We start from the raw sequence: 50,452 nt of genomic DNA, 5'->3' as shown, positions 1-50,452 counted from the left end.
GAAAAAAGTGAAAGCTTCCTCGATTTCATCGAGGAAGCTTTCACTTTTTTAACTATAAGGACTTTTTCAGTGGCCTCGGATCGTCCTGGCAACCTTTTTTATTAATGACTAGAGATCATGTCGCATATTGTCGGAATGCCGATATATTTTAAAAAGCGTCGATATATGAAAAATGAATAGGAAGATCACATGTGCAGTTCGATTTTTTACTCATAAAATGATTCCCAGACACATAAACCTGTAATGACATACAGTTTGGGAGGGGGAAAAGAAGTGGCAACAGATCATTCATTACGTTTTTCATTAAAAGAATCGGTTTGGTTCCAAAAAGGACAGGAAGTCGAAGAACTTTTGTCAATTTCGTTAGATCCAGACGTTGAGATAGAAGAGCTTGAATACGAAGTAATTGTGAGAGGTCAATTGGATTTAACGGGAGAATATGTTGCAAGGCAAGATGATTCTGCGTTTTCATTACGAGATTTATCTCCAGCAAAATCCATTGATTATGTAGAAACGCGAGAAGATGGTGTAAACGAACTTGTGCACTCTTTTCCGTTAGAAATTTCGATTCCACGAAACCGAGTGAAACAAGTTGAAGAATTGTATGTTTCCATTGAGGAATTCGATTATGAATTAAAGGAAAATGGTTGTTTACAGCTATTAGCGGACATATCGATATCTGGATTATGTGAGGATGAGAGAATACAGAATGAAGTGCAAGAGGAAGAGATAGAGAATGTGGAAGTTGATAGAACCGAGGAAATAAAACTGGTGGATGAGGATACATTGCCGGTAGAAGTGGAAGAAGTAACAGTTCATACAGAATCAAACGGATGGGAAGATTATGCATTTGAGCCTTTCCAATTAGAGGAGCGCAAAGAACAAGAATTAGAAGAAGAGGTAGAAGATCTAGAAGAACATGAAGAGGAAGAACGAGAAGAGGAAGCAAAAGAAACTACACCACAGTTTGAATTCTTTGGCCGGAAGGATTTTCAGAAAAAGAAGGAAAAGGAATTACAGGAAGAAGCAGAAACGGCATACTCACAACGGGATGAAAATGCATTATATTTAACAAAATTGTTTACGAAAGAGCCGGAAGAAGAATTTACGAAATTACGTATGTATTTTGTGCAAGAAGGGGATACAATTGAATCGGTTGCGGATCGATATGAAACGTCGGTCCAGCATTTACATCGTGTGAATCAAACAGATGATGTATATTTAACTGCAGGGCAAATTATATATATACCTGTGTCAAAAGCAAAGACAAAGTGAGTGGAGAATTTTCTCCACTCATCTCTTTTCTTTTACTATAGTTCATCTTACGTTTTTGAATGAGAGAGGATCATTCGTATGGATATAGAATTGCGAGATCGTTATGCGCCGATCGTACAGCGGTATCAATTGGATGCCCACCATATGGAAGAGCATGGGAGTGTAATAAAAATTTATACGAATCAAGGTCCATATGCATTAAAAAAATTACCATCTCATCGATTGAAGCGAAATAATTTAATGTATCATGTTCAATTTTTACGTGAAAAGGGATTTACACATTATGTACCGATTTACCATGCGACAGATGGAAATCATATTTTGAGTGACGAAATATATAGTTATTATTTAATGCCTTGGCTTGAGCGAGCAGAAGGGAACGGAGAGGACAATGATCAATATCATAAAATGTTTCAGACGCTAGCGCTGCTTCATCAAAGGACGGTAAAAGAAGAAACGTATACTGAAGAAGCGTTAGAGGAGCATTATACAAATGTCTCTGATCGTTGGGAGAAAGATGGAGAATTCTTAGAGCAATTCCTCGTAGAGTCTGAGGCGAAATGGTATATGTCGCCGTTTGAATTGCAGTATTGTACGTATTTTCATCATGTGATGAGGGCGCGTGAATTTGCAACGAAACAGCTTTCGGAGTGGAATGAAGCGATGAAAGAAAAAGAAAAAACAAGAGTTTCTTTTATTCATGGCAATGTATCGATGAATCATTTTTTATTCGATTATGAACGAAATGGTTATTTTATTAGTTTAGAAAGGTCTCAATTTGCAACACCAGTTCAAGATCTTGTTCGCTTTTATTCCCGCTCATTGAACACATATCCAATTACGAGAAGCGATCGCTTTGAATGGTATCAGGTGTATCAAAAGAATTTTCCGTTTACGAAAGAAGAACAACTCCTTATGTTTGCGTATCTAACATATCCGTCCCCATTTATTCGACAAATCCAATCTTATACAAGCAAACAGCAGAGCCGTAGTGAAAAGCAAGAACTTCAAGGTGTGAAAATGTTACAACAGGCGCATTGGCTTGTAAGTAATATAGAATATTTTATTTCACAATTACAAGCAGCGCAGCAAGGGAATGAGTAACAGCCGTAGTCTCAAGTGTCCTTGAGGCTACGGCTGAAAATGCAAGCGAATCGTTGCTACAACAAAGATGATAAGGATGATGAAATCTAAGAAAGTTGGAAGTAGTAATGTACGAATCCCTTGGAAAATCGTAAGGGGAATTGCAAAATCAGCAAACATCGTTTGTAAATTTCTAACCCATGAAGGGGCCGAAAAATTGTAGGTGCGTCGGTATCGTCGCATAATCATTCCTCCGTATAGAAAGGCTATTGCTGCACATGAACCTTAAAAGATGAAAGGGTAATATTACAGTATGCGAGGTAAGTACCTAAGGTGCTTGTGCTGCGTACCTTCATTTTCCGTGTATATATTACAGGGAAATTAGTTAAGCTGATTGGTAATTGTATGTTGTTTTTATCAAAATAGAATTTATTAATTGTAGAAACTTGCTGAAAAATATTTTTATCTTGACGAATATGGTTTCGTTTTTTACACTATTGTATATAATAAATAACAATTATATAAATGCGTTGAAGGGGAAGAGTATAACATTAAACGTCTGCAGAGAGGAGAATTATTAGCTGTGAGATTCTCTAGATAGTCATGTTAGAAGGTAGCTCTGGAGCATCTTTTCTGAACGGAGTCATTCTCATTAGGAAAAGACGGATCTGTCCGTTATCAAATTAAGAGTATAAGCAAATTTTGAATTTGTTTGTAAATAAAGGTGGTACCACGATGTCCCTCGTCCTTTTTGGATGAGGGGCATTTTTTATTTTAAGGAGGGAAAATAATGTCAAATACGGAAAAGAATTTACCGACTAAATATGATCATATGTCCGTTGAAGAAGGCCTTTATAAATGGTGGCTAGACGGCAAATATTTCGAAGCAAAAGGAGATGCGGAAAAGCAGCCGTATACAATTGTAATCCCGCCTCCAAACGTAACAGGTAAACTGCACTTAGGGCACGCTTGGGATACGACGCTTCAAGATATTTTGACGCGTACAAAGCGTATGCAAGGTTACGATGTATTATGGCTTCCAGGAATGGACCATGCTGGTATCGCAACACAGGCAAAAGTAGAAGGAAAACTTCGTGAAGAAGGTATTTCACGTTACGATCTTGGCCGTGAGAAATTCCTTGAGAAAGCATGGGAATGGAAAGAAGAATATGCTTCTCACATTCGTCAGCAATGGGGAAAAGTTGGTTTAGGATTAGATTACTCTCGTGAGCGCTTTACATTAGACGAAGGTTTATCTGATGCGGTTAATAAAGTATTCGTTCAATTATACGAAAAAGGTTTAATTTACCGCGGTGAATATATTATTAACTGGGATCCAGCAACACGCACAGCTCTTTCTGATATTGAAGTAATTCATAAAGAGATTCAAGGTGCATTCTACCATATGAACTACCCATTGACAGATGGATCTGGTCACATTCGACTTGCGACAACTCGTCCAGAAACAATGCTTGGCGATACAGCAGTAGCAGTTCATCCAGAAGATGATCGTTACAAGCATTTAATCGGAAAAACAGTTACACTTCCAATCGTAGGCCGTGAAATTCCGATTATTGCTGATGAGTACGTAGAAAAAGATTTCGGAACAGGCGTTGTGAAAATTACACCAGCTCACGATCCGAATGACTTTGAAGTAGGTAACCGTCATGACTTACCTCGTATTTTAGTAATGAACGAAGATGGAACGATGAACGAAAAAGCTGGTAAGTATAACGGTATGGATCGTTTCGAATGCCGTAAAGAGTTAGTAAAAGACTTACAAGATGCTGGCGTATTAGTAGAAATCGAGCCTCATATGCATTCAGTAGGACATAGTGAGCGTAGCGGTGCAGTTGTTGAGCCTTACTTATCAACACAATGGTTCGTAAAAATGGGACCACTTGCAGAAAAGGCAGTAGAACTTCAACAAAAAGAAGAAGAAAAAGTAACGTTCGTACCAGAGCGTTTCGAGAACACATACTTACGCTGGATGGAAAACATTCACGACTGGTGTATTTCTCGTCAATTATGGTGGGGACACCGCATTCCAGCTTGGTATCATAAAGAAACTGGTGAAGTATACGTAGGTACGGAAGCACCAGCAGATATTGAAAACTGGAATCAAGATAACGACGTACTTGATACATGGTTTAGCTCAGCGTTATGGCCATTCTCAACACTTGGTTGGCCGAATGAAGATGCAGAAGACTTCAAACGTTACTATTCAACAGATGCTCTAGTAACTGGTTATGATATCATCTTCTTCTGGGTATCTCGTATGATTTTCCAAGGTTTAGAGTTTACAGGAGAGCGCCCATTTAAAGACGTATTAATTCACGGTTTAGTTCGTGATGAGCAAGGACGTAAAATGAGTAAATCTCTTGGTAACGGTATTGATCCAATGGATGTTATTGATAAGTACGGTGCAGATGCAATGCGCTTCTTCTTATCAACAGGAAGTGCACCAGGACAAGATTTACGCTTCAGCATGGAGAAAGTAGAATCTACTTGGAACTTCATTAATAAAATTTGGAATGCATCCCGTTTCGTATTAATGAACATGGATGACATGAAATATGAAGATATCGATTTAATTGGTGAAAAATCAGTTGCAGATAAGTGGATTTTAACCCGCTTAAATGAAACGATTGAAAGTGTAACACGTAACATGGATAAATATGAGTTCGGTGAAGCTGGCCGTTCATTATACAACTTCATTTGGGATGATTTCTGTGATTGGTATATTGAAATGGCGAAACTTCCATTATACGGTGAAGATGAAGTGGCTAAGAAAACAACTCGTTCAATTCTAGCATACGTACTAGACCAAACGATGCGTCTACTACACCCATTCATGCCATTCGTAACAGAGAAGATTTGGCAACACTTACCGCATGAAGGTGAATCTATTACAGTAGCAGCATGGCCGACAGTTCGCGAAGATTTACAAGATAAAGAAGCGGCAGCAGAAATGCACCTTCTAGTTGATATCATTCGCTCTGTTCGAAACATTCGTGCTGAAGTAAATACGCCAATGAGCAAAAAAGTTCAAATGCAAATTAAAGCAAAAGACGAAGCAGTACTAGCACAGCTTATGAAAAACAGCTCTTACATTGAGCGTTTCTGTAATCCAAGTGAATTAACAATTAAGACTGATTTACAAGCGCCAGAAAAAGCGATGACTGCAATCGTATCAGGTGCAGAGTTATTCTTACCGTTAGCTGATCTTATCAATCTTGATGAAGAGAAAGCGCGTCTTGAAAAAGAACTTGAGAAGTTCGATAAAGAAGTAGAACGTGTACAGAAGAAACTTGCAAACCAAGGTTTCGTAGCAAAAGCACCAGCGGCAGTTATTGAAGGAGAGCGTGCAAAAGAGCAAGATTATCTAGAAAAACGCGAAGCAGTTCGTCAACGTCTAGCTGATCTTCAAAAATAAAGTCATTCGAAAGAGACTCGCCATATTGGTGAGTCTCTTTTATTTGCGTATAATAGAGCTAGGATAATTCTTTGTTTTAGTTCTTTTTTATTGATTTGAAAGGGGAATGGCAAGCGTGGTACATACATACGAAGAATCGATAGATTGGATTCATAGCCGATTAAAGTTTGGAATTAAACCAGGATTAGAGAGAATGCAGTGGATGCTAGGGGAGCTTGGAAATCCTGAGCGTCACATAAAATGCGTTCATCTTGCAGGAACAAATGGAAAAGGTTCAACTTTAACATATATGCGTTATATGCTAGAGGCGGGAAAATATAAAGTTGGTACATTTACGTCTCCATACATTGAAACATTTAATGAGCGAATTAGTGTTAACGGTACACCGATTGCAGATAAAGAAATTACTGAGCTTGTAAATATGGTAAAACCGGTTGTTGAAAAATTAGATGAAACAGATTTAGGAGAAGCAACGGAGTTTGAAATTATTACAGTAATGGCAATCTGCTATTTTGGTAAAATAAACTTCTGTGACATCGTCTTGTTTGAAACAGGGCTTGGTGGTCGTTTTGATTCTACAAATGTAGTTCATCCAGTTCTTACAATGATTACAAATATCGGCCATGATCATATGCATATTTTAGGGAATACATTAGCTGAAATTGCGTACGAAAAAGCAGGAATTATTAAATCAGGAGTTCCTGTTATTACTGGTGTGCAGGATGAAGAAGCACTTGAGGTTATCCAAAAGGTTGCTCAGGAAAAGACTGCAAATCTATATGAGTTTGGAAAGCAATTTACAGCTGTTCATCAGCGTTCCGATGAAGATGGAGAGCATTTTGATTTTTCTTGCCCGTTTGCTTCATTTGAGGAAGTTCAGATTTCGATGAAAGGAAGTCATCAAGTCGGAAATGCAGCATTGGCGTTGATGGGGATTATGTATCTTAAAACATACCTATCATTCTTAATGGAGGAAGAGCATATTGGCGTAGGATTAAGTGAAGCATATTGGATTGGCCGATTTGAACGACTGCAAAGCAATCCGGACGTAATTATAGATGGCGCTCATAATCCAGAAGGAATTGCAAGCCTTGTGAAAACAGTAAAGGCTCATTATAACGATAAAAACATCCTTGTTTTATTTACCGCTTTAGGTGATAAACAGCTAGACAATATGGTAGGGCAATTAGAAACAATTGCAGATGAAATGACTTTTACAACATTCACATTTGATCGTGCGATTTCTGCTGAGGAGCTTGCAGATTACTCACGTAAGGAAACAAAACAAGTTTTTGAGAATTGGAAAGAAGCTATTGATGCGAAAATGAACAACCTCCAAGAAAATGATGTTTTCATCATAACAGGCTCTCTTTACTTTATTTCAGAAGTTAGAAAATACATTCGTGAAAAAAACTAGGACAGCAACTTGCTGCCCTAGTTTTTTGTTCTACAAATGAAGTCAAATACATACATATAAAGTGAAACTTCCATCAGTGGAGGTTTTTTTATTTCCCACTGATGGTTAGCCTTCACCAATCGGGCTTTTAGGGGCAGTTTATCCCCTAGCAACCTTCATAATTTTTATCCGCAATTTTGAGGTAGGGGATATTACTGCCTATTAATGCGGGATAAGATAACTATATGGGAAAATTTGACGAATCCCTCCGACAGATATCTCGTTTTTTTGTGAAGTGAATATGATATGATGCGGACAATGATAAGAGGTGAGGTGTGAGGGTATGGACAAGCAATCACGAACAATCTCGGTTAAAGTAAACGGAACGGAAGCAAAGTATGAAGAAAAGCAGAAAGAAAAGGAAGAATTTGATTGGATGGTAGTTGATAGTGAAACGTCGCAAAATGTAGTGCCCTTTCAAAAAAATAAGTTACCATCTATCCGGCAGCACCGAAAGAAATGGAATAATGTGCTTATTTTTACAGTTGCTACTGCGGTTATCATTGGCACAGTGTTAGGGATGGGAATGCTTCACTTGTTAACGGGACAAGGTACAGTTCGGGAAGCTACGATAACAAGTGGAGAAAAGAATAATGGAGCAGAGCAAAAAGAAGTAACAGCTGGGGAGAAAAAAGAAGAAAAACAAAAGGTGGGGAATGCAGCTGCTTTAGAACCAATCACTTTATATTTCGTTCAGGGAGGTCTCTATTCTTCTGAAGAAAAAGGACAGGCAGCTACTCAGGAATGGAAAGACAATGGGGGCATAGCAGCGATTAAACCGACTGATGATAAGTATTCACTTGTAGTTGGAATTGCTAGTGATGAGCAATCGTTAGATAAATTAATCGGACAATATAAGAAAGATGGCGTATCAGTTTTGAAAAAGAAATGGGAAATTACAGATCGGGCATTGCTGAAAAGCGATAAAGAATCTGGTCCATTGTTAAGTAAGTTACAACTCTTATACGTCCATTTTGTAAAATACGCGACTAGTATACAACCTGGAAGTAAAAGTAATTCAAAAGAAATAGAAGCGATTGAAAAGGAATGGAAGGCAATTGAAAAAGAGGGGAAATCAATTAAGCGTGAGGATGTAAAAAAAATATATACGTATGCATCAGTAGCTGTGCAAACAATAAAAGAAGGAAAGACTGATAAAGAAGCAGTAGCTAAATTGAATCAAGTTATCATTGATGGTTTGCTTTCTTATGAAAAAGTGGTTTCGCAAAAAGCCAAAGAGTAGGATAATGGAATAAGAGGAAAGAAGTATGCATACTTCTTTCTTTTCTTTTGAATTATATAGCTATAGAAATGTTTTCACCTTATAGTGAGAAAACATCATTTCTTAAAAAGAAAATGATGTTTTTGCAATTTGTAGGAAAGGTATTTGTTTGATACGATCAAGCTATATTTTTCTGCTTTATGTAAGAAAGGAGCATATATGAAAAAACTTATTTTAGCATCTGGGTCACCGCGCCGGAAGGAATTACTTGAACTAGCGGGTGTACCATTTGAAATTGTTGTGAGTGAAATAGAAGAAACAATCGGTGCGTATTCATCGCCCGCTGATATTGTGATGTCACTTGCTTTGCAAAAAGCGTCTGCTGTAGTAGAAAATCACGAAGATAGTGTGGTATTAGGTGCAGATACAATTGTTACATATGAATCGCGTATTCTTGGAAAGCCTAAAGATGAAGCGGAAGCGAAAGAAATACTGCAGCTATTATCAGGAAAAATACATGAAGTATATACAGGCGTTGCGCTCATTTCAAAAGAAAAAACAGTAACTTTCTACGAACGTACAGAAGTTACGTTTTGGGAGTTAACAGAAGAAGAGGTTGATGCGTATATTGCGACGAAAGAACCACTTGATAAGGCTGGAAGTTACGGTATTCAAGGAAAAGGTTCTATCTTTGTTCAACATATTCAGGGAGATTACTACAGTGTAGTGGGATTACCAATTGCACGACTTGTTCGTGAATTAAAACAGTTCGATAATGATGCATCCCATGCGTAAAATTGCATGGGGTTTTCTTTGGGAAAAATTGAAAAAGGAGTGAAAATATGAACGGTATTCGTGATGTTTTGAAAGAAGAACAACCACGGGAGCGTTTATTAGTAGAAGGAGCAAGCAGTTTATCGAATCGGGAACTTCTCGCAGTGCTACTTAGAACTGGTTCTAAAGAAGAATCAGTTCTAACATTAGCGGATCAAATTTTATATCATTTTGACGGATTACGAATGTTAAAAGATGCTACAATAGAAGAGATGACGAGTATTCATGGTGTAGGAATAGCAAAGGCCTCTCAGTTAATCGCTGCTTTTGAACTAGGGAGAAGGATGGTGCGTTTAGAGTACCAAAATCGATATAGTATTCGGAGTCCAGAAGATTGCGCTAGTTATATGATGGAAGAGATGCGTTTTTTACAACAAGAGCACTTTGTCTGTTTATACTTGAATACGAAAAATCAAGTTATGCATCGGCAGACTGTGTTTATTGGGAGTTTAAATGCCTCAATTGTGCATCCTCGCGAGGTTTTCAAAGAAGCTTTTCGTCGCGCAGCAGCCTCTATTATATGTCTGCATAACCACCCTTCAGGAGATCCTACACCGAGTCGGGAAGATATTGAAGTGACAAAACGATTGGTAGAATGTGGAAGGATCATTGGGATTGAAGTCCTTGATCACATTATTATAGGCGACCATAAATTCGTGAGTTTAAAAGAAAAAGGTCATATTTAAGACTATTCTTTTTACCTATTTTGTTTTATAATGTGATTTATGAGTTTTTTGTAGGCATTCGCTTACAATAAAGGATAGAAAATATAAAAACGTACTGTTTTATTATAAATATAAAGTAAGAAAATGAGTCCGTGAAAATGAGAAAGGAAGATAGATGATATGTTTGGATTTGGTGGTTTTACTCGTGATCTTGGAATTGATTTAGGAACAGCAAACACGCTTGTATACGTGAAAGGAAAAGGTGTAGTTTTACGTGAACCTTCAGTTGTAGCATTGCAAACTGATTCGAAACAAATCGTTGCAGTTGGTAGCGATGCAAAACAAATGATTGGTCGTACACCAGGAAACGTAGTGGCTCTTCGCCCTATGAAAGATGGTGTAATCGCTGATTATGAAACAACAGCGACAATGATGAAATACTATATTCAACAAGCGCAAAAATCAAATGGATTTTTCTCTCGTAAGCCATATGTAATGGTATGTGTGCCATCTGGTATTACTGCTGTAGAAAGACGTGCAGTAATCGATGCAACTCGCCAAGCAGGTGCGCGTGATGCATATCCAATTGAAGAACCATTTGCAGCAGCAATCGGTGCAAACTTACCTGTTTGGGAACCAACTGGTAGTATGGTTGTTGATATTGGCGGCGGAACAACAGAAGTTGCGATCATTTCTTTAGGCGGGATTGTAACAAGTCAATCTGTTCGTGTTGCTGGTGATGATATGGACGATTCAATCATTCAATACATTAAGAAAAGCTACAACTTAATGATCGGTGAAAGAACAGCAGAAGCATTAAAATTAGAAATCGGTTCTGCAGGCGAGCCAGAAGGTATTGAGCCAATGGAAATTCGTGGCCGTGATTTAGTAAGTGGTTTACCAAAAACAGTATTAATCAAGCCAGAAGAGATTGCAGATGCGTTAAAAGATACAGTAGATGCAATTGTAGAATCAGTGAAAAACACATTAGAAAAAACGCCACCTGAATTAGCAGCGGATATTATGGACCGTGGAATTGTATTAACAGGAGGCGGTGCATTACTTCGCAACTTGGACAAAGTAATTAGTGAAGAAACGAAAATGCCAGTTCTTGTTGCAGAAAATCCACTTGACTGTGTAGCAATTGGAACAGGTAAAGCTTTAGATAATATCGACCTTTTCAAAACTGCTCGATAATATTCCAAAATAAAAATCAATGAAATTAAGAGGGTGTGAACGTGCCACAGTTTTTCTTAAACAAAAGATTAATTGTTTTGCTAGTTAGTATTATTCTTCTCGTGGCATTGATTGGAATCTCACTGAAAGAACGGAAAAATCTAACATGGCCAGAGCAGTTTGTAAAAGATACTGTCGGTGTTGTAGAACGTGTATTCCAAAAGCCAGCGAATTATGTTGCCGGGTTCTTTGAGAACGTAGAAGATGTAAAGCGCACGTATGAAGAAAATAAAACATTAAAAGAAAAATTAGATAAGTATGCGGAATTATCCGTGAAAGTAAAAGATTTGGAAAAAGATAATGCGAAGCTTCGTGAAACGATTGATAAAAAAGATTCTCTTCGTGACTATAAGCCAATCCAAGCTACAGTGATTGCACGCAATCCGGACAAGTGGTATGACTTAATCGGAATTGATAGAGGTGCACAGCAAGGAATCCAGAAGGATATGGCTGTTATGACTTCAAAAGGGCTAGTCGGACGAGTGAAAAGTGTGTCTCAATTTACATCAACTGTAGAATTATTGAGTTCACTGAATCGAACAAATCGTATTTCTGCTGTAGTAGAAGGGCAAGAGCGTATTTTTGGATTGATTGAAGGATACGACAAGGAAAAACAATCTCTTGTTTTCACAAAGATTCCATCTGATGTAAAAGTAGAAAAAGATCAAACGGTTGTAACATCAGGATTAAGTGATATTTTCCCGAAAGGGTTAGTAATTGGGAAAATTGTAGATGTTGCACCAGATGAATATGGATTAACACAAACAGCTTACGTAAAACCTGCTGCGGATTTAAATGATGTAGACCATATTATGGTTACAAAAAGAGTTATGCCCTCAGCAGCGTTAGAACAGTAAGGGGGAGAAGATATGGCTATTTTGAAAAGAGCAATTCTTCCTCTGCTGCTTCTTTTTGTGTTTTTATTCGAAAATATGTTTTCTACTGTAGTTCCAACAGCATTGTTTTGGAAAGACAGTATTGCAGCTCCGCATTTCTTTATGATTGTGCTATGTTTTATTACCGTTTATTTTAGTCCTTTACAAGGTATTTACTATGGGCTATTATTTGGTTTTTTATTTGATACTGTATATACAGAACTTGTTGGTGTATATATATTTGCTTATCCAATTTTGGCGTATCTTGTGTATAGTACGATGAGAGTATTGCAATTGAATTTATTTATTGTTTCTTTTATCGTATTAACGGGAATTGCAGCATTAGAGTATTATGTATATGGATTTTTAACGCTACTAGGACGTATTCATGTACCAGCGCATATCTTTTTCTCAGATCGTCTCCTTGCTACTTTATTGTTAAATGGAATTTTCTTATTACTAGTTTGTTTCCCACTGAGACGATATCTTGTGCGTCTTTCAAAAGCGATGGAAGAAAAAGAAAAAAGGATTTTCTAATTTTATGTCGAATTGAATCGTTGGGGTGAACTTTAGTGGAAGAAAAAAAGCAACAAAATATAACGATAAAAGGGACAAAAGATGGACTGACATTACATTTAGATGATTGCTGTTCATTCTCTGAATTACTGCAAGAACTGGACGAAAAGCTTTCCACTCACTATTACGATGGTGATGGACGTTCATTAATCGAAGTACATGTTAAAGTTGGTAATCGCTATTTGACAGATGTACAGCAAGAAGAAATTCGCACTTTGATTCGTAATAAAAAAAATCTTGTTGTGGATTCCATTGAGAGTGATGTCATAACAAAAGCTGAAGCAATAGCGTGGAAAGAAGAAACAGAAATTGTCCCTGTTTCCAAAATTGTTCGCTCAGGTCAAGTATTGCATGTAAAAGGAAATCTATTGTTAATTGGAGATGTCAATCCAGGCGGAACGGTTATCGCTGGGGGAAATATTTTTGTCGTTGGATCATTACGAGGAATTGCGCATGCTGGATATTATGGGGATACAGATGCTGTCATTGCAGCATCTGTTATGAATCCAATGCAACTTCGAATTAGTGATGTGACAATGCGGGCTCCGGAAGAGAAAGAAGACGGAGCAGAGGCGGCGGAATGTGCGTATATTGATGAGAACAATCACATTGTTGTCGATCGCCTGCAACTTCTCACTCATCTTAGACCTAATTTAACAAAGTTAGAAAGGGGAATTGTATAGCTGTGGGAGAGGCAATAGTAATTACATCTGGAAAAGGCGGGGTAGGAAAGACTACAACGTCTGCAAACATTGGTACAGCCTTAGCATTATCCGGGAAAAAAGTATGTTTAATTGATACGGATATTGGTCTAAGAAACTTAGACGTAGTAATGGGGCTAGAAAATCGTATTGTATTTGATCTTGTTGATGTCGTCGAAGGTCGTTGTCGTTTACCTCAGGCTCTTATAAAAGATAAGCGCTTTGATGAACTTTATTTATTACCTGCAGCACAAACGAGCGATAAGTCAGCGGTAACACCTGAACAAATGGATGAGTTAATACAACTATTACGTCAAGATTATGACTATGATTACATATTAATTGATTGTCCTGCTGGTATTGAGCAGGGATTCAAAAACGCGGTGGCAGGTGCGGACAAAGCGATTGTTGTAACGACGCCTGAAGTATCTTCTATGCGTGATGCAGACCGTATTATTGGGCTTTTAGAAAAAGAAGATATCGAACCACCAAAACTTGTTATTAACCGTGTGCGTAGCCATATGCTACATGAGCAAGATATGCTAGATGTAGATGAAATTGTACGTACACTTTCAATTGAGTTGCTCGGAGTTGTCGAGGATGATGATGAAGTTATTCGTGCTACAAATACAGGTGAACCTGTAGCATTGCAGCCGAATGGAAAAGCATCATTAGCTTATCGGAATATTGCAAGACGTTTGCTAGGTGAATCTGTCCCTTTACAAGCGTTTGGGCAAGAAAAAGTATCTGTTTTTACAAAGATGAAAAATTTCTTTGGAATTCGTTAAAAGCACTTCGCATGTATGCGAGGTGCTTTCTTTTTTATTCTCATGAATATCTTCCTCTTAGGGTTCATACATATGTACAAACTGTATAAAGTTTGGAAAATAGAGAACTTTTATTTTCCTTGCTATTTGCGGAGGAAATAATCAGTAGGGAAGATAGTTTCACTTTACTTGCCTCTTGCAAGAAGAGGTGGCAAAAGGAAGGGGACAGGATGAAGAATAGACGTGTAGAAGAGATTAAAAAACGGATTGCAAAGAGAAAAGAAGAACAAGAGAGACTCGAGGAAGAACAGTATTTTTCTGAAGGAAACTTTGATGGAGAAACGATGTTCATTGAAGAAGGTGAAAAAGAGGTGCATCCTCTTTTTCGAAAGGAAGTATTTTTATTTAAATTTTTATTAGCGGCGATTCTCGTTCTCTCGGTAGCCATTTTATTTAAAAATGCACCAGCTTCTTTTGATGGAGCAAGAACGGTTGTAAAACAAGTTATGCAAGAGGAATTTCAGTTTGCTACTGTATCCAAGTGGTACGAAAATCAATTTGGAAAACCGCTCGCTTTTCTACCTGCAAATGAAAAGAAGCAAGGCATACAGCAAAAAGATTATGCAGTTCCGGCTTCAGGGAAAGTTATGCAAAGTTTTCAAAAAGATGGCCAAGGTGTATTTGTACAAACAGCCGCGAATACAACTGTTGAATCGGTAAATGAAGGGGTTGTTATTTTCGCTGGTAAGAAAGAGGGGTTTGGGAATATAGTTGAGATCCAGCATGCAGATGGTACGGAATCATGGTATGGAAATTTAGGTGAGGCATATGTAAAATTATATGATTATGTTGAAAAGAAACAAAAGGTTGGAACAGTTGGGACCAATGCGGATAACAAGAATGGCAAGTTCTATTTTGCAATTAAAAAGAATGAAAAATTTATCGATCCGATTCAGGTGATTTCATTTGAATAAATATAGTGAAGTATTGTCAAAAATTACAGTGCATCCACTGTTTTGGGGAATTATAGCTATTGGGATTTTTACGGCGCGTTTTAAAGAATTACTACTTTTATTTTGTATCGTTTTGATTCATGAGCTTGGGCACGCCTTCGCAGCTGCTCATTATAAATGGAGAATCAAGCAAATACAACTTTTGCCGTTTGGCGGGGTGGCAGAGCTTGAGGAACATGGGAATAAGCCGTTAAAGGAAGAATTAATCGTTGTAATAGCAGGACCTATTCAACATGTATGGATGATTGGGCTAGCTTATGTTTTGGCTAGGGCAGGATGGTTTAGTGAGGAACTTTATCATTTCTTTGTATGGAACAATTTAATGATTCTAGGGTTTAATTTACTACCAATTTGGCCACTAGATGGTGGAAAAGTATTGTTTAATGTTTTATCACATCAATTTCCTTATTTACAAGCGCATGAGAAAATGATGAAAATATCATGTGTTTTTTTTAGTGTAATATTAGGTTGGCAACTGTTTTGGAATAGTAATAGTATTATGATGTGGGTGCTGCTTCTGTTTTTAGCTATTTCTTTATATCAAGAATGGAAGCAACGGCGCTATGCGTTTATGCGTTTTTTACTAGAACGTTATTATGGAAACAAGCGAGATATTGAAAAGATTGCTCCAATTGAAGTGCGAACTGAGGATCGATTATACACGATTTTCACAAAGTTTCGGAGAGGGTATAAGCACTCGATTATCGTTCATGGTAAATATAAAGAGCATTATACATTAGACGAAAACGAATTGCTTTATGCTTATTTTACCGAAAAACGAACTACTTCATCTGTGGAAGAGTTAATCGGTTAGTGTTGACGAGGACACTAACCTTTTATATTGTAAGAGGAAAAGAAAATGAAAAAGTGAGGAAAGTATTTTGAAGACGTTATACATCAACTATACTGGTTCGGAAAAACGGGTTGCTGTAGAAGAAAAACAAAAGATTGTTGAGCTTTTATGGCAACGAAATCAAGAGCAAGAGATTGTTGGGCATATTTATGTGGGACGTGTCGTACGAACGATTGCTGGGATGAATGCAGCGTTTGTAAATATCGGTTTAGAAAAACATGCCTATCTTTCATATGATGATGTTCCATCATCATATCGAGTGCACGAAGGACAAGCATTGCTCGTGCAAGTGGTAAAAGAAGCGATTGATACAAAAGGGCCAAAATTAACAGCGAATGTAGAATTTACCGGGAAATATGTCGTTTATATGCCTTATGATGAAATGCGCGCTGTTTCCCGGAAAATAAAAAATAATAAAAAACGGCAACAATTGCTTGAAATTCAAGTAGAGGGAACCGGAGGATATATTTTCCGTTCAGCTTGTGACAAAGGTGCAATTGATGAAGTGCAGATTGAAATGCAACATTTTCAAGATCTGTATAAAGAATTAAAAAGAAAAGAAGAGCATGGAAAGGCACCGTTATTACTCCATCGTCCAGCAACCTTTTTAGATCGTGTATTTAAAGAAAATCCGATTGAAACAATTGAAAAAGTAATTGTAGATACACGCAGTATAGTACCGGAATTGCAAGATAAAGTAGGAAAAGAAAAGGTTTCGTTTTACAATGAAACAACTTCTATGTTCATTCACTATGGTGTGGAGCGTGAGATTGAAAAAGCACTGCAAAAAATAGTGTGGTTATCAAACGGTTCTTATTTAATTATTGAGCAAATGGAGACAATGACGGTAATTGATGTGAACACCGGTAAATTTACTGGAAAGCAGAATTTGCAAGATACGGTATTACGGACGAATGAAATAGCTGCGGAAGAAATTGCTCGTCAATTAAGACTGCGTGATATTGGTGGTATGATTTTAATTGACTTCATTAATATGAAAAAAGAAGAAAATAAAGAAAAAGTAAGAGAGAGGCTCATTTCCTCATTACAAAGGGATCGTACATATACACGTGTTCTTAGATTTACAGAGCTCGGTATTTTAGAAATGACACGTAAGCGAAAAAAACACTCGCTCCGTGATGTATTATTAGACGATTGCTCAGCGTGCCAGGCGACAGGATATGTAAAGTCCCATGAATCAATTGCATACGAGCTAGAAAGAGAACTTGTTACATATAGTAGTTCGGAGGACGAGGCGGTATTAATTGCAGCTTCAAAAGAAGTACAAAAAATATTTTTACAAAAAGAATTGCAAAAAAATATACCGTTCCAAGTTTATTTCACAGATGAAGAAGCTGAGAAATATGCAATTATTCGATTTGGAACGAGGCAAGAAATGATGCTGCGTAAAAATAGTTAGCAGAACATTTATTGACAATAGTCAACGTTTCGTGATAACATCTTTATGTTATAGTTTATAGCACCTAAACTGCTATATGCTACAACCGCACAAGACAGGTTCCAAAAAGGCATTTTATGTCTACCTCGTTTTGGCGAGTCTTAGTAATTATGAGGAGGTGCAAGTATGTACGCAATTATCGAAACAGGTGGAAAACAAATTAAAGTTGAAGCTGGTCAAGAAATCTACATTGAAAAATTAGATGCTGAAGCTGGTGAAACTGTTACTTTTGACAAAGTTCTTTTCGTTGGTGGCGAAAACGTGAAAGTTGGTAGCCCAGTTGTAGAAGGTGCAACAGTTACTGCGAAAGTTGAAAAACAAGGTCGCGCTAAGAAAATCATCGTTTTCAAATACAAAGCGAAAAAGAACAATCGTAAGAAACAAGGTCATCGTCAACCTTACACTAAGCTAGTGATTGAAGCAATCAACGCTTAATTCTGGTTAAGATGATTAAAATTACGATAAGTCGCACGAAATTAGGAAGTATCCAATCATTTAAAATGACTGGGCATGCCGATTATGCACCACATGGACAAGACCTTGTCTGTGCTGGAACAACTGCGGTCGTGTTTGGATCTATAAATGCAGTGGAAGTACTTTGTAATGTGCAAGCAACTATTGAGCTCGGAAGTGATGGTGGATTCTTAACGTATGAGTTGCCTAATGATTTAGATGCTCATACAGCAGAGAAAGCTCAAACGCTTTTAGAAGGATTGGTTGTTTCGCTTAAGACGATTGAACTTGATTACGGAAAGTATATCCGTTTAATAGAAAAAATGCAGGAGGTGTAACGTATGTTAAGATTAGATCTTCAGTTTTTCGCATCTAAGAAAGGTGTAGGTAGTACAAAGAACGGTCGGGACTCTCAGTCAAAACGTCTTGGTGCTAAACGCGCAGATGGTCAAACGGTTTCAGGTGGTTCAATTCTTTACCGTCAACGCGGTACAAAAATTTATCCAGGTGTTAACGTTGGTCGTGGTGGCGATGACACTTTATACGCGAAAGTTGACGGCGTAGTACGCTTCGAGCGTCTTGGCCGTGACCGCAAACAAGTGAGCGTATATCCTGTTGCTCAAGAAGCATAAGAAACTCACGGAAAACTCTAACCTGAGTGCAGGTTAGAGTTTTTCTATATTAAGGGGTATCTGGATGAATAAAAAATGGACAATTATAGATGCGTTGAGCCATTCTAGGCATGATTGGCTCAATCGTATGCAGATGATTAAAGGAAACCTCTCCCTTGGAAGAGTGGAAGAGATTCATGGGCTCATCGATCGTTTTGTCCAAGAAGCGAGACAAGAATCCAATCTGATGGGGCTATCGATGCCTTTATTTTCAGAATGGATTTTAACATATAATTGGAAACAGCAGCCGTGCTTATTGGAGTACGAAGTATTAGGGAAATTACATAACTTATCTCATTACGATGAAGAAGTGTGTACGTGGACGAATGAATTTTTCTCAATGCTTCAGCATAGTTTAGACGTTTATGTTGAAAATTATGTTTGTATCACAATTGAATGTGACGCGGAGAATGCTCGTTTCTTTTTTGATTTTCGTGGCAAGCTAACGAATGTAGAAGAACTACAAACGTGGCTTACAAACCAAAACAATGAATCGTATTTCATTTCTTATACAGTGCGAGATGATGAAATCTCGGTTATATTACAACCAATCGAAAAAAGTGTGGTGAAATAATGTTTGTAGATCAGGTCAAGATATATGTAAAAGGCGGCGACGGTGGAAACGGAATGGTTGCGTATCGTCGTGAGAAGTATGTTCCAAAGGGTGGCCCAGCAGGTGGCGATGGCGGTAAAGGTGCAGATGTTGTTTTCGTTGTTGACGAAGGCTTACGTACATTAATGGACTTCCGCTACCAACGTCATTTCAAAGCTGATCGCGGTCAACACGGGATGAGCAAAGGGCAACATGGCCGTAAAGCTGACGATTTAATCGTAAAGGTTCCACCAGGAACAGTTGTAAAAGATGAGGAAACTGGTCAAATTCTTGCGGATTTAGTAACGCATGAGCAATCAGCTGTTATTGCAAGAGGTGGTCGTGGTGGCCGTGGTAACTCACGTTTTGCAACACCGACGAACCCAGCACCAGAAATCGCTGAGAACGGGGAACCAGGTCAAGAACGTGATGTAATCTTAGAATTAAAAGTATTAGCGGATGTTGGACTTGTTGGATTCCCAAGCGTAGGTAAATCAACATTATTATCCGTTGTATCATCAGCACGTCCGAAAATTGCAGAATATCACTTTACAACAATCGTTCCAAACCTTGGTGTTGTTGAAACTGGTGATAACCGCAGCTTCGTTATGGCTGACCTTCCTGGATTAATCGAAGGAGCACATGCGGGCGTTGGACTTGGACACCAATTCTTACGTCATATCGAACGTACACGTGTTATCGTGCATGTTATTGATATGTCTGGTTTAGAAGGCCGTGATCCATATGAGGATTATGTTACAATCAATGCTGAATTAAAAGAGTACAATCTGCGTTTAACAGAGCGTCCACAAGTTGTTGTTGCAAACAAAATGGATATGCCAGATGCAGAGGAAAACTTACAAGCATTTAAAGAGAAAGTAGGAGACGAAGTTCAAATCTTCCCAATCTCTGCCGTAACAAAACAAGGTGTTCGTGATCTATTATTTGAAGTAGCAAACTTAGTGGAAACAACACCAGAATTCCCAGTACATGATGTTGTAGACGAATCTGAAGCAAGTGTAATGTACAAATTTGAATCTGAAGGATCTAAGTTTGAAATTACACGCGAAAGTGACGGTACATTTGTCATTTCTGGTTATGATATTGAGAAAACATTCAAGATGACAGACTTCTCACGTGATGAATCTGTACGTCGTTTCGCTCGTCAAATGCGCGGAATGGGTATTGATGAAGCTCTTCGTGCACGCGGTGCAAAAGATGGTGACATTGTAAAAATTCTTGAATATCAATTCGAATTTATCGATTAAGACTGCCAAAATACGGCAGTCTTTTTTATAATCGAGAAAGGAGTGTAAATAAAGCGATAGAAATACAGATTGGAAAACCGATAGAAAGCTTAATTTTTAGGTGGGAGAGAGGATCTGGTCGAGCGTAGAAGCGGTCAGTGCCTTTTTGAGCCCCATGCCATGTGAGAACAGAGGGAGAAAAAGAGTGGGGATTTCCTCTTGTTTTCAAGGCCGCAATTTGTATGTTAGAAGTCAAAGCGATAGAAATACAGATTGAAAAACCGTTAGAAAGCCTAATCTTTAGGTGGGAGAGAGGATCTGGTCGAGCGTAGAAACGGTCAGATCCTTTTTCTGCCCCATGCCAAGTTAAAACAAAAGGAGAAAGCAAGTAGAGGTCATCTTTTGTTTTTCATAGCCATGACTTATACGTTGGAAAATCAAAATAGATATTCATTTTTAAATTCAGAAGAATGAAAGAAATAGTCACTCCGTAGTAAGAAACAAGGGAGAGGGAGTATATGTATAAAATATTAATTGTAGAAGATGACGAAAAGATTGCTGGGATATTAGAAGAACATTTAGAGAAGTATGGCTATCAATCATTTCGAGTGGCAGATTTACGCCATATAAAAGATGAATTTGTGAAAGTGAATCCACATTTAGTTTTACTCGATATTAATCTCCCGTACTTTGATGGTTTTTACTGGTGTCGTCAAATTCGAACTGTATCTAATGCACCAATCATTTTTGTCTCTGCACGAACCGGAGAAATGGATCAGGTCATGGCAATTGAAAACGGTGGTGACGATTATATTGCAAAGCCATTCCATTTAGATATTGTTATGGCGAAAGTAAAAAGCGCCTTGCGTCGTGGATACGGTGAGTATGCTTCATCGGCAGAAAGCGATTGCTTTGGTGTGAGGGGATTGCTGCTATTTCCATCACAACATACAGTTGAGTGGCAAGGGAAACAAATAGAGCTCACAAAAAATGAATTTTATTTATTAGAGTGTTTAATGAAGCAGGCAAATCAATATGTAACGCGTGAGGAGCTCTTAGAGGCATTATGGGATGAACTAGCATTCGTTGATGATAATACATTAACAGTGAACGTAAAGCGTGTCCGAAAGAAGCTAGAGGAGCTTGGGATTGTAAATGCAATCGTAACAAAGCGGGGATACGGTTACGCACTTCTTACAGAGTGGGGAGATGGGCATGAAGCTTAAGGGTTACCTCATTGATCGTTTTCCTTTAATTGTTTCATATATTGTGAGCCTTTGCTTATTTGGACTTGTATTACAACTACAAGGACTTTTAGAGAAACGATCGATACAGTGGAGTACATGGTTGTATGGCCTTTTACTAGCGACTATCGTATTTATTATATACCTGATTTACGATTATCGAAAACGCAGCGTGTTTTTAAACAGAATCGAACGATACATTGCTGGAGGACATACGTTACATGACTCTTTATTAATTGATGCTTCCTATACGGCTGAACAAGAAATGATTGTAGAAGCATTCATTTTGCTTAGACAGCAATATATGAATGAGGTTCACCAGCAGCATGCGAAAGATCAACAGCAAATGATCTTTATGAACCAATGGATTCACCAAATGAAAACACCAGTTTCAGTGATTGAATTACTGTTGCAGAAATTTGGTAAAGCGCATCGCGAAGCAAGAGAAACGGTTGAAAGTATTCGTGAAGAAAATAATCGTATTTTACATGGTTTAGATTTAGCGTTACATATGGCAAGGTTAGAACAGTTTGCAAAAGATTACAAAGTGGAGGTAGTAAATGTACTAGAGGTTGTTCGAGAGGTTATTAACCAAAATCGAAAATTTTTCATTCAATCTTCTGTATATCCGAAAGTAATGTTTGAAGAAGAAACGTGTACAATCGCTTCCGATCGAAAATGGATTAGTATTGCAATCAATCAAATTGTTATGAATGCAATTAAATACACAAAAATCTCGCAAGTGGATAAGAAAGAAATTCAGTTTCAAATAGAGGAGAAGGAACAGACAGTTTTATTACATATTTGTGATACTGGAATTGGTATTCCAAAGCAAGACATCAAACGAGTTTTTGAACCATTCTTTACAGGAACAAATGGAAGAAAAACAAGAGAAGCAACAGGAATGGGATTATATATTACAAAGGAAATTTGTGATAATCTTCATCACGGAATTTACGTGCAATCAACCGAAGGAGAAAGTACAACATTTACATTCCAATTTGCAAAAGATGAAGAATATCATGCATTGATGAGAAAAATGACAAAATTGTAAGATAACAAACGGTTTTGTAAGGAAAATCACTCGTTTCTTTTTCTTATTTTTCTTATAGTAAATGTAAGAAGAAAGCACATAGGGGGATTTAGAAATGAGTGTTCTTGAAGTAAAAGGTTTAACGAAGGTGTATCAATCAAAAGGATCAGTGGCAACGACTGCTTTACACGATATAAATTTTAAAATTGAAGAAGGCGAATTTGTAGGTATTATGGGTCCTTCAGGAAGTGGGAAAACAACACTTCTAAATTTATTAGCAACAATTGATAAGCAAACTTCAGGCCATGTTTATGTGAATGGTGAAGAGATTAGTCAAATGCGTGCTACAAAACTAGCGGAATTTCGCCGTACACATTTAGGGTTCATCTTCCAAGACTTTAACTTACTTGATACGTTATCGATTAAAGAAAATATTATTTTGCCATTAGTTATGGCGAAGCGCCCTGTAAAAGAAATTGATACGAAAGTACTTGAAATTGCGAAGTTTTTAAATATCGAAGGAATTTTAAATAAAAAAGTATATGAAGTATCGGGTGGACAACAACAACGTGCGGCAGCTGCACGAGCAATTATTCATGAACCGACATTAATTTTAGCAGATGAGCCAACTGGGAATTTAGATTCTAAGTCTGCGAAATCTTTAATGGGCGCACTGCAAGATTTACATGAACAGAAAAAAGTAACAATTGCCATGGTAACACATGATCCAGTAGCAGCTAGTTATTGCGAACGTATTCTCTTTATACGCGATGGAGAAATTTTCTCAGAAATTCATAAAGGAAAAACAAAGCAAGCCTTTTTCCAAGAAATTTTAGATGTACTTGCGATGCTAGGGGGGGGAATATCATGAACTTTCGCCAGCTCGCGCTTAATAATGTAAAAGGAAATTGGCGTAATTATAAAGCTTTTCTTATTAGTAGTTGTTTATCAATCTTAGTATTTTTCATGTACGCTTCCTTCATTTATCATCCAGATGTAGTGAGCGGAAACATTAGCATGAAGACGATGGTTACAAAAGGGCTAGAATCAATGAACTATATCATTGTCATCTTTTCAGCACTATTTATTTTATATGCTAACTCAACGTTTTTACGAGCGAGAAAAAAGGAGTTTGGTTTATTAACATTAATAGGTGGAACAAAAGCGCAGCTTGGTCGTATGATTATACTAGAGCAAATGATTTTAGGTGTAATCGCAATTGTAGTAGGGATCGCTCTTGGTATGCTTTGTTCAAAGCTCTTCTTTCAAGCTTTAAGTGTATTACTTGGTGTAGATAAAACACTTCCACTTGTATGGAATGGAAAAGCAGTTCTGATTACAGCTAGTGTATACTTCGTTCTCTTTTTCATCCTATCATTATTCGGTCTTTGGACGGTCGGTCGTTTGCAAATTATTGATTTATTAAGAGAAGCAAGAAAACAAAAAGTAGAGCCTTTCGCATTTACATGGCTATGTGTAGTCGGGATATTATGTATTATTGTCGCGTATGTACTTTGTTTCCAAGTTACGCTTATGAATTTCGTTATGCTATTTTTACCGATTGTAGGACTGACAATTGGAGGAACGTACTTACTATTTACGCAAGGTAGCACTGTTGTATTAAAGGTGTTACAAAAACGAAAAAAATCTTTTTATACATATCCCAATATGTTTGTACTTAGTAATCTTATTTATAAAATGAAAGATAATGCTCGTTTTCTCTTTGTTATATCCATTATTACAGCTGTTGTTTCTTCCGCGGTTGGTACACTGTATGTATTCTTTGAAGATATGAGTTATAAAACAGTAGCTAGTACGCCGCATGCTATTTCATATGAGGAAAAGGGAGTAAATACACATAACATCATTAGTGAAGAGAAAATGCAAGAGTTATTGAAAAATCATGGGTTTGAAGATGCACGAAAAGTAACATATGTAAAACTTCCAGCAACACAGAAAATAGAGGGGTTGAATGGCAATCATGAGATGCCTTTAGGTATTATCTCAGAAAAAGAATATAATGCAGAAGCACGTAAGCAAAAGAAAGAGGAAGTTCATAATGCACCAGAAAGCGCAACGATGGTTTTAATTGATATGATGAATGACTTTGTGAAGTTAGATCGTACAAAACCATTTGAGTTCACGCTGAACGGACAAAAACAATCTATTAAGCTAAATGATCCAATTTCACAATCTGTTTTTAACGATGAAGGGTACCTTATTGTTAATGATCAAGACTTTGTGAAATATGCAAAGGTTGTATCAGATGAAGAAAAGACAAAATATTACGGATATTATATTGGAGACTGGAAAGGAACAGAGAATCTTGTAGTAGACTTGAAAAAAGAAATTGCACAAGAACAACAACAGAATTTCCATAATTCAGTTCTTACTTATAAAGCAATAAAGGAACAAGGGGCAATTACAATGTTCATCGGTTTCTTTGTAGCAGTACTATTTTTCTTCTTTGCTTGCAGCATGACATACTTTAAATGGTTTAATGATAAAGAACAAGATCGTATTCAATTTAAGTCATTAAAGAGAATCGGTATGACAGATAAAGAAATTCATAAAATTGCTATTCGCCAAATGGGAGTCATTTTCTTTATTCCAATTCTCATTGGTACATTGCATAGCGGATTTGCTCTTCATACATTAGGGAAAATGCTTTATTTAGATTTATGGAAATCAGGTGCGATTGTTATTGGAGCATATATTGTAGCTTCGGCAATTTACTTTATGATTGCACAAAGAGGATATTTAAAACACGTAAAAAGCTAGGGAAACCTCTAGCTTTTTACGTGTGTAACAGGTTACAGGGGGAATGCAGATGAATGTCAGGCAGCTAGCGATACAAAATATAAGGGGGAATTGGCGGAGTTATAAAGCATTTCTATTAAGTAGCTCTTTTTCTGTAGCAGTTTTTTATATGTATACATCTTTTGTTCATCATCCGGAAGTTGCACACAGTAATGTCCACATTGGAATTCGATCAGGTTTACAAGGGTGTAGTTATCTTATTCTTATGTTCTCGGCACTGTTTATGTTAAGTTCTAATGCTACTTTTCTTGATGCGAGAAAGAAAGAATTAGGATTGCTTAAATTAATGGGATCTACAAATGCTAGAATCTCAATTCTACTATTCTTAGAACAGGCTGTAGTGGGCTTGGTATCAACTTGTATTGGGATTGGGATTGGGATGTTATTTTCAAATTTATTTTTAATGACATTAAGTGTACTCTTAGATTTAGAGAATAGGATTTATTTCATCTTTCAAATAAAACCATTCTTGATTACCGTTGTTGTATATGCAATTCTGTTTTTTTCTTTAGCACTATTTAGTTTGTGGAATGTGCGGAGGTTAGAAATTGTTGATTTATTATTGGATAAGAGGAAAGGACGTAGAGTTTTTAAAGTAGGGAAATGGCGATTTGGTTTAGGGATTATTTTACTTTTATGTGGATATACCTTTGCGGTAAAGGTAACGCTAGGAGAGTTATTTCTCTACTTTTATCCAATCCTTAGTACTGTAATTATAGGAACTTATTTTTTATTTACTCAAGGCAGTTTATTTGTTTTGAAAGGACTTCAAAAACAGAAGAATATCTATTATACATATCCAAATCTATTTGTGCTTCGCAGCCTTGAGCATAAATTGAAAGATCATGCGAAGTTTTTATTTTCCATTTCTATTTTGACAGCAACAGTTATTACAGCAACAGGGACTGCATATGCATATTTTTCTGACCTTCCCAAAAGCGCTATGTTTTCATTTCCTCATGAAATTTCCTATACAGAAAAAGGAATAGAATCTCATGAGGTGATTTCTCCCGATGAGCTCTTAGCACTATTTGAAAAATATGGTTATGAAAATGTAGAGAAAGTACAGTTTATCGGATTACCAGGAAAGTTTATTACAACACATGACGGACGTCTGTTTCCGATTACTGTTATTTCACAAACGGATTATAACAAAGAAGCAAAGAAGCAAGGAAAAAGCATGGTAAACAATAAAAAAGGTTATGGCACATTTATAAACCCAATGGCTTTTGATGGTCAGGATGTGTATAACAAGGAAATATTCTATTTTCAAATGTTAGGAGTACCATATCAAATTAAATTGCATGAATCTAAATCAGATATGGTTTTTAATGGAGATGGCGCTGGGCACCATAATCAATTATTAGTTGTACGGGATGAACAGTTTAAACAATGGGAGATTGTTATTCCTAATCATGAAAAATATGTATATTATGGTTATAATATTCCAAATTGGCAGGAGCAAAAAAAATTCGCGTTAGAAGTGAGGGGAAAAGTGTCTCCAGATTATTCTTCTTCGATGAGAAATAAGATCAGTATATATATCCAATTTAAGGAAGGGGGAGCAGTGTTATTATTTATCGGATCATTTATTAGTATTCTCTTTTTCTTAGCAACTTGCAGTATGACATATTTTAAATGGTTTTCAGATATTGAGCAGGATCGTAAAGAGTATCAGTCTTTAATGAAAATAGGGATGGAGAAAGGAGAAATAAAACGGATTGTTAGACGGCAAATGGGGAGTTTATTTTTTATTCCTATTGTGGTCGGTATAGTGCATAGTATATTTGCTTTCTATGCATTGAGTAATTTAATGGAAATGAATGTGTTATTTACAAGTATAAAGATCATCGGTATATATTGTGCAGCAACAGCTATCTATTTCTTCTTCGCTCAAAAAGAATATATGAAACATATAGACTAGCAAACGCTAGTCTTTTTAAAATATTCAAAATTCACATAGAAAAATAAAAATATTCATGGTATAACAGTAAGAAAACGAAAAAGAGGGGAAAAGACGATGATTCGAGTTGGCTATTTAGGACCAGAAGCAACATTTACAAATATGGCGGTGAGTCGTTTTTTTCCGGAGGCAGAGCATGTGCCGTATCGCACGATTCCTGATTGCATGGATGCTGCAGCAAATGGAAATGTAGACTTTGCAGTTGTACCGTTAGAGAATGCGATTGAAGGTTCTGTTAATATTACTGTTGATTATCTTGTGCATGAGCAGCCGCTCTTCATTGTAGGAGAAATTACAGTGCCTATTCAGCAACATTTACTTGTGCATCCAGATTATGAAGAGGTGTGGAAAGAAGTATATGCAGTTCATTCTCATCCGCATGCGATTGCGCAATGTCATAGGTTTTTAAATGAAGAATTAAAAGGTGTAACGGTTCGGGATATGACTTCCACAAGTGCAGCGGCGCAATATGTGAAAGAACATCCGGAAGAAAGGATCGCTGCAATTGCAAATGAAGCGGCAGCAGAGAAGTATGATTTAGCAATTGTGCAGCGTAATATTCATACGCATAAAAATAACCATACACGTTTCCTCGTGTTACATAAAAAACAGCGGGCACTACTACCGAAAAACGGTGAGAACCGCGGGGAGAAAACGACACTTATGATAACGTTACCTGCTGATTATGCAGGAGCACTTTATCAAGTATTATCAGCTTTCGCATGGAGAAAATTAAATTTATCGAAAATCGAATCTCGTCCAATGAAAACGGGACTTGGTAATTACTTTTTCTTAATTGATGTGGATAAGACATATGATGATGTGTTGTTGCCAGGAGTAACAATGGAGCTTGAGGCACTTGGTTTTTCTGTGACGGTGCTGGGGAGTTATTCGTCTTATTGGTTGTAAACAAAAATAAACCTCATTGCATATGCAGTGAGGTTTATTTCAATTTTGCTAAGCGATCTACTAATTGCTCGCGCCAAGCTTCTGCTAGTTCTGGAACAGCAATAATTTTCTCCATTGCCTCTGTATCTTTCCGTCTATGAAAATATACTTCGTTAGAAAACAGAATAGAAACTTGATTTGGATGGCGCTCTAGTAGTTTCATTTGTGAGTCTTTGCGAACAACGCCTTCTTGAAGAACACGGCATAAATAGCCGGTATAACCGGTTTCTACAATGCGCGGTAAAATACCGGGGATGCCAACTCTTTTTGAGATAGTACTACACGGTATCCGGCCTTGTGTAATTTGAATGACAGCCTCACCTAATTGATATGTATCGCCGATGAAAATATCATGTTCTAACATATTTGTTACGGTAATATTTTCGCCAAATGCAGAGGGTGGGAGTGTTGTTTGAAATTCTTGTTCCCATAGCGCGTAATGTTCATACGGATAGAGACAAACAGCGCGATCAGGTCCGCCGTGAAACCTTAGGTCAGCTACACCATCTCCAAGAAATCCGTCTTTTGATAGAAAGGCTTCTTCTGTAAGCTCTTTACAGATGCCTGTTGTCATTTCTTTATTTTCTCCATATTGCATTTGTTTTGGTTTGCCAATGCTAAAGTGAACGAGTTTGATTCCCATATCATCTCTCCTTTACCAATTGATTTCAATATTATATCATTTCATAAATAAAAGCACAGAGAAGAATGAAACTCTCTGTGCTTTTATTTTAATAAACAAGAAATCCAGCGCGATCTAGCGCATCACAAGCAGCGTTTAATTTTTTTGTGGAATCTGCTTCAATTGTATGTAAGTGGATGCCATCTGTTAATTGAGATAGATAGGAAGCATTTGTATCTTCAATTTTTTGCAAATATTGTTCAACATCAAAACGATTGCTCACCATAATAGAAGCTGTTATGTCGCCGTATACAGGATGTTCTACTTTTACATCTTTAATTGTAACACCGTAGTCGACTAGCAATGTTAATTCTTGGCGTACTTCATCTGGTTTATGCTGGCAGACGATAACACGTTCAAATGTATTTTTCTTTGCTTGTGGTTTTAAATATAAATATCCTTGTGCAGTTGCGATAATTGGTTCGTTTCGCGCTTTTAGTAAGGAAATATCTTGTACGATGACTTGCCTGCTGACATTTGTTTTCTTAGATAATTCACTCCCGGATAACGGTTCGTTAGCAGCAAGGAGCCATTGTAAGATGAACTGTCTTCTTTCTTCTCCTAAAATCTTTTTCTGGTCATTTTGTTTCATTATAATTTAACACCTCTATAAAATTGATTTCCTATTGTGCATAGTGCATGAATGGTTGTATCAATATGTTCTTTCGTTGTATGACGTCCAAATGAAAAGCGGACATACTGTTTTGCCTCTTCATACGTTTTTCCAATTGCAAGCATTGTTTTTGAAGGTTCTTGTTTGCCGACTTGACATGCGCTTCCTGTTGAAATGGCAATGCCATGGCGATTGCATTCTAACATCGTGTACTGACCTTCTATTCCCTTTATTGTAACCCCAATAATATGAGGTAAACAAGAAGTAGAATGTCCTTCTACTTGAATTTCAAGGGGACTTGCTTGTAATTGTTCTGTAAAATAGGATCGTAATTGCTCAAAACGAGCGCGTTCTTCTTCACGATCGTCCAATATATGCTCTGCTGCTGTCAGAAACGAAGCGATACCGGGAGTGTTAACTGTACCAGGGCGAAATCCTTTTTCGTGAGATGTCCCTGGGAAGACTGGTTCCCAGCGAACTTTTGGGTTTATATAGCAAGCTCCGACACCCTTTGGTCCGTAAATTTTATGTGCGGAAACAGAAAGGCTATCAATTTGCATCGTTGTGACATCAATTGGGAGCTTACCAAATGTTTGTACACAATCTGTATGAAATAAAATATGGTGTTTTTTTAGTAGTGCTCCAATTTCTGAGATAGGTTGAACGGTTCCAATTTCAGAATTACCGTGCTGAATACTTGCTAAAACTGTATCGTCTGTAATTGCTGCTTCTAAAGCCTTAAGGTTAATAAGTCCGCATGAATCCACAGGAATTTCCGTGATTGTATATCCTTGCTTTGTTAATGACTGAAAGTAGCTGCGAATCGATACGTGCTCCATCGGTGTTGTAAGTATGTGCTTGCCGCTTTTTGCATTTAAGAGCGACTGGATTGCAAGATAATTAGATTCAGAACCACCGCTTGTGAAAAATACGCCTTGTTCTTTTCCTTTAATCATTTGTGCAAATGCTCCCCTGCAAACTTGTAGTAAAGACGAAGCTGTCCCTCCGATATTGTGTAAACTTTGTTCATTACCGAAGTATTGCTGTGCTGCTTTCGTATATGTGTCAATCGCTTCTTTGCTCATTGGTGTTGTAGCTGCATAGTCAAGATATATCATAATGTATAGTCCTCTCTATAGTAGAGTTACATTCGTTTTTTTATTTTAAAGTATATAAATTCAAATTAAAAACCCGACATAAACCCTTTCTTTTTAGGTGGGAGAGAGCATCTGGCCATGCATAGAAGCGGTCAGATCCTCTTCCTGCCCCATGCCAAGTAAAAACAGAGAGAGAAAATGAGTGTAAGTCCCCTTTTCTTCTTCATAGCAGCGATTTATATGTCGAAAAAATAAAATGGATTTATATAGCATGAGAATTTCGTTAAACTCCTTGGTGAAAATATTACTTTCTAAAAAACTCTTGTCATTATTTTAAAACTATGTAAATATAGGTGTCAAGACAGTTGAAAAGTGTAAACTAGGAGGCAATGATCATGCCAAGTGCAGATGTCTTAATTATCGGAAGTGGTGTTGCAGCACTTAGTGTTGCGAAAGAGATTTGTCACGAAAAGAATGTGATGATTATCACAAAGAAAACAGGCCGCAATAACAATACGCATTTAGCGCAGGGCGGAATTGCAGCAGCTGTAGCTACATATGACAATGCGAATGATCATTACGAAGATACAATAGCGGCCGGTTGTGGCTATAACAATGAAGAAGCAGTTCGATATTTAGTGGAAGAAGGGCCGAAAGAGATTCGTAAGCTCATTGCAAATGGGGTGGAATTTGATGGAGATGAAAACAGACCCCATCTTGGAAAAGAAGGTGCGCATCGAAAACGACGTATTTTACATGCTGGTGGAGATGCAACAGGACGCATTTTATTAGAGCATTTGGTTCAGGAAGTCGCTCCGTACGTTACAGTAGTGGAGCGAGAAATGGTGCTCGATTTAATTATAGAAAATGATACATGTAAGGGTGTTTTGACCCGTGATAGCGAAGGAAATATACATCGTTACTATGCTGAACATATTGTATTAGCTACAGGCGGTGTTGGAGGGGTGTATGCATTTACGTCTAACGACGAGACGATTACAGGTGACGGACTCGCGATGGTATACAGAGCTGGTGGCGAACTTGTTGATTTAGAATTTGTGCAATTTCATCCAACGATGCTATATGTAGGCGGACGTTGCTGTGGACTTGTTTCAGAAGCGGTACGGGGTGAAGGAGCTGTTCTGTTAAATGAAAAAGGACAGCGTTTTATGCTGGATGTACATCCACAACATGATCTTGCACCGCGTGACGTAGTGGCACGTGCGATTCATGAACAGTTTCTTGCAGGTGAAAGTGTATACTTGGATATTTCTTCTATTCAAAACTTTGAAGAACGTTTTCCTACTGTATTGGCATTATGCAAAAAGAATAGTATAGATGTAAAAAAAAATAGAATTCCAGTTGTTCCTGGTGCTCATTTTCATATGGGTGGCATTAAAACGAATTGTGATGGAGAAACATCTATTCCGCATTTATATGCTGTAGGTGAAGTAGCTTGTAACGGTGTGCATGGTGCAAATCGATTAGCGAGCAACTCATTGTTAGAAGGGCTTGTGTTTGGAAAACGAATGGGAACACATATTTTAGCTCATCCGGTACAAGAAAAGATAAATAATAGCGAAGAAATACATGGAATATCAAGAGTTCCTCAGTTACCTACGAAAAAAGAAATACAAAAACATATGATGACGTACGTAGGAATTGTACGAACAGAAAAGAGTTTATTATATGCGAAGCAATGGTTTGAAAATTATCGTGTACAAAGTGTTCGAATGCAATATGAAGCTTTTACAAATGAAGATATAACAATTATAAATATGCTAACAGTTTGTCAGCTCATTACAGAAGCGGCACTGCAAAGAAAAGAGAGCATAGGTGGTCATTATCGTGGTGATTATCCAAGACGAAATCAAGTAACGAAAAAAATTATTCTTGCTAATAGAAAATTACAACTTGTGTAATGAGGGGAAGAGGGATTGTATGAACGCGTTAAAGGTAAGAAAAGCATTAGAAAGTTTTTTTCTGGAAGATATTGGGGAAAAAGATGTAACATCTCAGCTTATTTTTCCTGATAATTTAAGGGCAAAGGGAACGTTCCTTGCGAAAGAAACGGGGGTATTCGTAGGGACAGCAGTAATTGAACAAGGATTTCGATTATTAGATGACAGCATTCAAATTACACTTCATAAAAAAGACGGAGATTTCGTAGAAAAAGGTGAGATTTTAGCAAGTGTCGAAGGACCAATTGCATCTTTATTAACAGCGGAGCGTGTAATTTTAAATATTATTCAACGCATAAGTGGTATAGCAACGATGACGCGCAAAGCTGTTGTGGCGCTAGAAAGTGATCATACACGTATTTGTGATACGAGAAAAACGATGCCAGGGCTTCGTATGTTTGATAAATATGCGGTTGTTTGCGGAGGCGGATATAACCATCGCTTCGGATTATACGATGGTGTCATGATTAAAGATAACCATATTGCTTTTGCAGGGTCTATTACAAAAGCTGTTACATCTGTGAAAGAAAAGCTTGGGCATATGGTGAAAGTTGAAGTGGAAACGGAGACAGAAGAACAATTGCGCGAAGCGATTGCCGCAGGAGCGGATATTATTATGTTTGATAACCGTACACCAGAAGAAGTTCGTGAGTTTTCTAAAATTGTTCCAAGTACAATTGTGACAGAAGCATCCGGCGGCATTACAATTGAAAATTTATCGAACTATGGTGGAACAGGGGTAGATTACATTTCACTTGGATTATTAACACATTCTGTAAAGGCGTTAGATATTAGCTTTAATATTGAAGTTTAAGGTGAGAGGGTTAGAGGGGGAGATTACAAATGAGTATTTTAGAGAAAGTTCAGCTAATTGAAACGATGTTACCAGAGCGTTATCAAACGATGTCAGTACAAGAAATGGAAGAGCGCGTTCGTGAAATTAAAGAAAAATTAGGGGAAGCATTATTTATTCCAGGGCATCATTATCAAAAGGATGAAGTTGTTCAATTTTCAGATGCTGCGGGAGATTCATTGCAACTTGCGCAAGTAGCGGCTAGCAATAAAGCAGCGAAATATATTGTCTTTTGCGGTGTGCATTTTATGGCTGAAACAGCAGATATGTTAACGGCCGATGAACAGGTCGTTATTTTACCAGATATGCGTGCTGGCTGTTCCATGGCGGATATGGCAGATATCGAACAAACAGAACGAGCTTGGAACGAACTTACGCAGTTATTTGGGGATACGATGATTCCATTAACATATGTCAATTCTACGGCAGCTATTAAGGCATTTTGTGGACGAAATGGCGGGGCGACAGTAACATCTTCAAATGCAAAAAAAATGGTATCTTGGGCATTTACGCAAAAAGAGCGTCTTGTTTTTTTACCAGATCAACATTTAGGAAGAAATACAGCGTATGACCTAGGTATTTCATTAGATAAAATGGCGGTTTGGGATCCGCATACAGATTCATTAGAATATGATGGGAATATAGAAGATGTGAAGGTGATTTTATGGAAAGGTCATTGTTCGGTTCATCAAAATTTTACTGTGAAAAATATTGAAAGCGTACGAAAAAATCATCCTGATATGAATATTATTGTTCATCCAGAATGCTGTTATGAAGTGGTAACAGCTTCTGACTATGCAGGGTCAACAAAGTATATTATTGATATGATCGAACAAGCACCATCTGGAAGCAAATGGGCAATTGGTACAGAGATGAACTTAGTAAACCGGATTATTCATCAACACCCGGATAAAGAAATTATTTCATTAAACCCTTTTATGTGTCCTTGTTTAACGATGAATCGTATTGATTTACCACATTTATTGTGGGTGTTAGAAACGATAGAGCGTGGAGAAGAAGTCAATGTTATTCAAGTAGATAAGCAGGTGACAAAAGAAGCAGTTCTTGCCTTAAATCGTATGTTAGAGCGTGTGTAAAAGCGACGGATTTCCGTCGCTTTTTTATTAAACATAATTAGCTAATTGCAGTCATACATTGTGTTGAGGGAATCATTGTATTTTTTCATATTCGTGCAATATTGTGTATGACTAAATGGTAAGAGCAAGAGTGTTAAATTATAGAGGACAGTTTCACTTTACATTATTTTGGCTTATAGATAAGTAATACAGGAGGGGGAAAATTTGAAAATTCATATCGTGCAAAAAGGGGATACCCTTTGGAAAATTGCGAAAAAGTACGGAGTAGATTTTGAAACGTTAAAAAAGGCGAATACGCAGCTTACTAATCCCGATCTGATTATGCCAGGTATGAAAATAAAAGTGCCATCTAGCAGTGTGCATGTGAAAAAAAATATGGGTGCTGGTTCAGCTCCTCCAAAAGAATATGTAAAAGAGGTACAACAAAAAGAATTTGCAGCGACACCTACGCCGCTTGGAATAGAAGATGAAGAAGAAGCACCATATCAATCTGCGCCGATTACGCAGCAACCGGCTATGCAGCAAACGCAAAAAGAAATGCAAATGAAGCCGCAAAAAGAAATGCCCATTCAAAAAGAAAAGCCGATTCAGAAAGAAATACCTATTCAAAAAGAAGTACCTATTCAAAAGCCGCCTGTCGTTGAAAAACCAGCTGTAATTGAAAAGCCACCAGTTGTAGAAAAGGTAGAGAAACCTGTGGGAAAAGAAAGCACAAAGTTTTCAGTGAATATATTACCACAGCCGCCACAACCACCGATTAAGCCTGCAAAAGACTATAAAATTTCAGATGTAATAAAAAAAGGAAGCGAGTTAATTGCCCCGCAAATTATTAATAAGATGAAACCGAACAATATAGTGTCACCACAAACGAAAAAAGAAAATGTAAGTAATATAGTGGTGCCGCAAACGAAAAAGGAAAATGTAGGTAATATAGTTGCGCCACAAGTGCAAAAAGAAAATGTGGGCAATATAGTGTCACCACAGACGAAGAAGGAAAATGTGGGTAATATAGTGTCACCACAGACGAAGAAGGAAAATGTGGGTAATATAGTTGCACCGGATGTGACAAAAGAAAGTCTTATTATTCCACAAGTAACACCACCGAATATCATGCCAATGATGGATAAAAACCAAATGCCGAATATCATGCCTATTATTGATAAAAACCAAATGCCGAATATCATGCCTATGATGGATAATAACCAAATGCCGAATATCATGCCGATGATGGATAATAATCAAATGCCGAATATCATGCCGATGATGGATAATAATCAAATGCCGAATATCATGCCAATGCTGGATAATAACCAAAATCCCAATATAATGCCAAAGATGGATAATAATCAACCACCACCAATGATGCCGCAGCAAATACCGATGCCATATCAATCGCCAATGATGCCACAACAGTATCCATATTATCAAATGCCATATCAACAACAGCAAAATCCGTATTATCAAATGCCACATACACAAGGTATGCCAATGATGCCGCACCAAATGCCAGTGCAACATACTTCAATGCCATACCAACCGCAAGCTGGTAATAATGTTCCACAAATGATGCCAGCAGAAGAAGATTGTGGATGTGGTGAGGAAAGAAATTTATATAGTCCACAGCCAGGTGGGCCATATTATCCTAATTCTCCATATTATCCAACAGCTCAAGTCGCATATGCACCGCAGCCAGGTGCGATGAATTATCAGCAAGATCCACCAGAGATTTTTGGAGAACCACTTGCAGAAGATGAGGAGTAGAGAGAGTTGCGTTAACAATAAAGAGGTCGTGTTAGAAAATTCCTAGTGAAATATTAACAAGTGTAAAAATCTCCTTTGTTACTCACTATAAGAAGGAGCTTTTCGAGAGAGAAGTTCAACCTAACAAGGGGGGTTTTTATATTGAGTAAAAAAATTAAAATTATTGCCGCTTCTTTGTTAGTTACCAGTGCATTAGCTGCATGTGGTACACCTAAGAATAAAAGTGCGATGGATGGGCGCAATGCGAACTACAATTATGAACGTACATCTTATTATGATACACAACCATACAGAAATAATGTAGCACGTACAGATCGATATACAGATTATGTAACATATCGAAATGGAAATAGAGTTACAGATAATGTATATGATCGTCGTAATGATGTTGGATATAACTACTACCGTGATGTAAATTACCACGGTCAAATGGCAAATCCATATCCAACTCGTAACGTTACAATGAATAATTCATACATTAATAATGATGGTAAAACTGCAGAAAGAATTACAAATCGTGTTAAGGGTATGAATAATGTGGATCGTGTTTCTACAGTTGTGCGTGGAAATGATGTAGTTATTGCAGTGAAACCACGTGGTGCAGTAACAGATGAAAAGGCAATGGCAAATGAAATCCGTCAAGCAGTTGCGAATGACGTGAAAAACCGAAATGTATATGTAACAGTAAAAAATGACATGTTTGAACGTGTAGATGCGATGAATACGCGTCTGCGCAGCGGAACAGTTACAAACAATTTAAATCGTGACATATCAGATTTATTCCGAGACGTTCGTGCTGGTCTTACTGGTACAGTGCGATAACAAAAAAAAGGGAAAGGTTTACGGCCTTTCCCTTTTTACTTTCATAAATATTAAAATAGCGATGCAGAAAGTCATTCATCAATATCCTGCATACGTTTTTTTTTAATAAAGTAACCAACAGAATAAGAAGCTAAAAAGCATAAAAAGAGAATACTTCCCATAAGAATGCCTTCCCATAGCGGTCTTTCAGGGCTGAAAATAACATAAATAATAACAAAAATGATCCCTACGATAGCAGAACGTAAAACAAGTTTGTAATAAGGCGTTAGTTTCATTTCTTTTTCATTTTCTTCTGCATCAATAGAGATTCCCATTTGTAAATAGGCTAGAAGTATACTTGTTAGTATGAATAATAACCATAGTGGAGATTTTGTAATTTGATCTATACCTTCATTGAAGCCAATATACCCTAAGATCCCTATTATACCAATTGATTGAAAGAGAAAGGCAATTCGAACGTTCTTTAAATTTTGAAGGATTAAACGTTCATCTTTTATTCTTTTCAATATACTCACTCCTGTTTACCAGATTTTTCATTGTATCTACATTTATTGTAACATATATATTGCATTAATCAATTTATATTTTACTTTAATGGTTGTAGGAATAAATACTGTTGTAAAAAGTTAATGAAATTTTTCTATGTTTAGCTTGCGTTCTTTTTACATTAATGTTATATTAGCAAAGCGATGAGCTAATTTACGTAAGACGAGAGATATGCTTAAGTGCTAAACACGCGGATGTGGCCGCCTGGTCTCTCGCCGTAAACGCATCAAGACGCCTGCTATGTGCAGGCGTCTTTCTTATTATATAAAAGTAAATGACTCATGCAGGTAGGGATTACACCTTACCTGCATTTTTTTTATTTTCATTAAAAATAACCACCGCTGTTACTATGGATAAAACTTCTATTTCCGGAAAAACTACAAACGGAAGTTTTATTTTGCTTAGAAGAGGTGAGCGGAAATGAAATTCATGATGGTTGCAGTTCAAGTTGTAATCGCTATGTTTTGTTTATATCATGAATCAAGTGTGATAGCTGCGGCTTCTGCATTAGAGGTTACGCAAAAAGAACCTCAAGTTACGATTCTATTAGAGCGTATGTATGTAGATGGAGAGGTAAGTGAGGAAATTTTCACTGAAAAAGTAGCAAATTTAGAACATTTTCTTCAGCAGTATAAAGAATGGCAGCTTGTTGATCGTGATGATACGCAAATTGTACTGCAAAAAAAGGTGGATGATATTTCACCACTACTTAAAACGAGTGGGTATTTTGGTGTTTCCAATGAGGGGATACTGCAAATTTTTAACGGTGTACCAAAAAGTGATAATGCGATTCACTCATTCTTCCAAATTGATATGAAAAAGCTAGAAAGTTATGATCGTGCAAAGCTAAAACGTGGTATTCGTATCAAGTCAAAAGAGCGTTTTGTGAAGACGATTGAGAAAATGAAGCAGTATGCAGTGCAAAATAAGAAAACCAGCAGCTGATGTGAGCTGCTGGTTTTCTTATTTGTTTTTATCTAAAATTTGTTTTGCAATTTCATCAATTAGCATATCTTTGCCGATAGGGTTGAATGCTTTTGTGTTAAAGACTTCATTGCTTACTTCGTAAACATGATTATTTTTTACAGCTTTGTTATCTTTCCAAACAGCACTATTTTTGTAGTCATCGAACACTTTATCTGCTTCGCCACCAAAGTTTACGATAAACATTTGATCAGGCTGGAATGCAACAAGGCCTTCTAATGATACTTGTGCCATCGTCTGTTTTAAATCTGTTCCTTTCGTTGCAGGAAGTTTTAAGTCATTAAAGAGAATATCACCATATCCGAAGCTACCATATACACGGAAGTTTTGCGGTGTTACAGCAAGGAACATAAAGTTTTCATCTTTTGTTTTCTCTTTAATTTTTTTAGATAAGGAATCTGCTTTTTTATCGTAGTCTGCAATCCATTTATCTGCTTTTTTCTCTTCGTCAAATAGCTTGCCTACTTCCTTAAATTTGTCGCGCCAGTTTTCTAAGTTTGTTTCTAGAACAACTGTTGGGGCAACTTTTGCTAATTGATCATAAATTTTCAATTGACGGTTGTTTAAAATAATTAAGTCTGGTTTTAAAGCAGTAACCGCTTCTAAATCAACTTTAGGTGCCCAGTACCAACCAACTGCTTTTACATCTTTTAGCTTTTCTTGCAAATGATCTTGGATTTTATCTTTATACGTGTTAGCTGTACCAACAGGTTTATGACCAAGAAGTAATAGTTCTTCAGATGATCCAGATAAGTCGACAATTCTTTTTGGGTTTGTCGGAATTTTAACTTCACCTTTTGCATGTTTTACAACTTTTGTTTTCGGTTGTTCTTTTAGCTGTGCTTCTTCTTGTTTAGAAGAGCAACCAACAATGGTAAAAATAACAAGAATGAGAGTAAATAGAATAGATAGATTGCGTTTCACCTTTATGTAACCCCTTTAATTAATATTGATAATCATTATCGTCTTTGTAATATTAATTTGCTTTATGTTGTTCTGTCAATATGAAAAAATGAAAAAGCTAAATAGAGAACATTTGTTGGGGTAGTCTCGCTTTTCTATCATTAAATATGTTAAAATGGAATACATGATTTGAGAGGGAGAGATCGTATTTTGTTTGAATATGTTACAGGCTATGTGGAATATGTAGGGCCAGAATATGTCGTTCTTGATCATAATGGAATCGGCTATCAAATTTTTACGCCAAATCCATATGTATTTCAAAGAAGTAAGCAAGAAATTCGTGTATATACATATCATTATGTGAGAGAAGATATTATGGCGCTCTATGGATTTAAGACACGTGAAGAGCGTTTGTTATTTACAAAACTTTTAGGTGTATCAGGAATCGGACCAAAAGGTGCACTTGCTATTTTAGCTTCTGGTCAAACGGGGCAGGTCGTGCAAGCAATTGAACATGAGGATGAAAAATTCTTAGTGAAATTCCCGGGAGTCGGAAAGAAAACTGCACGTCAAATGATTTTAGACTTAAAAGGAAAATTAGCTGATGTTGTACCAGATGCGTTTATTGATTTATTCTCAGATGTAGAACGTTTCGACGAGAAGAAGGGTTCATCAGCTGAGCTTGATGAAGCGCTTGAGGCACTTCGTGCACTTGGCTATGCAGAAAGAGAAGTTTCTCGTGTTGTACCGGAGTTATTAAAAGAATCACTTACGACGGATCAGTATATTAAAAAGGCACTTAGTCTTTTACTAAATGGTAAGAGGTGAGTAGAATGGACGAACGTCTTCTCTCAGGAGAATCGGCATATGAAGATGCGGACTTAGAATATTCGTTACGGCCACAGACGCTCCGTCAATATATTGGCCAAGATAAGGCGAAACATAATTTAGAAGTGTTTATTGAAGCAGCGAAAATGCGTGAGGAAACATTGGATCACGTACTATTATACGGGCCACCAGGACTTGGGAAAACGACGCTTGCGAATATTATTGCCAATGAAATGGGCGTTAATATTCGAACGACGTCAGGTCCAGCAATTGAACGCCCAGGAGATTTAGCGGCAGTATTAACGGCGCTTCAACCTGGTGATGTATTATTTATTGATGAAATTCATCGTTTGCATAGGTCAATTGAAGAGGTACTATACCCAGCAATGGAGGACTTTTGTCTTGATATTGTGATTGGGAAAGGCCCATCAGCACGTTCAGTAAGGCTTGATTTACCGCCGTTTACGCTGGTTGGCGCAACAACACGCGCTGGTGCATTATCAGCACCGCTTCGTGACCGCTTTGGTGTGTTATCACGGTTAGAGTATTATACAGTAGATCAACTATCAGCGATTGTAGAGCGTACAGCAGAAGTGTTTGAAGTTGAAATTGACTCATTAGCTGCTTTAGAAATTGCAAGGCGTGCACGAGGTACGCCGCGTATCGCAAACCGGTTACTAAGACGTGTTCGTGACTTTGCACAAGTTCGAAGCGATGGAACGATTGCGATGGAAATTACACAAATGGCATTAGAACTATTGCAAGTCGATAAACTAGGGCTTGATCATATCGATCATAAATTATTGCTTGGTATTATTGAAAAGTTCCGTGGTGGTCCAGTGGGATTAGAAACGGTCTCAGCGACAATTGGGGAAGAGTCTACGACGATTGAAGATGTGTATGAACCATATTTACTACAAATTGGGTTTTTACAACGAACGCCAAGAGGACGAATTGTAACGCCACTCGCTTATGAGCATTTCGGAATGGATATGCCAGGGGTATGACGGATATGCCAAAGCTGCTTATTACAGCTGGTATTCTTCTCATTGTCGTTGGAGTAGCTTGGAAGTTCATCGGAAGGCTTCCAGGCGATATTTTTGTGGAAAAAGGAAACGTTACCTTTTATTTTCCGATCATTACATGTATTGTGTTAAGTATTGTATTATCTTTTGTTATGTATATCATAAATCGATTTAAATAGAAATAGGTGGATATAGTTATGGATATTAATCTGTTTGATTTTCATTTACCAGAAGAACTCATTGCCCAAACGCCGCTTGAACAGCGCGAAACATCAAGATTAATGGTGTTAGACCGTGAAACAGGTGATATAGAGCATAAGCATTTTACTGACATTCTTTCTTATTTACATGAGGGTGATTGTTTAGTTTTAAATGAAACGAAAGTTATGCCTGCTCGTTTGCATGGTGTGAAAGAAGATACAGGTGCACATATTGAAGTGCTTCTTTTAAAGCAAGAAGATGGAGATAAGTGGGAAACGCTTGTAAAGCCAGCTAAACGTGTAAAAGAAGGAACTATCATTTCTTTTGGTGAAGGAAAGTTAAAAGCAACTTGCATTGGAACAGCTGATCAAGGTGGCCGCCAGCTTGAGTTTTCATATGACGGTATCTTTTATGAAATTTTAGATGAACTTGGAGAAATGCCGCTTCCTCCATACATTAAAGAAACACTGGAAGACCGTGATCGTTATCAAACGGTATATGCGAAGGAAATTGGTTCTGCAGCAGCGCCGACAGCTGGGCTTCATTTTACAGAAGAATTATTAGAGAAATTGAAGAAAAAAGGCGTTCATTTAGCATTCATTACGCTTCATGTTGGCCTTGGTACATTTAGACCAGTGTCTGCGGATACAATTGAAGAACACCATATGCATGCTGAGTATTATCATATGTCAGAAGAAACGGCAGATTTGTTAAATCGTGTGAAAGAGAACGGCGGTCGTATTATTACTGTTGGTACAACGTCAACACGTACACTAGAAACAATTGCTACAGATCACGATGGTAAGCTTTGTGCGACATCGGGATGGACGGATATTTTTATGTATCCAGGATATGAATTTAAAGCAATTGACGGTTTAATTACAAACTTCCATTTGCCAAAATCAACATTAATTATGCTTGTAAGTGCATTTGCAAGTAGAGAAAATGTCCTTCATGCTTATAATGAAGCAGTAAAAGAAAAATACCGTTTCTTTAGCTTCGGTGATGCGATGTTCGTTGCATCTCATGCTAAAGAAAGAAGTAAATAAAAAGGAGTAAATCTATGACAGCAATTCGTTATGAATTTATTAAAACATGTAAACAAACGGGTGCCCGTTTAGGTCGCGTTCATACACCGCACGGCTCATTTGATACACCAACATTTATGCCAGTTGGTACACTTGCGACAGTTAAAACAATGTCACCAGAAGAGTTGAAGGCGATGGATTCTGGCATTATTTTAAGTAATACGTATCATTTATGGCTTCGTCCAGGTCATGAAATTGTACGTGAGGCAGGCGGATTACATAAATTTATGAATTGGGACCGTGCAATCTTAACGGATTCTGGTGGTTTCCAAGTGTTTAGTTTAAGTGATTTCCGTCGTATTGAAGAAGAGGGAGTTCACTTCCGTAATCACTTAAATGGAGACAAGTTATTCTTATCACCAGAAAAAGCGATGGAGATTCAGAATGCATTAGGTTCAGATATTATGATGGCATTTGATGAATGCCCACCGTTTCCTGCTACTTTTGAATATATGAAAAAATCTGTAGAACGTACGAGTCGCTGGGCAGAGCGTTGTTTAAAAGCTCACGAACGTCCACAAGATCAAGGGTTATTTGGGATTGTACAGGGCGGAGAGTTTGAAGAACTTCGTCGCCAAAGTGCGAAAGACCTTGTTTCAATGGACTTCCCTGGTTATGCAGTAGGTGGATTATCAGTTGGGGAACCAAAGGATATTATGAACCGCGTACTGGAATTTACAACACCGCTTCTTCCAGACAATAAACCACGTTATTTAATGGGGGTAGGTTCTCCTGACTCATTAATTGATGGTGCAATTCGTGGTATTGATATGTTTGACTGCGTACTTCCAACTCGTATTGCTCGAAATGGTACATGTATGACAAGTCAAGGACGTCTTGTTGTGAAAAATGCGAAGTTTGCAAGAGACTTTGGCCCACTTGATCCAAATTGTGATTGCTACACATGTAAAAATTATTCTCGTGCGTACATTCGTCACTTAATGAAATGTGATGAAACGTTTGGAATTCGGTTAACGTCTTATCACAACCTTCATTTTCTGTTAAACTTAATGGAGCAGGTGAGACAAGCCATTCGTGAAGACCGTCTTGGCGATTTCCGTGAAGAGTTCTTTGAACAATATGGCTTTAATAAACCGAATGCTAAAAACTTCTAATACATAATTTAAAAGGAGGAACAAAAGATGAATCCAGGTATGATGAATATTGTCATGATTGTTGCGATGTTTGCGATTTTCTATTTCTTATTAATTCGCCCGCAGCAAAAGCGTCAAAAGGCAGTAGCACAAATGCAAAGTGAAATCCAAAAAGGTGATGCTATCGTAACAATCGGTGGCTTACACGGCACAATTGAATCAGTAGATGAGACTACAATTGTTGTTAAATCTGGTGGTGCACACTTAACATTCGATCGCAATGCGATTCGTGAAGTTGTGAAGAAGTAATAGTAAAAAGCCCTGCGAATGCAGGGCTTTTTCAATCTGTACGTTTTGACATGTTAACGCCAAATATGCCTCCAAGTGTACTTGCCCCCATTAAACCAAGTTGATAGAGAAGCTGTGAATTAGATAAAGCGTGAGAGAAGCCTAAGTAGTTAACGAGAAAAACAAGAATGGCAAAGATAAGTCCGGTTGTGAATCCGACGAACCATCCTTTTCCTTGCGCTTTTTTGCCAGCGATAAACCCGGATATGAGCATGGAAAGAAGAGCGAGTATAAAAATGGTTATAGCCAATGTTCCTTCACTTATATCTGTAAACTTTAATAAAAGAGCAATCAACATACTTGTAATAGAGGCCAATATTAATAAAGTGATAATCCCAAATCCGATTGCTGTAGATAATTTTTTCGTTCCATCCATTATGCATTCCCCCTTTTTAATACAAGTATATTTTCATTTTTGATAAGTTAGACTAGTTTCTTTTTTGCTGGTTAAACTACACTTTAGAAGAAATGTATAGAAAGGGGATTAAAGATGGAACTATGGGGAATTGCTTTACGAACGGTGGTACTGTATTTTATTATGCTAATCATCTTTCGGGTTATGGGAAAGCGTGAAATCGGGGAATTGAGTATCTTAGACTTAGTCGTCTTCATTATGTTGGGAGAACTTGCTGTATTAGGAATTATTGACGCTGATCGTCCTATGTGGGATCAAATTGTTCCTATGGTAGTAATTGTAGTGATTCAGATTGTATTAGCATATGCTTCCCTCAAAAGTGGGAAGATACGTCATTTAATTGATGGTGAACCAGCTATTGTTGTTCGGAGAGGGGAAATTGATGAGAAACAAATGCGAAAGCAACGTTATAATATGGATGATTTATTAATGCAGTTAAGAGAAGAAGGGATTGGCGATATTCGCGATGTTGAATATGCTATTTTAGAAGCTTCGGGAAAACTATCTGTATTTGAAAAGCAAAAGAGTAAAAAAAATAAAGATGATATGCCGATTTTTTCATTTCCACTGATTATTGATGGAGAAATTCAAGAATCACACTTGCAGATGATTGAACAATCGGAAGAATGGCTTATGAAAAAATTAGACAATATAGGATACAGTAATGTAACCGAAATTTCGTATTGTAGCTTTCAAAATGGAAAGTTTTTTGTGGATTTAAAAGATAAGTAAGAAGCTTGCTATCGGAAAAGCAAGCTTCTTACACATGTGGTTATTTCAAAAATGATAGTTTTCGGAGTAATGGGAGGCGCTGTAGTTCATCTTTACGGATGAGTTTGAAAATAAGAAGCAGCACAATGTAAAGGATAGTGGTTAATGTAATTTTCCATAATGTTTGTATGCCAAGTGAATGTGAAAAAACAATATATTTATGAAGATAGAATCCGAAAGCTCCTGCAATGACAATCGTAATTCCCCCAAAAATATAATCTCTCATGTAAATTGTAAATGTAATTTTCTTTAAGACGGTAGCGTAGTGAAGGAATGTTACCGTCACAATGTTAGCGGCAATTGCAAGTGCGACCCCCATCATTTGAAATTCTGGACGTGAAGCGAGTAAGAAAATAACGAGCAGTTTTACAATGGCTCCGATAAACGTGTTCATCATCGCGGCGCGTGCTAAGTTTAAAGCTTGCAAAACAGATGTAAGGGGGCTTTGAAAATAGTGAAATAAAAAGCATGGTGCAAGTAATTGAATGAATGCAGTTGCGCTGTCTGAACCGTACATGAGAGTTAAAACAGGTGAAGCAAATACATAAAGAATAACGACTGACCACCCTCCAGTAATTAAAGAAATGCGGAGCGCTTGTTGCAGACGGTGTTCTACTAATCGATGTTGTTTTTTTGCCATTGCTTCACTAATGGATGGTACGAGTGCTGTAGAAAGCGCATATGTAATAAAGGCTGGCAATGATAAGAGAGGAAATGCATAGCCGTTTAATATGCCGTATTGCTGTGTAGCAACTGAAGCCGCAACACCAGCTAGCGCTAAGCTTTGCATAACGATAATTGGTTCGAAAAAATAAGAGACTGATCCAATTAAGCGACTTCCTGTAGTTGGAAGTGCAATTTCCATAAGTGAATGAAAAGTATGTTTACTTTCTTTGATAGTGTTTAGAAAACCAGTTCGTATAGAAAGATGTTTTTCACGCTGAAATAAAGTAAGTAAGAATAATAAAGAAGCAACTTCTCCAAGAACAGCTGATAACATTGCACCTGCAGCGGCGTATTCAACACCGTAAGGTAAAAATAACCGAATACATACGGCAATAATGGTAATACGGACAACTTGTTCTAACACTTGTGCATATGCGCTTGGTTTCATATTTTGTTTTCCTTGGAAATAGCCGCGCAAAACAGAGGAAACCGCAATAACAGGAACGACAGGTAAAATTGCCATTAGTGGATAGTACGTTCTTTTATCCGTTAATAAAGTTTCAGCTAAGATGGGCGTTAGAAGCATGATGCCGATTGTTAAGATAATACTAATAACGGATGTAATAGCTAATGATACTGTTAATATTCTCTTTACTTTTTGTTTGTCATTTACTGCTTCCGCCTCTGCAACGAATTTTGCAATGGCAACAGGAAGTCCGATTTGTGTTAATGTAATTGCTAAAATAAAGGTGGGGACAGCCATCATGTAAAGACCGACGCCTTCTTCTCCTAAAATACGCGCCATTACAATTCGGTTTATGAACCCGAGAATTTTTGTAATAAAACCAGCTAGCATTAAAATAAATGCACCTCGTAAAAAGCTTTGTCTCGTCATGATCTTCTCCTACCTTCTCAAAATCAATGGAATGATTTACAATAATTTATATGCACGTATGAGACAAGAATGACAAGCATTTAAGAGGATGCGCTTATAAAGTAAGACTTTCATGGGAAAGAGCAGAGCGATAAAACCCTTAAAGACAGTTATTGCTGTCCATTAGAGCGGGATGAAAAGCGACTTTTCGTGCTGAAATCAGAAGGAGATGTGATGGTATGATTGAAAAAGAAGATTTGGTAGAAGCTTACCGCGGACAGTTACAAGTCGTTTTAGAGAGCAAATTAGAAGAATTCCAAATGTTTGGCTATGATCGAGTGACTGTTAATGATATTTGGAAATGTTTAAAAAGTAAAAAGTGGAAAAAAATAAAAAGTGAAATTAGATTGTATGAGCTTGTGAATGATGTGCTAACATTAACAGCAAATGAGTACATGACATATTTAACAGTAGAAGCGTATCAAGCGCCACTTTGGTCATTTGAAGAATATGAAAATAAATAACCGACTGTAATTGGTTTGTTCTTCCTTTTGCAGTATAATGATAGGTATTGATAAAGAGGAATGTATATGTCAGAGATTTTAAGTAAAGGAGGTAGGAAGCAGAAGTCATAAAAATTTGTAGTAAGATATAGGTTGCAGCCCAGTGTCTAAAATGTAGAACTGAGGTTTTTCCTATATGGCTAGTATGAAAGTTGAAAATTCACAGAAAGGAAGCCTACTAACTAGACAAATGCAGAAGTGTAAAGGAATGCCTGTGAATAAACAGAAATGGTTGTTACAGGAAATTGTCTAGCGTAAATGAATGATATGATTTGTTTATGGTTTTAGTAGCAGAAAGAAGGTACATATGGCAAAGCGAAGTACTAGAATCGTCGCGTTCTTTCTCATCGTATTATTAATCGGTGGAATTATTGGCGCGACAGGGAAAAACATAACAAAAGGGATTAGTCTTGGACTAGACCTTCGCGGTGGCTTTGAAATTTTGTATGAAGTAAAGCCAGCGAAAAAGGGAGATAAGATTGATCATGATGCACTCGTAAGTACAGTGGGTGCTCTTGAGAATCGTGTGAATGTTCTCGGTGTTAGTGAACCGAACATTCAAATTGAAGGGGAAGATCGCATTCGTGTACAGCTTGCGGGTGTAAAAGATCAGAAAAAGGCACGTGAAATCTTATCTACTCAAGCAAAATTAACATTCCGTGATGTGAATGATAACCTTCTCATGGACGGAACAGATTTAAAAGGCGGGGGAGCGAAGCAAACGTTTGATGAACAAGGTCGACCAAGTGTAGGGCTTACATTGAAAAGCGCTGATAAATTCCGCGAAGTAACTGAAAAAATATCTAAAATGCCTCCACCAACAAACTTAATGGTGATTTGGCTTGATTTTGAAGAAGGTAAAGATTCGTATAAAGCAGAAGCTGCAAAACCAAATCCAAAATTCTTATCAGCAGCAACAGTAAATCAAGTGTTTAATCAAGCTGAAGTTTCAATCGTAGGTGGAAACTTTACAGTTGAAAGTGCAAAACAACTTTCATCTTTATTAAATGCGGGTGCACTTCCTGTTGATTTAAAAGAAATGTATTCAACATCTGTTGGAGCAAAATTTGGTCAACAAGCATTGGAGCAAACGATTTTTGCTAGTGCGATCGGGATTGCTCTTATCTTCTTATTTATGCTTGTATTCTACCGCTTACCAGGCTTAGTAGCGGTCATTATGTTAGGGTTATATATTTTCGTTACATTACTTGTATTTAACTGGATGCATGCAGTTCTTACATTACCGGGGATTGCGGCGTTAGTGCTCGGGGTTGGTATTGCGGTTGACGCGAATATCATTACGTACGAGCGGCTGAAGGAAGAATTGCGAATTGGTAAATCGATGATGTCTGCATATAGAGCGGGTAACCACCGTTCGTTAGCAACGATTTTAGATGCGAACATTACAACAATTGCAGCAGCTGGTGTGTTATTCGTTTATGGTAATAGCTCTGTAAAAGGATTTGCTACGAGTTTAATTGTAAGTATTTTAGTTGGTTTCATTACGAACGTATTCGGTACTCGTTTCTTACTTGGATTACTTGTAAAAAGCCGTTACTTCGATAAGAAATTATCTTACTTTGGTGTGAAACAGAAAGAAATCCTTCCGTTGTCAAAAGGTGTAGAACATGCGCCAACGAGATTTGATCGTATTAACTTTGTAAATATTGGTCATAAATTCTTCTTGTTCTCAATTGTAGTTGTCATTGCAGGAGCAATTATACTACCAATTTTCAAAATGAACCTTGGAATTGACTTTGCAAGTGGTACACGTATGGACTTGCAGTCAAAACAAGCGATTAGTGTAGATCAAGTTCAAAAAGATTTACATGAGTTAAAAATTGATGTGAAAAAAGAGGACATTGTACCAACAGGGGATGACAAGAAAGGATTTGCTGTTCGTACATTAGGCGTTTTATCAAAAGATGAAATTGCGAAAGCAAAAACATTCTTCCACGATAAATATGGTACAGATCCAAATGTAAGTACAGTTTCTCCAACAATCGGGAAAGAGATTGCACGAAATGCATTTATTGCAGTTATGATTGCCTCAGCGGTTATCATTTTATATGTAAGTATTCGTTTCCGCTTCACATATGCATTATCTGCTGTAATCGCATTGTTACATGATGCGTTCGTTATGATTGTTGTGTTTAGCGTATTCCGATTGGAAGTAGATTTAACGTTTATTGCGGCGGTATTAACAATCATTGGTTATTCGATTAATGACTCGATTGTTACATTTGACCGAAACCGTGAGCTATACAAACAGAAAAAACGAATTCGCGACTTGAAAGATTTGGAGGAAATTGTAAACTCAAGTATTCGCCAAACAATTGGTCGCTCAATTAACACAGTTCTAACTGTATTGTTCCCTGTTATTGCACTGCTTATCTTCGGTAGTGAATCACTGCGAAACTTCTCAATTGCATTAACGGTTGGGCTAGTTGTAGGTACGTACTCTTCTATCTTCGTTGCTTCTCAAATCTGGCTAATGCTTGAAAATCGCCGATTGAAAAAAGGAAAAGGTAAGAAAAAAGTAGAAACTGAAGTATCTGAACCACAAGTATAAAGGTTAGAACAGAACATATAAAAAGATGATGCCTCTTTACATTAGAGGCATCTCTTTTTTCGTTTGTGGATACAATAAAGCGATACTTCCTTTAGCGTTTTTTGCTAAAGGTTAGTGGAACTAATCGGGGTGTTAGGGACAGTGAAACTTCCTTTAGCGGTTTTGTTAAAGGTTAGTAGAGCCAGTTACGGAGACTAGTGGGAAGTGATGCTTCTTTCATTATTTTTTGTAACAATAAAAAAGGTAGTTTGAGAAAAGAAGGGATT

49 protein-coding genes and 2 other annotated features are annotated in these 50,452 nt (G+C 37.3%); of the genes, 41 read left to right on the top strand and 8 right to left on the bottom strand.

Translation table 11 applies throughout. The annotated features are described in order from the left end of the window. The first annotated feature begins 243 nt into the window (after positions 1 to 243). Together spoVID and ysxE are read left to right on the top strand one after the other, a co-directional pair. Positions 244 to 1,275: a stage VI sporulation protein D gene (gene spoVID / locus JDS96_RS10310; RefSeq protein ID WP_080740069.1), complete on the top strand. Its 1,032-nt coding sequence runs from the start codon at positions 244 to 246 to the stop codon at positions 1,273 to 1,275. A gap of 78 nt (positions 1,276 to 1,353) precedes the next feature. Further along, positions 1,354 to 2,379: a spore coat protein YsxE gene (gene ysxE / locus JDS96_RS10305; protein ID WP_199666729.1), complete on the top strand. Its 1,026-nt coding sequence runs from the start codon at positions 1,354 to 1,356 to the stop codon at positions 2,377 to 2,379. A 27-nt stretch (positions 2,380 to 2,406) separates the two neighbouring features. Here the strand turns inward: ysxE and JDS96_RS10300 are convergent, their stop codons facing one another. Beyond that, the gene (locus JDS96_RS10300; protein WP_018764391.1) at positions 2,407 to 2,601 is read right to left on the bottom strand and encodes a hypothetical protein; all 195 of its coding nucleotides are present in this window, start codon (positions 2,599 to 2,601) and stop codon (positions 2,407 to 2,409) included. A 278-nt stretch (positions 2,602 to 2,879) separates the two neighbouring features. After that, positions 2,880 to 3,111 (top strand) — a binding site (T-box leader). Positions 3,112 to 3,148: 37 nt separating this feature from the next. Between JDS96_RS10300 and JDS96_RS10295 the strand changes: the two genes are divergently transcribed. From JDS96_RS10295 to pheA, 24 genes are all read left to right on the top strand, one after another. Continuing rightward, positions 3,149 to 5,794, top strand: coding sequence for a valine--tRNA ligase (locus JDS96_RS10295; RefSeq protein WP_199666728.1), 2,646 nt, complete (start codon positions 3,149 to 3,151; stop codon positions 5,792 to 5,794). Positions 5,795 to 5,909: 115 nt separating this feature from the next. Next, positions 5,910 to 7,211, top strand: a complete 1,302-nt coding sequence (locus JDS96_RS10290; RefSeq protein ID WP_199666727.1) for a bifunctional folylpolyglutamate synthase/dihydrofolate synthase — start codon at positions 5,910 to 5,912, stop codon at positions 7,209 to 7,211. A gap of 322 nt (positions 7,212 to 7,533) precedes the next feature. Further along, entirely contained in the window at positions 7,534 to 8,493 is a 960-nt protein-coding gene (locus JDS96_RS10285) for a hypothetical protein (protein WP_006096067.1), read from the top strand. A 198-nt stretch (positions 8,494 to 8,691) separates the two neighbouring features. Then, positions 8,692 to 9,267: a Maf family protein gene (locus JDS96_RS10280; RefSeq protein ID WP_199666726.1), complete on the top strand. Its 576-nt coding sequence runs from the start codon at positions 8,692 to 8,694 to the stop codon at positions 9,265 to 9,267. A gap of 47 nt (positions 9,268 to 9,314) precedes the next feature. After that, positions 9,315 to 9,992, top strand: a complete 678-nt coding sequence (gene radC, locus JDS96_RS10275) for a RadC family protein (RefSeq protein ID WP_003200830.1) — start codon at positions 9,315 to 9,317, stop codon at positions 9,990 to 9,992. 159 nt (positions 9,993 to 10,151) lie between these two features. After that, entirely contained in the window at positions 10,152 to 11,168 is a 1,017-nt protein-coding gene (gene mreB, locus JDS96_RS10270) for a cell shape-determining protein MreB (RefSeq protein ID WP_003200832.1), read from the top strand. A gap of 41 nt (positions 11,169 to 11,209) precedes the next feature. Then, positions 11,210 to 12,064 (top strand): rod shape-determining protein MreC, encoded by an 855-nt coding sequence (gene mreC, locus JDS96_RS10265; protein ID WP_018764385.1) that lies wholly within the window; start codon positions 11,210 to 11,212, stop codon positions 12,062 to 12,064. 12 nt (positions 12,065 to 12,076) lie between these two features. Continuing rightward, positions 12,077 to 12,619 carry a rod shape-determining protein MreD gene (gene mreD, locus JDS96_RS10260; protein ID WP_003200835.1) on the top strand — a complete coding sequence of 181 codons (543 nt, stop codon included), beginning with the start codon at positions 12,077 to 12,079 and terminating at the stop codon, positions 12,617 to 12,619. A 35-nt stretch (positions 12,620 to 12,654) separates the two neighbouring features. Further along, positions 12,655 to 13,341 carry a septum site-determining protein MinC gene (gene minC / locus JDS96_RS10255; RefSeq protein ID WP_003200837.1) on the top strand — a complete coding sequence of 229 codons (687 nt, stop codon included), beginning with the start codon at positions 12,655 to 12,657 and terminating at the stop codon, positions 13,339 to 13,341. Positions 13,342 to 13,343: 2 nt separating this feature from the next. Continuing rightward, positions 13,344 to 14,147: a septum site-determining protein MinD gene (gene minD, locus JDS96_RS10250; protein ID WP_003200838.1), complete on the top strand. Its 804-nt coding sequence runs from the start codon at positions 13,344 to 13,346 to the stop codon at positions 14,145 to 14,147. A gap of 209 nt (positions 14,148 to 14,356) precedes the next feature. Further along, a complete protein-coding gene (locus JDS96_RS10245; protein ID WP_199666725.1) occupies positions 14,357 to 15,100 on the top strand; it encodes a M23 family metallopeptidase in 744 nt (247 codons plus the stop codon). Beyond that, positions 15,093 to 15,953 carry a M50 family metallopeptidase gene (locus tag JDS96_RS10240; RefSeq protein ID WP_033797282.1) on the top strand — a complete coding sequence of 287 codons (861 nt, stop codon included), beginning with the start codon at positions 15,093 to 15,095 and terminating at the stop codon, positions 15,951 to 15,953. The genes JDS96_RS10245 and JDS96_RS10240 overlap by 8 nt, the downstream gene beginning before the upstream one ends. Before the next feature lie 67 nt (positions 15,954 to 16,020). Then, positions 16,021 to 17,412 carry an Rne/Rng family ribonuclease gene (locus JDS96_RS10235; RefSeq protein ID WP_199666724.1) on the top strand — a complete coding sequence of 464 codons (1,392 nt, stop codon included), beginning with the start codon at positions 16,021 to 16,023 and terminating at the stop codon, positions 17,410 to 17,412. A gap of 73 nt (positions 17,413 to 17,485) precedes the next feature. Beyond that, positions 17,486 to 17,563, top strand: a sequence feature (ribosomal protein L21 leader region). A 14-nt stretch (positions 17,564 to 17,577) separates the two neighbouring features. Then, entirely contained in the window at positions 17,578 to 17,886 is a 309-nt protein-coding gene (gene rplU / locus JDS96_RS10230) for a 50S ribosomal protein L21 (protein WP_003200848.1), read from the top strand. Positions 17,887 to 17,897: 11 nt separating this feature from the next. Continuing rightward, entirely contained in the window at positions 17,898 to 18,242 is a 345-nt protein-coding gene (locus JDS96_RS10225) for a ribosomal-processing cysteine protease Prp (RefSeq protein ID WP_006096063.1), read from the top strand. A 3-nt stretch (positions 18,243 to 18,245) separates the two neighbouring features. Further along, positions 18,246 to 18,536: a 50S ribosomal protein L27 gene (gene rpmA / locus JDS96_RS10220; protein ID WP_000944957.1), complete on the top strand. Its 291-nt coding sequence runs from the start codon at positions 18,246 to 18,248 to the stop codon at positions 18,534 to 18,536. Between the two features lie 64 nt (positions 18,537 to 18,600). Next, entirely contained in the window at positions 18,601 to 19,149 is a 549-nt protein-coding gene (locus JDS96_RS10215) for a sporulation initiation phosphotransferase B (RefSeq protein ID WP_003208615.1), read from the top strand. Then, positions 19,149 to 20,435 (top strand): GTPase ObgE, encoded by a 1,287-nt coding sequence (gene obgE / locus JDS96_RS10210; protein WP_003200852.1) that lies wholly within the window; start codon positions 19,149 to 19,151, stop codon positions 20,433 to 20,435. The genes JDS96_RS10215 and obgE overlap by 1 nt, the downstream gene beginning before the upstream one ends. 497 nt (positions 20,436 to 20,932) lie before the next feature. Continuing rightward, entirely contained in the window at positions 20,933 to 21,640 is a 708-nt protein-coding gene (locus JDS96_RS10205) for a response regulator transcription factor (protein ID WP_003200854.1), read from the top strand. After that, entirely contained in the window at positions 21,630 to 22,712 is a 1,083-nt protein-coding gene (locus JDS96_RS10200) for a HAMP domain-containing histidine kinase (RefSeq protein WP_199666723.1), read from the top strand. Before JDS96_RS10205 ends, JDS96_RS10200 begins: the two co-directional genes overlap by 11 nt. 94 nt (positions 22,713 to 22,806) lie before the next feature. Then, a complete protein-coding gene (locus tag JDS96_RS10195; protein WP_142308397.1) occupies positions 22,807 to 23,562 on the top strand; it encodes an ABC transporter ATP-binding protein in 756 nt (251 codons plus the stop codon). Then, the gene (locus JDS96_RS10190) at positions 23,559 to 25,472 is read left to right on the top strand and encodes an ABC transporter permease (protein WP_199666722.1); all 1,914 of its coding nucleotides are present in this window, start codon (positions 23,559 to 23,561) and stop codon (positions 25,470 to 25,472) included. Before JDS96_RS10195 ends, JDS96_RS10190 begins: the two co-directional genes overlap by 4 nt. A gap of 49 nt (positions 25,473 to 25,521) precedes the next feature. Further along, positions 25,522 to 27,435, top strand: coding sequence for an ABC transporter permease (locus JDS96_RS10185; RefSeq protein ID WP_199666721.1), 1,914 nt, complete (start codon positions 25,522 to 25,524; stop codon positions 27,433 to 27,435). A gap of 96 nt (positions 27,436 to 27,531) precedes the next feature. After that, positions 27,532 to 28,383: a prephenate dehydratase gene (gene pheA / locus JDS96_RS10180; protein WP_016116472.1), complete on the top strand. Its 852-nt coding sequence runs from the start codon at positions 27,532 to 27,534 to the stop codon at positions 28,381 to 28,383. Between the two features lie 34 nt (positions 28,384 to 28,417). Here the strand turns inward: pheA and JDS96_RS10175 are convergent, their stop codons facing one another. The 3 genes from JDS96_RS10175 to JDS96_RS10165 all read right to left on the bottom strand — a co-directional run bounded on the left by JDS96_RS10175 (position 28,418) and on the right by JDS96_RS10165 (position 30,838). Then, entirely contained in the window at positions 28,418 to 29,065 is a 648-nt protein-coding gene (locus tag JDS96_RS10175) for an MOSC domain-containing protein (protein ID WP_199666720.1), read from the bottom strand. Positions 29,066 to 29,153: 88 nt separating this feature from the next. Further along, complete coding sequence (locus JDS96_RS10170; protein ID WP_199666719.1) at positions 29,154 to 29,696, bottom strand: transcription repressor NadR; 543 nt, start codon at positions 29,694 to 29,696, stop codon at positions 29,154 to 29,156. Next, positions 29,696 to 30,838 (bottom strand): IscS subfamily cysteine desulfurase, encoded by a 1,143-nt coding sequence (locus JDS96_RS10165; protein ID WP_199666731.1) that lies wholly within the window; start codon positions 30,836 to 30,838, stop codon positions 29,696 to 29,698. Before JDS96_RS10165 ends, JDS96_RS10170 begins: the two co-directional genes overlap by 1 nt. Positions 30,839 to 31,209: 371 nt before the next feature. On the opposite strand from JDS96_RS10165, the gene nadB reads away from it, so the two are divergent. The 5 genes from nadB to JDS96_RS10140 all read left to right on the top strand — a co-directional run bounded on the left by nadB (position 31,210) and on the right by JDS96_RS10140 (position 37,308). Then, positions 31,210 to 32,736 (top strand): L-aspartate oxidase, encoded by a 1,527-nt coding sequence (gene nadB, locus JDS96_RS10160; protein ID WP_199666718.1) that lies wholly within the window; start codon positions 31,210 to 31,212, stop codon positions 32,734 to 32,736. Between the two features lie 19 nt (positions 32,737 to 32,755). Beyond that, complete coding sequence (gene nadC, locus JDS96_RS10155) at positions 32,756 to 33,589, top strand: carboxylating nicotinate-nucleotide diphosphorylase (protein ID WP_199666717.1); 834 nt, start codon at positions 32,756 to 32,758, stop codon at positions 33,587 to 33,589. Positions 33,590 to 33,618: 29 nt separating this feature from the next. After that, positions 33,619 to 34,725: a quinolinate synthase NadA gene (gene nadA, locus JDS96_RS10150; protein ID WP_006096054.1), complete on the top strand. Its 1,107-nt coding sequence runs from the start codon at positions 33,619 to 33,621 to the stop codon at positions 34,723 to 34,725. A 204-nt stretch (positions 34,726 to 34,929) separates the two neighbouring features. Continuing rightward, a complete protein-coding gene (gene safA, locus JDS96_RS33455; protein WP_199666716.1) occupies positions 34,930 to 36,486 on the top strand; it encodes a SafA/ExsA family spore coat assembly protein in 1,557 nt (518 codons plus the stop codon). A 141-nt stretch (positions 36,487 to 36,627) separates the two neighbouring features. Then, positions 36,628 to 37,308, top strand: a complete 681-nt coding sequence (locus JDS96_RS10140; protein WP_199666715.1) for a YhcN/YlaJ family sporulation lipoprotein — start codon at positions 36,628 to 36,630, stop codon at positions 37,306 to 37,308. Between the two features lie 71 nt (positions 37,309 to 37,379). On the opposite strand, the gene JDS96_RS10135 is transcribed toward JDS96_RS10140, so the two are convergent. Next, the gene (locus tag JDS96_RS10135) at positions 37,380 to 37,814 is read right to left on the bottom strand and encodes a branched-chain amino acid ABC transporter substrate-binding protein (RefSeq protein WP_199666714.1); all 435 of its coding nucleotides are present in this window, start codon (positions 37,812 to 37,814) and stop codon (positions 37,380 to 37,382) included. A 460-nt stretch (positions 37,815 to 38,274) separates the two neighbouring features. Between JDS96_RS10135 and JDS96_RS10130 the strand changes: the two genes are divergently transcribed. After that, the gene (locus tag JDS96_RS10130) at positions 38,275 to 38,799 is read left to right on the top strand and encodes a BofC C-terminal domain-containing protein (protein WP_018782982.1); all 525 of its coding nucleotides are present in this window, start codon (positions 38,275 to 38,277) and stop codon (positions 38,797 to 38,799) included. A gap of 18 nt (positions 38,800 to 38,817) precedes the next feature. On the opposite strand, the gene JDS96_RS10125 is transcribed toward JDS96_RS10130, so the two are convergent. Then, the gene (locus tag JDS96_RS10125) at positions 38,818 to 39,762 is read right to left on the bottom strand and encodes an iron-hydroxamate ABC transporter substrate-binding protein (protein ID WP_199666713.1); all 945 of its coding nucleotides are present in this window, start codon (positions 39,760 to 39,762) and stop codon (positions 38,818 to 38,820) included. A 189-nt stretch (positions 39,763 to 39,951) separates the two neighbouring features. Between JDS96_RS10125 and ruvA the strand changes: the two genes are divergently transcribed. The 6 genes from ruvA to yajC are packed head-to-tail and all read left to right on the top strand — an operon-like array spanning position 39,952 to position 44,286. Further along, entirely contained in the window at positions 39,952 to 40,569 is a 618-nt protein-coding gene (gene ruvA / locus JDS96_RS10120; protein WP_199666712.1) for a Holliday junction DNA helicase RuvA, read from the top strand. A 5-nt stretch (positions 40,570 to 40,574) separates the two neighbouring features. Then, the gene (gene ruvB / locus JDS96_RS10115; protein WP_003200439.1) at positions 40,575 to 41,576 is read left to right on the top strand and encodes a Holliday junction branch migration DNA helicase RuvB; all 1,002 of its coding nucleotides are present in this window, start codon (positions 40,575 to 40,577) and stop codon (positions 41,574 to 41,576) included. Further along, a complete protein-coding gene (locus JDS96_RS10110) occupies positions 41,573 to 41,773 on the top strand; it encodes a DUF2905 domain-containing protein (RefSeq protein ID WP_199666711.1) in 201 nt (66 codons plus the stop codon). The genes ruvB and JDS96_RS10110 overlap by 4 nt, the downstream gene beginning before the upstream one ends. Before the next feature lie 18 nt (positions 41,774 to 41,791). Next, a complete protein-coding gene (gene queA, locus JDS96_RS10105; RefSeq protein WP_003208591.1) occupies positions 41,792 to 42,844 on the top strand; it encodes a tRNA preQ1(34) S-adenosylmethionine ribosyltransferase-isomerase QueA in 1,053 nt (350 codons plus the stop codon). A 14-nt stretch (positions 42,845 to 42,858) separates the two neighbouring features. Beyond that, positions 42,859 to 43,998 carry a tRNA guanosine(34) transglycosylase Tgt gene (tgt, locus tag JDS96_RS10100; RefSeq protein WP_000125373.1) on the top strand — a complete coding sequence of 380 codons (1,140 nt, stop codon included), beginning with the start codon at positions 42,859 to 42,861 and terminating at the stop codon, positions 43,996 to 43,998. A gap of 27 nt (positions 43,999 to 44,025) precedes the next feature. After that, the gene (gene yajC, locus JDS96_RS10095) at positions 44,026 to 44,286 is read left to right on the top strand and encodes a preprotein translocase subunit YajC (RefSeq protein ID WP_018782985.1); all 261 of its coding nucleotides are present in this window, start codon (positions 44,026 to 44,028) and stop codon (positions 44,284 to 44,286) included. 31 nt (positions 44,287 to 44,317) lie between these two features. On the opposite strand, the gene JDS96_RS10090 is transcribed toward yajC, so the two are convergent. Further along, positions 44,318 to 44,701: a TIGR04086 family membrane protein gene (locus JDS96_RS10090; protein WP_199666710.1), complete on the bottom strand. Its 384-nt coding sequence runs from the start codon at positions 44,699 to 44,701 to the stop codon at positions 44,318 to 44,320. A gap of 114 nt (positions 44,702 to 44,815) precedes the next feature. Here JDS96_RS10090 and JDS96_RS10085 point away from each other — a divergent pair, with 114 nt between their 5' ends. Then, positions 44,816 to 45,472: a DUF421 domain-containing protein gene (locus JDS96_RS10085; RefSeq protein ID WP_199666709.1), complete on the top strand. Its 657-nt coding sequence runs from the start codon at positions 44,816 to 44,818 to the stop codon at positions 45,470 to 45,472. Between the two features lie 40 nt (positions 45,473 to 45,512). Here the strand turns inward: JDS96_RS10085 and spoVB are convergent, their stop codons facing one another. Continuing rightward, complete coding sequence (spoVB, locus tag JDS96_RS10080) at positions 45,513 to 47,072, bottom strand: stage V sporulation protein B (RefSeq protein ID WP_199666708.1); 1,560 nt, start codon at positions 47,070 to 47,072, stop codon at positions 45,513 to 45,515. A 218-nt stretch (positions 47,073 to 47,290) separates the two neighbouring features. Here spoVB and JDS96_RS10075 point away from each other — a divergent pair, with 218 nt between their 5' ends. After that, positions 47,291 to 47,575, top strand: a complete 285-nt coding sequence (locus JDS96_RS10075) for a post-transcriptional regulator (RefSeq protein WP_003200455.1) — start codon at positions 47,291 to 47,293, stop codon at positions 47,573 to 47,575. 346 nt (positions 47,576 to 47,921) lie between these two features. After that, positions 47,922 to 50,186, top strand: coding sequence for a protein translocase subunit SecDF (secDF, locus tag JDS96_RS10070; RefSeq protein WP_199666707.1), 2,265 nt, complete (start codon positions 47,922 to 47,924; stop codon positions 50,184 to 50,186). Positions 50,187 to 50,452 lie beyond the last annotated feature (266 nt).

The organism is Bacillus cereus group sp. N21, from assembly GCF_016483395.1.
Classification (GTDB): Bacteria; Bacillota; Bacilli; order Bacillales; family Bacillaceae_G; genus Bacillus_A; species Bacillus_A pseudomycoides.
This window is presented reverse-complemented; position numbering and strand designations above follow the sequence as displayed.

Bases quoted from the DNA above. Each gene is read 5' to 3' on its own strand.
- spoVB (WP_199666708.1), bottom strand. From the start codon at position 47,072: ATGACGAGACAAAGCTTTTTACGAGGTGCATTTATTTTAATGCTAGCT.
- JDS96_RS10295 (WP_199666728.1), top strand. From the start codon at position 3,149: ATGTCAAATACGGAAAAGAATTTACCGACTAAATATGATCATATGTCC.
- JDS96_RS10175 (WP_199666720.1), bottom strand. From the start codon at position 29,065: ATGGGAATCAAACTCGTTCACTTTAGCATTGGCAAACCAAAACAAATG.
- queA (WP_003208591.1), top strand. From the start codon at position 41,792: ATGGATATTAATCTGTTTGATTTTCATTTACCAGAAGAACTCATTGCC.
- radC (WP_003200830.1), top strand. From the start codon at position 9,315: ATGAACGGTATTCGTGATGTTTTGAAAGAAGAACAACCACGGGAGCGT.
- JDS96_RS10195 (WP_142308397.1), top strand. From the start codon at position 22,807: ATGAGTGTTCTTGAAGTAAAAGGTTTAACGAAGGTGTATCAATCAAAA.
- JDS96_RS10245 (WP_199666725.1), top strand. From the start codon at position 14,357: ATGAAGAATAGACGTGTAGAAGAGATTAAAAAACGGATTGCAAAGAGA.
- JDS96_RS10200 (WP_199666723.1), top strand. From the start codon at position 21,630: ATGAAGCTTAAGGGTTACCTCATTGATCGTTTTCCTTTAATTGTTTCA.
- secDF (WP_199666707.1), top strand. From the start codon at position 47,922: ATGGCAAAGCGAAGTACTAGAATCGTCGCGTTCTTTCTCATCGTATTA.
- JDS96_RS10215 (WP_003208615.1), top strand. From the start codon at position 18,601: ATGAATAAAAAATGGACAATTATAGATGCGTTGAGCCATTCTAGGCAT.
- JDS96_RS10225 (WP_006096063.1), top strand. From the start codon at position 17,898: ATGATTAAAATTACGATAAGTCGCACGAAATTAGGAAGTATCCAATCA.
- tgt (WP_000125373.1), top strand. From the start codon at position 42,859: ATGACAGCAATTCGTTATGAATTTATTAAAACATGTAAACAAACGGGT.
- JDS96_RS10075 (WP_003200455.1), top strand. From the start codon at position 47,291: ATGATTGAAAAAGAAGATTTGGTAGAAGCTTACCGCGGACAGTTACAA.
- ysxE (WP_199666729.1), top strand. From the start codon at position 1,354: ATGGATATAGAATTGCGAGATCGTTATGCGCCGATCGTACAGCGGTAT.
- rpmA (WP_000944957.1), top strand. From the start codon at position 18,246: ATGTTAAGATTAGATCTTCAGTTTTTCGCATCTAAGAAAGGTGTAGGT.
- JDS96_RS10280 (WP_199666726.1), top strand. From the start codon at position 8,692: ATGAAAAAACTTATTTTAGCATCTGGGTCACCGCGCCGGAAGGAATTA.
- pheA (WP_016116472.1), top strand. From the start codon at position 27,532: ATGATTCGAGTTGGCTATTTAGGACCAGAAGCAACATTTACAAATATG.
- JDS96_RS10285 (WP_006096067.1), top strand. From the start codon at position 7,534: ATGGACAAGCAATCACGAACAATCTCGGTTAAAGTAAACGGAACGGAA.
- JDS96_RS10190 (WP_199666722.1), top strand. From the start codon at position 23,559: ATGAACTTTCGCCAGCTCGCGCTTAATAATGTAAAAGGAAATTGGCGT.
- nadA (WP_006096054.1), top strand. From the start codon at position 33,619: ATGAGTATTTTAGAGAAAGTTCAGCTAATTGAAACGATGTTACCAGAG.
- JDS96_RS10090 (WP_199666710.1), bottom strand. From the start codon at position 44,701: ATGGATGGAACGAAAAAATTATCTACAGCAATCGGATTTGGGATTATC.
- JDS96_RS10205 (WP_003200854.1), top strand. From the start codon at position 20,933: ATGTATAAAATATTAATTGTAGAAGATGACGAAAAGATTGCTGGGATA.
- rplU (WP_003200848.1), top strand. From the start codon at position 17,578: ATGTACGCAATTATCGAAACAGGTGGAAAACAAATTAAAGTTGAAGCT.
- JDS96_RS10130 (WP_018782982.1), top strand. From the start codon at position 38,275: ATGAAATTCATGATGGTTGCAGTTCAAGTTGTAATCGCTATGTTTTGT.
- ruvB (WP_003200439.1), top strand. From the start codon at position 40,575: ATGGACGAACGTCTTCTCTCAGGAGAATCGGCATATGAAGATGCGGAC.
- JDS96_RS10085 (WP_199666709.1), top strand. From the start codon at position 44,816: ATGGAACTATGGGGAATTGCTTTACGAACGGTGGTACTGTATTTTATT.
- mreD (WP_003200835.1), top strand. From the start codon at position 12,077: ATGGCTATTTTGAAAAGAGCAATTCTTCCTCTGCTGCTTCTTTTTGTG.
- JDS96_RS10185 (WP_199666721.1), top strand. From the start codon at position 25,522: ATGAATGTCAGGCAGCTAGCGATACAAAATATAAGGGGGAATTGGCGG.
- yajC (WP_018782985.1), top strand. From the start codon at position 44,026: ATGAATCCAGGTATGATGAATATTGTCATGATTGTTGCGATGTTTGCG.
- nadC (WP_199666717.1), top strand. From the start codon at position 32,756: ATGAACGCGTTAAAGGTAAGAAAAGCATTAGAAAGTTTTTTTCTGGAA.
- spoVID (WP_080740069.1), top strand. From the start codon at position 244: ATGACATACAGTTTGGGAGGGGGAAAAGAAGTGGCAACAGATCATTCA.
- JDS96_RS10170 (WP_199666719.1), bottom strand. From the start codon at position 29,696: ATGAAACAAAATGACCAGAAAAAGATTTTAGGAGAAGAAAGAAGACAG.
- obgE (WP_003200852.1), top strand. From the start codon at position 19,149: ATGTTTGTAGATCAGGTCAAGATATATGTAAAAGGCGGCGACGGTGGA.
- JDS96_RS10110 (WP_199666711.1), top strand. From the start codon at position 41,573: ATGACGGATATGCCAAAGCTGCTTATTACAGCTGGTATTCTTCTCATT.
- nadB (WP_199666718.1), top strand. From the start codon at position 31,210: ATGCCAAGTGCAGATGTCTTAATTATCGGAAGTGGTGTTGCAGCACTT.
- JDS96_RS10300 (WP_018764391.1), bottom strand. From the start codon at position 2,601: ATGCGACGATACCGACGCACCTACAATTTTTCGGCCCCTTCATGGGTT.
- mreB (WP_003200832.1), top strand. From the start codon at position 10,152: ATGTTTGGATTTGGTGGTTTTACTCGTGATCTTGGAATTGATTTAGGA.